Here is a 51,235-nt window from a genome sequence, read left to right as displayed (position 1 = left end):
CGCCCCACCCGGGGGGCCCGCCCGCGCGTGTCTCCCTCACCTGGGCTTTTCCCTCGTCGCGGGGGGGGCCCCCCCCGACCCCGGCGAGAGCTGCGACACGGCCCCCCGGGGGCACCCGGTTTATGCGAGTACGGCTGGCCATCCTTCACAGCCCGATTGGGGTGGGGGGGGCGGGCCCGGCGGGGTGGGGCGCTCCGCTCTCTCGAGGGACCTGCCCCCCTCACCCGATTTGCTTGCGCAAATCGACCTCTCCCCGCTGGGGAGAGGTGAACCGAGCCCGCGGCTCCCTCAACGCGACTCGAGACAGGCCAGCATGGAGTTACGTTGCCACGGCACCATTGCCTGCCGTCTCCAGGCGGAAGGCGGCGGCGAAGAGGGCGCGGGTGTAGTTGCTCTTCGGGTTCTTGAACAGTTCGGAGGCCGGGCCCTCCTCCTCGACCTTGCCGGATTTCATCACGATCAGATGGCTGGCGAGCGACGCCACCACGCGCAGATCGTGCGAGATGAACATGTAGGTGAGGTCGCGCTTGCGCTGCAATTCGCGCAAGAGGTCGACCATCTGCGCCTGGAACAGCATGTCGAGCGCGCTGGTCGGCTCGTCGAGCACCACGAAATTCGGCTCCAGCACCACCGCGCGCGCGATCGAGATGCGCTGGCGCTGGCCGCCGGAAAATTCATGCGGATAGCGGAAGCGCCAATCCGGCTTGAGGCCGACATCCGTCAGTGCCTTGATCACCCGCGCCTCGCGCTCCTCGGCCGACAACTGGCGCTGATGAACGGTCAACCCTTCGGCCACGATGTCGCCGACCGACATGCGCGGGCTCAGCGCGCCGAACGGATCCTGGAACACGATCTGCATGTCGCGGCGGAACGGCCGCATCTGCTTGAAGCGCAGGCCCTGGATGTTGCTACCCAAGAATACGATCGGCCCGTCGGAGGAGATCAATCGCAGCAGCGCGAGCCCGAGCGTGGTCTTGCCGGAGCCGGATTCGCCGACCACGCCGAGCGTCTCGCCCTTGCGCACGGCGATGCTGACGCCGTCGACCGCCTTGATATGACCGACAGTCGAGCGCAGCAATCCGCGCTTGATCGGGAACCAGACCTTCAGATTATCCGCCGACATCACCACCGGCTGGTCCGGGCGCGGCGGCGCCGGATCGGGCTTCGGCTCCGCGGCGAGGAGATCGCGGGTGTAAGGATGCTTCGGCGCGGTGAAGACCTGCTCGACCGGACCATGCTCGACGATCTTGCCGCCATTCATGACGCAGACGGTATCGGCGATCCGGCGGACGATGCCGAGATCATGGGTGATGAACAGCATGCTCATGCCGAGCCGGGTGCGGATTTCGGCCAGCAGCGCCAGGATCTGCGCCTGCACGGTGACGTCGAGCGCCGTCGTCGGCTCGTCCGCGATCAGAAGGTCGGGCTCGTTGGCGAGCGCCATCGCGATCATCACGCGCTGGCGCTGGCCGCCGGAGAGCTGATGCGGATAGCTCTGCAGCCGCGTCTCCGGCTCGGGAATGCCGACCTGCGTCAGGAGCTCGATGGTGCGCGCCCGCGCCGCCGCGCCGCGCACACCGCTGTGCAGCGACAGGATCTCGCCGATCTGCGACTCGATGGTGTGCAGCGGATTGAGCGAGGTCATCGGCTCCTGGAAGATGATCGAGATGTCGTTGCCGCGCATCTCGCGCATCTCGCGCTCCGAGGCGGTAAGAAGGTCGCGCCCCTTGAACCGGACGCTGCCGGAAGGATGGGACGCGGCCGGATAGGGTAACAGCCTCAGGACCGACAATGCGCTGACGGATTTGCCCGAGCCGGATTCGCCGACCAGCGCGACGCATTCGCCGCGCTTGATCGAGAACGAAACATGGTCGACCGCGATCGACGGGCCGAAGGCGACCGAGAGGTCGCGGACATCGAGCAGCGGCTGGTTGATGGCGTCCATGATGCGGCCCTCTACCTGAACGTCTTGCGCGGGTCGAAGGCGTCACGCGCGGCCTCGCCGATGAAGATCAGCAGCGAGAGCATGATCGCGACCGAGAAGAAGCCGGTGAAGCCGAGCCACGGCGCCTGCACATTGGCCTTGCCTTGCGCCAGCAATTCACCGAGCGAAGGCGAGCCCGGCGGCAAGCCAAATCCTAAGAAGTCCAGCGCGGTCAGCGTCATCACCGAGGACGAGACGATGAACGGCAGGAAGGTCATGGTCGCCACCATCGCGTTCGGCAACAGGTGGCGGAACATGATCACCGCATTGGAGACGCCGAGCGCGCGCGCCGCCTGGATGTACTCGAAATTGCGCCCGCGCAAAAATTCCGCGCGCACCAGGCCGACCAGCGACACCCAGGAGAACAACAGGAGAATGCCGAGCAGGATGAAGAAGCCCGGTGGCAGCACCGCCGAGATGATCAGCAGCAGATAGAGCGAGGGGATCGCGGTCCAGACCTCGATCAGGCGCTGGAACGTCAGATCGATCCAGCCGCCGAAATAGCCCTGCACGCCGCCGGCGGCGACGCCGATGATCGAGGACAGGATGGTCAGCGTCAGGCCGAACAGCACCGAAATCCGGAAACCATAGATCAGGCGTGCCACCACGTCGCGGCCCTGGTCGTCGGTGCCAAGCCAGTTGTATTCAAGGTCGCGGCAGCCGCTGAGCTGCTTCCTCTCGACCACCTCCTTGCACTGCGCTTCGGTCAGGAGCCAGGTCGGCTTCGACGGCGCCGGCGTCGGCAGATCGAGATTGTGGGTGTCGTAGGAATAGCGGATTGGCGGCCAGATGATGGTGCCGCCCTTGGCCGCGATCTGCTTCTGCAAATAGGGATCGCGGTAATCCGCCGTGGTCTCGAAATCGCCGCCGAACGTCGTCTCCGCATAATTGAAGAGCACCGGCCAATAGAGCCGACCGTCATAGCGGACCATCAGCGGGCGATCATTGGCGATGAAATTGGCGAACAGCGAGATCACGAACAGCGCGAGGAAGATCCAGAACGACCAGTAGCCTCGGCGGTTGGCCTTGAAGTTCTGCCAGCGGCGCTTGTTAAGCGGCGACGGCTCGAAGGGATGGCGGCTCGGCGGCACGGCTTCGCCGAGCGGCGACTGCGTCGTGGTCTCGACCGGCTGGGGCGCAAGCATCGTCATCAGACTTCCCTCGCCTCGAAATCGATCCTTGGATCGATCCACATGTAAGCGAGATCGGAGATCAGGTTCACGACCAGACCGACCAGCGAAAAGATGAACAGCGTGCCGAACACGACAGGATAGTCGCGGTTCAGCACGCTCTCGAAGCCGAGCAGGCCGAGCCCGTCGAGCGAGAAGATGGTCTCGATCAAAAGCGAGCCGGAGAAGAAGGCGTGGATGAACGCGCTCGGAAAACCCGCGATCACGATCAGCATCGCATTACGGAAGATGTGGCCGTACAGCACCTGCCGCTCACTGCAGCCCTTGGCGCGCGCGGTCATGACATATTGCTTGCGGATCTCATCCAGGAACGAGTTCTTGGTCAGCAGCGTCATGGTGGCAAACGCCCCCAGCGCCATCGAGATCAAGGGCAGCGTGATGTGCCAGAAATAGTCGATGATTTTCCAGTACCAGGGGAACTGCGACCAGCCGTCCGAGGTCAGCCCGCGCAGCGGGAACAGGTTGAAGAACGAGCCGCCGGCGAACAGGATGATCAGCAGGATCGCGAACAGGAAGCCGGGAATCGCAAAACCGATGATGACCACCGCCGAGGTCCAGGTGTCGAACCGCGAGCCGTCATGCACGGCCTTACGGATCCCGAGCGGGATCGAGATCAGGTAGGTCAGCAGCGTCATCCAGATGCCGAGCGACATCGACACCGGCAGCTTCTCCTTGATCAGCTGGATCACGCTGACGTCGCGGAAATAGCTCTTGCCGAAATCGAAGCGGGCGAAGTTCCACACCATCAGCAGGAAGCGCTCGGGCGCCGGCTTGTCGAAGCCGAACTGCTTTTCGAGATTCTTGATGAAGGCCGGATCGAGGCCCTGCGCACCGCGGTACTTCGAACTCACCGCATCCGCCGAGGCGCCGCCCGGCGCACGCGCGGCAAAATCACCGCCGGAAGACCCCGAGACTCGCGAGGAGCCGCCGGTATCGGCGCCGGAGAGCTGGGCCAGCACACGCTCGACCGGTCCGCCCGGCGCGAACTGCACGACCACGAAAGACACGAAGAGGATGCCGAGCAGCGTCGGCACCATCAGGAGAATGCGGCGGGCGATATAGGCGCTCATGTCTTACTTCGGCTGTTCGGCGTTACCGGCCTTGGCCGGGTCGGCCCACCAGTTATCCGGCGCTCCCACGCCTTGTGCATAGCGCGCCGGCTTCGGCGGATGGGCGAACAGATCCCAATAGGCCACCTTGTGCGTGTTGGCGTACCACTGCGGCACCCAATAGCGCCCGGCACGGAACACGCGGTCGAAGGCGCGGCAGGCGGTGGTCAGTTCCGCCCTGGTCTCGGCGGCGATGATCTTCTCGACCAGCGCATCGATCACAGGGCTGGAAATGCCTGCGAGGTTATAGGAGCCTTTGGTGCTGGCAGCCTGCGACGAAAAGAACGCCCGCATGACATCGCCCGGGGTCGCCGACATCGAGAAGCGCTGGATGGTCATGTCGAAATCGAAATCCTCCAGCCGCGCGCGATACTGCACGGCATCGATCAGCCGGAAGGTGGCGTCGATGCCGAGCACGCCAAGGTTCTTGATGTAGGGCCCGTGATGTGGCTGGATCGAGGCTTCGTCATTGAGGAATTCGATGGTGAAGGGCTCACCGTTCGGCAGCAACCGCTTGCCGTCCTTGACGACACAGCCGGCGTCGCTCAGCAGTTGCGCCGCCTTGCGCAATAGCGCCCTGTCCTGCCCCGAACCATCAGACACCGGCGGCACGAAGGGCATGCCAAACACCTCGTCCGGCACCTGCCCGCGGAACGGCTCCAGCAACGCCAGCTCTTCCGGCGACGGCGGGCCGGACACCATCATGTCCGAATTCTGGAATGGCGAATGGGTGCGCGCATAGGCGCCGTACATGATGGTCTTGTTGGTCCACTCGAAATCGAAGGCATAGATCAGCGCCTCGCGGACGCGCGGATCTTTGAACTTGTCGCGGCGCATGTTGATGAACCAGCCCTGCGCGCCCGACGGCGTCTCGTCCGGCAACAGCTCGCGCTTGACGCGGCCGTCCTTGATCGCAGGAAAATCATAGCGCGTTGCCCAGATGCGCGCGGTGAGCTCCTCGCGGTAGAGATAGTTCTTGCCCGTGAAGCCTTCGAAGGCGACGTCGCGGTCGCGATAGAACTCGTAGCGGACGGTATCGAAATTGAAGCTGCCGCGGCAGACCGGAAGATCGGCAGCCCACCAGTCCTTGACGCGGTCATATTCGATGAAGCGGTTGACCTCGAAGCGGCCAACCTTGTACGGCCCCGAGCCGAGGGGCGTATCGAGCGTCGATTCCTCGAACGGCCGGTTGGCATAGTAGGCCTTCGAGAAGATCGGCAGGCTCGCAACATAGAGCGGCACATCGCGCGCGCGCTTCGGCGCGAAGCTGACGACGACGGTGGCATCGTCGGGCGCCTCGGCCTTGATGAAGTCGCGGAGCTGAACCAGGATCATCGGGTGACCCTTCTCCTTCAGCGTGTTCAGCGAGAAGGCGACGTCCTGCGCCGTCAGCTTCGAGCCGTCGTGAAACCGCGCCTCGGGCCGCATCGTGAAAGTATAGGTGAGCTTGTCGGGCGAAATCCGCACCGACTTCGCCGCGAACCCATACATCGCATCGGGCTCGTCGTTGGCGCGCCCCATCAACGTCGCGAACGTCATGTCCATGCCCTGCGCGCCCTCCCCCTTGAGGATGTAGGCGTTGAGCGAATTGAACGTGAAATAGGACTGATTGTAGGCGCGGACCGACGGGATCAGCGAGAACGTGCCGCCCTTGGGGGCATTCACGTTGACATAGTCGAAATGGTGGAAGTCGGCGGGATATTTCAAGTCGCCGAACGCCGACATGCCGTGCATGTCGACGCCGTTATCGGCGGCTGCCGGACGAAGCCGCGTCGCGCATAGCGCACCGATACCGAAGCCGAGCGCGTGCCGACGGGTGAATAGCGCCATGCGCGAAAAATCCCTCAAGACCGTTTGCCGATCCGGTTCGCCCTCTCCGCGTCGTACCACCACAACGAGGGCAGGCCGGAGCGCGCGTATTTCGGCAGTTCCGCATGGCCGAAGCGATCCCAGAGCGCATAGCGCGCGTAGGGATAGCCGAACTGCGGCACCACGTAGAAATTCCAGAGCAGCACCCGGTCCAGCGCCTTGGTCGCGGCGACGAGGCTAGCCCGGTCCTTGGCGAAGATGACCTTCTCGATCAACGCATCCACTGCCGGGTTCTTGATGCCGATGGTATTCTTGGATCCCTGCTGATCCGCGGCCTGCGACCCCCAGAATTCGCGCTGCTCATTGCCGGGCGAGAGCGACTGGCCCCAGAGGTCGGTGATGATGTCGAAATCGAAACTGCGGATGCGGTTCTCGTACTGCACGTCGTCGACGACGCGGATCGAGGTCGTGACGCCGATGCGTTCCAGCGACGGCTTGAAGAACAGCGCGATCCGCTCCGAGGAAGGATCCTGCACCAGGATCTCCACGCTCACCGGCTTGCCCGACGGATCGACCAGCTTGCGCTCGCGCACCTCGAAGCCGGCTTCCTTCAACAGCCTGGTCGCCTCGCGCAAATTGGCGCGCACCGCTTCGGGATTGCCACCGACAGGGTTCGTGTACGGCGTCGTGAAGACTTCCGGCGGCACCTTGTCACGCACGGTCTCGAGGAGTTCGAGCTCCTGCCCCTGCGGCAAGCCGGACGAAGCCAATTCCGTACCCTCGAAATAGCTGTTGATGCGCTTGTACTGACCATAGAAGAGCTGCTTGTTCATCTCCTCGAAATCGAACGCAAAGTTGAATGCGCGCCGGAGGCGGGCGTCCTTGAATTGATCGCGGCGCAGGTTGAGCACGAAGCCCTGCATGCGACCGGAATCGTTGATCGGAAATTCCTGCTTGACGACGCGCTTCTCGGTTACGGCCGGGAAGTCGTACGCGGTCGCCCACTGCTTCGCCGAGTTCTCGGTGATCCAGTCCGCCTGGTCGGCCTTGAAAGCTTCGAGCGCGACGACGTTGTCGCGGAAGAATTCGAAACGCAGCTCGTCGAAATTGTTCTGGCCGACCTGGACCGGCAACTTGGCGCCCCAATAGTCCTTCACGCGCTCGAGCCGGACGGAACGGCCGGCGACGAAATCGGCGATCCGGTAAGCGCCCGAACCGAGCGGCTTCTCCAACGTGGTCGCGGAAATATCGCGCTTGCGGCCCTGGCTGTCCGTGCCTTCCCAGTAATGCTTCGGCAGCACCAGCAGTTCGCCGACAATGTGCGGCAGTTCGCGATTGCCGGGAGTGTCGAAGGTGAATTTGATGTCGCGCTCGCCGCTCTTTTCGGCCTTTACCACGTGCCGGTAGTAGGACGAATAGAACGGGCTTTGCTTCTTCAACGTCTCGAGCGAGAAGATGACGTCTTCCGGCGTCACCGGCTTGCCGTCGTGCCAGCGTGCCTCCTTGCGCAGCCGGTAGATCACCCAGCTGTAGTCGTCGGGATGGGCCGCGCTTTCGGCGAGCAGGCCGTATTCGGTCGCGATCTCGTCCTGCGAGCGCGACATCAGCGTCTCATAGATCATGATCGCGGCCGGTGCGATCGAACCTTTCACGCCCATCACCGCGACGTTGAAGTTGTCGAATGTGCCGAGCGAGATAATCCGCGCGACGCCGCCTTTCGGTGCATCCGGATTGACGTAGTCGAAACGCTGGAAGCCGGCCGGATATTTGATATCGCCGAACAGCGACAGCGCGTGGCGCCACGCTGGCTCGCTGCCTCCCGGGTCCGCCTGCGCGCTCGACATCACCGGGATGCCGGCTGCCACGCCCATGATGGGGGTCAGCGCGGCCACCGCGCCGGTCTGCAGAAGGTGTCGTCGGGTAATGGCCAAAGGGAGCTTCCTGTCGTGAACCGGGGTTACGCACTAAGTGCGTAATATAGGGCAAGGTTTCGGCGGATTATGTTGCTTTTTCCTCATCTTGGAAGCCTGGGGGCCATCACGTCTGCGGCGAAACGTCCCGCTGACAAAGATGCGACCCATACGGAAACGGCCAGGCAATGCCTGGCCGTTCCGATTGAATCCATGAGGGAAATGCTATTTCTGCGCGGTCGGCAGCGGCTGGGGGTGATCCGACAGCGAGTTCAGGTAGGCGATCACGTCTGCGCGCTCGCTGTCCTTCGGAATACCGGCGAAACCCATCGCGGTGCCCGGGATGAAACCCTTCGGGTTGGTGAGGAACTTGTTGAGGTCGTCGAAGGTCCAGGTGCCCCCCTTGGCCTTCATCGCGGCCGAGAAGTTGAACCCGCGTCCCTCGCCCCTCGGCTCGCCGACGATGCCAAAGAGATTCGGACCGACCCGGTTCGGACCGCCCTTCTCGAAGGTATGGCAGGCCGCGCACTTCTTGGCGGCCGCGGCGCCCTTTTCCACAGAAGCGGTCTGCAGCAGTTTCTCGATCGGCTCGGACGGTGCGGCGGCTTCCGCCGGTCCGCCCTTGCTCTCCTCTTTCACGGCGATCTCGAAACCGGGCTTCTCCAGCGGCTTGGGCGTGAACACCGCCTGCGCGGCAAAGCTCGTCACCAGGATAATGAGGCAGGTGCCGAGAATCGCACCCAGAATCTTGTTGAGTTCGAAGGAGTCCATTTCGGATCAGGCTCCAGGCCGAAAATGTCGACTTCAGGCGGGCCGAACGGCCGCGGGGGTGAGCCTCGGAATCAGCCCTCGTCGCGCCTCCCCCGAGCAGAGTGGAGATATCGGTTTGCCTGCGCTCTGGCAACCCGTATAAACGCGCCGACTTTCGTCCCGTCCCCACCCTGTTTCCTGCCTCCGGCAGGGTTTCGATACGATGGCTGACTCGCGGATTTTGGTGCTGATTCCCGCCCGCATGGCGGCCACGAGGCTGCCGGGCAAGCCGCTCCTCGACATTGCCGGCCAGCCGATGATTGTCCACGTATTGCGCCGGGCGATCGAGGCTAACATCGGCCGGGTCGCAGTTGCGACCGATACGCCGGAGATCGCCGCGGCCGTCAAATTGGCCGGCGGCGAGGTGGTGATGACCCGGGCCGATCACCCCTCCGGCTCCGACCGCATTTTTGAGGCCGCGACCACGCTCGATCCGCAAGGCCAAGCCGCCATCGTGGTCAATCTGCAGGGCGATTTCCCGACCATCACGCCCGACACGATCCGCGCCGTGCTGCCGCCGCTCGACGACGGCGCAGTCGATATCGCCACCCTCGCCTCCGAGATCCACACCGAAGAGGAAAGCCTCAATCCGAACGTGGTGAAGGCGGTCGGCTCGCCGATCACGGCAGGGCGGCTCCGCGCGCTCTATTTCACTCGCGCCACCGCGCCATTCGGCGACGGGCCGCGCTACCACCATATCGGTCTCTACGCCTATCGCCGCGCCGCGCTGGGGCGCTTCGTGCGGCTGCCGCCCTCGCCCCTGGAACAGCAGGAGAAACTCGAGCAGCTCCGCGCGCTGGAGGCCGGGATGCGGATCGACGTCACCATTGTCGACACCGTGCCGCGCGGCGTCGACACCCCGGCCGACCTCGAAACCGCCCGGCGCATACTGGCGAAAACCTGAACCGCTGCTAAAACCCCCGCCATGACCAAGAAGCTGAAAATCGCCTTTCAGGGCGAGTCCGGAGCCAATTCCCACATCGCGATCGTCGAGGCCTATCCCGACGCCGAGCCGATGCCGTGCGCGACCTTCGAGGACGCGCTGTCGGCGATTTCCTCCGGCGAGGCCGATCTCGGCATGATTCCGATCGAGAACTCGGTTGCCGGCCGCGTCGCCGACATCCACCATCTGTTGCCGGCCTCGGGCCTGTTCATCGTCGGCGAATGGTTCCTGCCGGTCCGGCATCAGTTGATGGCGGTGAAGGGGGCGAAGCTCGGCGACATCAGGAGCGTGGAGAGCCATGTGCACGCGCTTGGCCAGTGCCGGCGCATCATCCGCAAGCTCGGCGTCAGGCCGATCGTCGCCGGCGATACCGCAGGCAGCGCGCGCGACATCTCCGAACGCGGCGACAAGAGCGTCGCCGCCATCGCCTCGCGCCTTGCCGCCGACATTTACGGCCTTGATATCCTCGCCGAGGACATTGAGGACGAAGCCCACAACACCACCCGCTTCGTGGTGCTGGCACGCGAAGCCAAATGGGCCGAGCAGGATTCAGGCCCCCTAGTCACCACATTTGTTTTCCGGGTGCGCAATTTACCCGCCGCGCTCTACAAGGCGCTCGGCGGCTTTGCCACCAACGGCGTCAACATGACCAAGCTCGAAAGCTACATGGTCGACGGCAATTTCTTCGCGACGCAATTTTATGCCGACGTCGACGGCCATCCCTACGACCGCGGACTGGCTTTTGCGCTGGAAGAGCTGAAATTCTTCTCCCGCGAATTCCGCATCGTGGGCGTCTATCCCGCCCACCCCTTCCGCGCGACCTTCAGCGAAAAAGCGGACTAAGGGGCCTGTCATTCCGGGGCGATGCGCCAGCATCGAGCCCGGAATCCATTTCTCCGCTTGTGTGAGCCTCCCGATGGATTCCGGGTTCACGCTTCGCGTGCCCCGGAATGACGGCGTGTAAGGTCAGGCGGCCTCCTTCTTCCCACGCCCGAACGCGTCCGCCAGCAGGCTGTATGACTTCTTCCGCGCCTCGTGATCGAACACCGCGGTGATGATCATCAGCTCATCCGCCTCGGTGGCCGCGATCAGCGGCTGCAATTTTGCCATCACCGTCGCCGGGCTGCCGACGAAGAAACGCGCGCGGTTCCGCGGGATGGAAGCGCGCTCGGCGTCCGTATAGGGATAGGCCAGCGCCTCCTCGACGCTCGGCAGCGGCAGATACTGGCCGCGGTCCCGGCGCAGGCGGTTGAGGTCCATCGACAGCGCCAGCTTTTCCGCCTCTTCATCGGTCTCGGCCGCCACCGCCGCCACTGCGAGGATCGCATATGGCGTCTGGCGCCAGGGCGACGGCTTGAAATGCGCGCGGTAGTTTGTCATCGCATCGACCGCGTCATGGGTCGCGAAATGATGCGCGAAGCCGAAGCCCATGCCGACCTGCGCGGCGAGTTCGGACGAATAGCCGCTGGAGCCGAGCAGCCAGATCGGCGGCAGCGGCGAATCGTCGGGCATCGCCACCACATTGTTGAAGGGATGGCCGGGCGGGAAATCCCGCGTCTCCCACAGCGTCAATTCATGCAGCCGCTCCAGGAAATCGTCGCCCTCGCGGCGGTCGAGCCGGCTCCGCAGCGCATAGGCGGTGGCGCCGTCGGTGCCGGGCGCCCGCCCGAGGCCCAGATCGATGCGACCGGGGAACAGCGCCTCCAGCATCTTGAAGCGCTCGGCGACCACCAGCGGCGCGTGGTTGGGCAACATCACGCCGCCGGAACCGACGCGGATGTTCCTGGTGACGGCAGCGATCTGCCCAATCATCAGATCCGGCGCGGGGCTCGCGACGGAGGCAAGGTTGTGGTGCTCGGCGAGCCAGTACCTGATATAGCCGAGCCCATCGACGTGGCGCGCCAGATCGATGCTGTTGCGCAGCGCCGCGGCGGGCTTTGTGGCTGTGGTGACGACCGAGAGGTCCAGGACCGAAAGCGGGATCATCGCACCAAGCTAGGGCGACACATTGAAACCACAAAGCCCCTCCGCGTGCAGATCAGCTCCGCGACACTTTGAACCTGACGCCGATCGAGAGTGGGACAAAATATCGTTAACCCGCAATAATTCACCTTTGCCCACACCGGAGGAGGGAACTGACTTTCCCATGAACTACAGAATATGGCTATAATTTCCGGATTTTCGCGATAAGCCGCGAAACTCATAGTTTTGCCCATTACGAATTTAGGTTGCCATCGAGAGCTAGCAGATTCATCAAAAGTGGGCAAAATCCCATTATCGATGGGCTGTTTGGGCGACCCGCTTTGCCCTATCTTACCTGCTCGACCGCCCAGCCTGTCGCCGATTGTTCCGTGGAGCTTGTGAGAGCCATGACCGAGGTTGCTGCCCCGCCGTTCAGGACTCCCGCCATTTCCTTCGAGTTCTTCCCGCCGAAGACCGAGGAGATGGAGCGTAACCTGTGGGACACGATCAACCGGCTGGCGCCGCTGTCGCCCACCTTCGTCTCGGTGACCTATGGCGCCGGCGGATCGACTCGCGAGCGCACCCATTCGACCATCGCGCGCATCCTGAACGAAACTAGCCTGTTGCCGGCCGCGCATCTGACCTGCGTAAGCGCCTCCCGCGGCGAGATCGACGAGATTGTCGACCGCTATCACGAGGTCGGCGTCCGCCACATCGTGGCGCTGCGCGGCGACCCGCCGGGCGGCATCGGCACGCCCTATTACACGCATCCGGACGGCTACCAGAGCTCGCCGGAGCTGGTCGCCGGCATCAAGAAGCGTCATCCCGATATCGAGGTGTCGGTCTCGGCCTACCCAGAAAAACATCCGGAGAGCGCGAACTTCGATGCCGATATCGACACGCTGAAGGCCAAGGTCGATGCCGGCGCCACGCGCGCCATCACCCAGGTGTTCTTCGACAACGATCTCTACTTCCGCTACCTCGACCGGGTGCGGGCCCGCGGCATCGAGATCCCGATCGTGCCGGGCATCATGCCGATGCACAATTTCAAGCAGGCCCGCAATTTCGTCACCCGCGCCGGCACCACGGTGCCGGACTGGTTCGCCGCGAAATTCGACGGCCTCGATGATGATGCCGAGACCCGCAAACTGGTGGCGGCTACGGTTGCCGCCGGCCAGGTGCAGAAGCTCGCAAAACACGGCGTCGACACCTTCCATTTCTACACCATGAACCGCGCCGATCTCGTGTTCGCGATCAGCCATCTGCTCGGCATCCGTCCGAACGGCGCCAAGAAAGCCGCTTGAAAAAAGCTGCTTGAAGAAAGCTGCCTGATCAAATGACCGTACCCGTCTCTCCCAAGCGTACCGCCCTCATCGCCGCCGCGCGCGAGCGCATCCTCGTGCTTGACGGCGCCATGGGCACCATGATCCAGGGCCTGCAATTCGACGAGGCCGCCTTCCGTGGCGAGCGCTTCAAGGATTTCCACCGCGACATCAGGGGCAACAACGACGTCCTGATCCTGACGCAAGCGCAGGCGATCGAGGACATCCACGCCGCCTATCTGCGCGCCGGCGCCGACATCGTCGCGACCAACACCTTCTCCTCGACCTCGATCGCGCAAGCCGACTACGACATGTCGGATCTCGCCTATGAGCTCAACCGCGAGGGCGCAAGGCTCGCGCGCGCCGCCGCCGAGAAGGTCAGTGCCGAGGACGGCAGGCCGCGCTTCGTCGCAGGCGCCCTGGGGCCCACCAACCGCACCGCCTCGATCTCGCCGGACGTCTCCAATCCCGGCTACCGTGCGGTGACGTTCGACGACCTGCGCAAGGCCTATGGCGAGCAGATCAACGGCCTGCTGGACGGCGGCGCCGATCTTCTCCTGGTCGAAACCATCTTCGACACGCTCAATGCCAAGGCCGCGCTGTATGCGATCTCCGAGATTACGGAAGAGCGCGGCATCGACGTGCCCGTGATGATCTCGGGCACCATCACCGACAAGTCCGGCCGCCTGCTTTCGGGGCAATTGCCGGAGGCGTTCTGGAATTCGGTGCGGCATGCCAAGCCGATCACGATCGGCTTCAACTGCGCGCTCGGCGCGGAGGACCTGCGCAGCCACATCGCAGACATCGGCCGCGTCGCCGATACGCTCGTCTGCGCCTATCCGAACGCCGGCCTGCCCAACGAATTCGGGCAGTACGACGAGACGCCGGACTATATGGCGCGGCTGATCGGCGAGTTCGCAGCAGCAGGCCTCGTCAACATCGTCGGCGGCTGCTGCGGCACCACGCCGGACCATATCGCCGCGATTGCCGCGGCGGTTGCGCCGCACAAGCCGCGCATTGTTCCTGAGATCGCGCCGCGTCTCCGGCTGTCAGGCCTCGAGCCGTTCGCGCTGACCGACGCCATTCCTTTCGTGAACATCGGCGAACGCACCAACGTGACGGGATCGGCGCGCTTCCGCAAGCTGATCACCGCGGGCGACTACACGGCCGCGCTGCAGGTGGCGCGTGACCAGGTCGAGAATGGCGCGCAGATCATCGACGTCAACATGGACGAGGGCCTGCTCGATTCCGAGAAGGCGATGGTGACGTTCCTCAACCTCGTCGCCGCCGAGCCCGACATCGCCCGCGTGCCTGTTATGGTCGATTCCTCGAAATTCGCCGTGATCGAGGCTGGCCTGAAATGCATCCAGGGCAAGCCGGTGGTGAACTCGATCTCGATGAAGGAGGGCGAGGAGAAGTTCATCCACGAGGCCACGATCGCCAAGCGTCATGGCGCAGCCGTCGTGGTGATGGCGTTCGACGAGACGGGACAAGCCGACACGTTCGCCCGCAAAACCGAGATCTGCAAGCGCGCTTACAATATCCTGGTGAACCGGCTCGATTTCCCGGCCGAGGACATCATCTTCGATCCCAACATCTTTGCGATCGCGACCGGGATCGAGGAGCACAACAATTACGGCGTCGATTTCATCGAGGCCACGCGCTGGATCCGCCAGAACCTGCCCGGCGCGCATATTTCCGGCGGCGTCTCCAATCTCTCGTTCTCGTTCCGCGGCAACGAGCCGGTGCGCGAGGCGATGCATTCGGTGTTCCTGTATCACGCCATCAAGGCCGGCATGGACATGGGCATCGTCAATGCCGGGCAGATGATCGTCTATGACGACATCGATCCCGAACTGCGGCAGGTGTGCGAGGACGTCATCCTCAACCGCGATCCCGGCGCTTCCGAGCGACTGCTGGCGCTCGCCGAAAAATTCCGCGGCAAGGAGAGGCAGAGCAAGGAAGCCGATCTCGCCTGGCGCGAATGGCCGGTCGAGAAGCGGCTCAGCCACGCACTGGTGCACGGCATCACCGAATTCATCGAGCAGGATACCGAGGAGGCCCGACAGGCATCTTCCCGTCCGCTCGACGTCATCGAGGGTCCCTTGATGGCCGGCATGAACGTGGTCGGCGATCTCTTCGGCGACGGCAAGATGTTCCTGCCGCAGGTGGTGAAGTCCGCGCGCGTGATGAAGCAGGCGGTCGCTTATCTGATGCCATTCATGGAGGAGGAGAAGGCCCGCAACCTCGCTAATGGCGTGGCCGGCGACGGCCGCAATGCCGCTGGCAAGATCGTGCTCGCCACCGTGAAGGGCGACGTCCACGACATCGGCAAGAACATCGTCGGCATCGTGCTGCAATGTAACAATTTCGAGGTCATCGACCTCGGCGTGATGGTGCCGGCGGCAAAGATCATCGAGACGGCAAAGGCCGAAGGCGCTGACATCATCGGCCTCTCCGGCCTGATCACGCCCTCGCTCGACGAGATGAGCTTTCTCGCCGGCGAGCTGGAGCGCGAGGGCCTGAACCTGCCGCTCCTGATCGGCGGCGCCACCACCAGCCGCGTCCATACCGCCGTGAAGATCGATCCGAACTATCCGGGCGGACCAGTCGTCCACGTCAATGACGCCAGCCGCGCGGTCGGCGTCGCCTCCTCGCTGCTCTCGCCCGAGAAGCGCGAGGCCTATGCCGCCGATATCCGCGCCGAATACGCAAAGATCTCCGCGGCACATTTCCGAGCGCAGCAGGACAAGAAACGGCTGAAGCTTGCGGATGCCCGCGCCAATGGCGTCAAGATCGATTTCGCCAAGACGCCGCCGAAGCAGCCGGCCTTCTTCGGCATCAAGAGCTTCGATGCCTACGATCTGGCGGAACTGGCAAGATACATCGACTGGACGCCGTTCTTCCAGACCTGGGAATTGACCGGGCGCTTCCCGGCCATCCTCGACGATCCGAAGGTCGGCGAGGTCGCGCGCTCGCTCTATGATGATGCGCAGAAGATGCTTGAGCGCATCATCGCGGAGAAATGGTTCACGGCGCGCGCCACCATCGGCTTCTGGCCCGCCAATGCCGAAGGCGACGACATCGCCGTCTATGCCGACGAGACGCGCAAGAAGAAGATCGCGACCTTCCACACGCTTCGCCAGCAGCTCGAGAAGCGCGAAGGCCGCTTCAACGCCGCGCTGTCGGACTTCATCGCGCCAATATCGTCGGGCGTACCTGACTATATCGGCGGCTTCGTCGTCACCGCGGGTATCGGCGAGGACGCGGTCGCCGACCGCTTCAAGAACGCCAATGACGATTATTCCTCGATCCTGTGCAAGGCGCTGGCCGATCGCCTCGCCGAAGCTTTCGCCGAGCGCATGCACCAGCGCGTGCGCAAGGAGTTCTGGGGCTACGCGCCCGACGAGGCGTTCTCGTCGGACGAGTTGATCCTGGAGAAATATCAGGGCATCCGCCCGGCGCCCGGCTATCCCGCGCAGCCCGACCACACCGAGAAGGCGACGCTGTTCGCGCTGCTTGACGCCGAGAACACGGCCGGCGTGAAGCTGACGGAGAGCTTTGCGATGTGGCCGGGCTCCTCGGTCTCCGGCCTCTATTTCAGCCATCCCGAAAGCTTCTATTTCGGCGTCGGCAAGATCGAGCGCGACCAAGTCGAGGACTATGCCGCGCGCAAGGACATGGCGGTCGGTGAGATCGAACGCTGGCTCGCGCCCGTGCTGAACTACATCCCCTCGCAGAACGCGAAGCAGCCAACGCCCGCGCCCGCACCGGTCGCCACGCCCGCCAACGACGTCACCTCACACCCACCCGGTTGCACCTGCGCCGTCCATCTCGCCTGGCGCAAGAAAGCCGTCGGCGCGGGTTAGCGCGTTTTCGAGCGAAGTGGACATCGGTTCGCGCGAAGAAAACGCGTCAAAACTAGAATCTAGAGCTCCGATTCTGATTCCATCAGAACCGAAAATGCTCTAGACGGCCAGCTGCTCGCAATGACGCGGGGATGGGTTCTGATTCAAATTTCAAACAGCTCTCCGCTGTCATCGTCCGGCTTGACCTGACGATCCAGTATTCCAGAGGCGGTTGTGCTTGAGCCGAGAGGCCGCCGGATACTGTATGCCCCGTCATCGCGGGGCATACAGGTACGCGCCGAACCAAAGCGCCCTACTCCGCGGTCCAGCCGCCATCGATGGAGTAGTTGGAGCCGGTGATCTGCGCGGCGTCGTCGCTGCAGAGGAACAATGCGAGCGCGCCGACCTGGTCGGCGGTGACGAATTCCTTGGTCGGCTGGGCCTCGAGCAGCACGTCCTTGATGACCTGCTCCTTGGTCATATTGCGCGCCTTCATGGTCTCCGGAATCTGGTGCTCGACCAGCGGCGTCCAGACATAGCCGGGGCTGATGCAGTTGCAGGTGATCTTGAAGGTCGCAAGCTCGAGTGCCACCGTCTTGGTGAGGCCCGCGATGCCGTGCTTGGCCGAGACATAGGCCGACTTGAAGGGCGAGGCGACCAGCGAATGCGCGGAGGCGGTGTTGATGATGCGGCCCCAGCCGCGCTTCTTCATCCCCGGCACCGCGGCGCGGATGCCATGAAACGCCGACGACAGGTTGATCGCGATAATCGCATCCCACTTCTCGATCGGAAATTCCTCGATCGGAGAGACGAACTGGATGCCGGCATTGTTGACGAGGATGTCGACCGAGCCGAAGGTCTTTTCGCCGAGCGCGATCATTTCGGCGATCTCGGCGGGCTTCGTCATGTCGGCCGGCGAATAGGCGGCCTTGACCTTGAAATCGGTCTCGATGCCGGAGCGCTCGCGCTCGATATCGGCCGGCACGCCCATGCCGTTGATGACGACATTGGCCCCCGCGCTGGCGAATTTACGCGCAATCGCCAATCCGATGCCGCTGGTCGAGCCGGTCACGACAGCGGTCTTGCCTGTCAACGTAGCCATATCTGCTTCACTCCTTCTTTGCGGGGAACGGATCGACGTCCCCCGTGAGATCGTAGGTCACCATGGTCTCCCCGGACTGCGGCCGTTCTAGCCATTCTTTGTGACGCATCGACAAATGAACGTCGCGGACGCCCGCCTCCCAATGCTCGACCATGGCGACATGGGAGAAGTCGTAATCCTTCGACGAGGTCTCGTAGTTCTTGCTGCGGTAGATCAGGTGCACCACCGTGACGGTGTTCTCCTTGGAGGCCTGCCGCAGCAATTCAACGGAGGGATCGTTCTTCAGATAATCCGGCAGCTTGCCGATGAGATCACGCACCGCCATGCGCGCATTGTGGATCTGCCTGTTCTTGTCGGTGTTCATCCGCGTGCGGCTGGAAAAGCGGATGTCCTTTTCACGCTCGGCCGCCTCCAATAGCGAATTCGGCAACGGTCCGCGGGCGCTGAACAGATCGACCTGGAAGATCAGGAGATCGCGGCGGGTCTCCTCATCAAGCACGAAGTCGAGCGGGGTGTTGGAGGCGATACCGCCATCCCAATAATGCTCGCCTTCGATCAGGACCGCCGGAAAGCCCGGCGGCAGCGCGCCGGAGGCCATGATGTGCTCTGGGCCGATCTTCTTGCCGAGCTTCTTGAACTCGTAATTGTCGAAATACCTGAAATTGCCGGAGGTCACGCCGACGGCGCCGACCGAAAGGCGGGTCTTGAGGTCGTTGATGCGGTCGAAATCGACAAGCCGCTCCAGCGTCTTCTTCAGGGGCGCAGTGTCGTAATAGCTTTGCGACTGCGAGCTGCCCATGGGCCAGAACGGCGCTGGCGGAATCCGCGGCGCAAAGAAGCCCGGCACGCCGAATGTCGCGATGATGGCGGCGCTGGTCTCGTTGAACAAAGTGCGGGCGCGGTCGCCGGGCGCTATCGGATTCCAGGATACCGGACGCGACACCATCTCCCAGAATTCCTTTAAGCGCGGCACCTGCTTGTCCGGCTCGTTGCCGGCGATGATCGCGGCATTGACGGCGCCGATCGAGATTCCGGCAACCCAGTCAGGCTCGAAGCCGGCGCGACAGAGCGCCTGAAATGCTCCGGCCTGATATGAGCCAAGGGCGCCGCCGCCCTGCAGGACCAATACGCGCTGCGCCTGCGCGGGCGTCGTGGCGGGCGGAGGATCTGAAGTATCCATCGTGACCGTCAATCAGTGGTGTATAATGGCGCCCACCGTGGCCGCAGTTCGCGACCGCGTCAATCGGCCTGATCTGGCGTGACGATCACGCAGAGTTAGGTTGACGCGAGAATGAGCGTCCAGAACACCTTGTACTTGGTGTTCGGCGCATAGCTCGCGGCAATGCCCAATTTTGTGACACCGCCCTTGAGCATATTGGCCTTGTGTGGCGGCGAATCGCGCCAGCCGGAAAACGCTTCCGCCAGCGTATGATAGCCGGCGGACACGTTTTCGACCGCGACCGTCGCCGGATAGCCGGAGCCTTCCAGCCGTTTGCCGAGCGGGGCCTTCACGTCATGGTCCATCTTGTTGCGCGCCGCCATGGCCTGCGACTGCTGCTCGGCGAGCTTGACGAGCGCAGGGTCCACCACCACGGCGCCGAGGCCGTTGTTCTGGCGATATTGCGAGATCATGGTCGCGGCGGCCTGGGTGTCCAGGACGGCGCCGGGTGCAGCCATGTTGACATACATGGCCGGCTGTTCCGGAAGTGGAGTGTCTGCCGCGCAGCCGCCCAGCACCAGAAGCCCAAAGAGGGCGACGGTCGTCCGTTTCACTGAAAGGATTCCCCCAAGGTTGGTCCGCCGTTGTTGCATACCAACCGTGGCTGAATGGTGAACGGGGGGCGTTTTTTTGCCGCGGCGATGGCGGTCCGCGAGATCCTGTAGCCCGGATGGAGCGAAGCGTAATCCGGGGCCTTTTCGCGCGTGGATGCGAATCCCGGGTTGCGCTCCGCTTCACCCGGGCTACGGCAGCTATTCGTGAGCCGCGAAAATACGGTAGCGTCGGGGTTCCAGCGAGATGATTTCGCCGGCCTGCAGTTCCCGATCGCGCGGCGCATCGATCTCGATCACGGTCTTGCCTTCACTGTCGGCAAGTGCGACCTCGGCACGCTGGATCGGGCCGAAGGAGCGGACGTGGCGCACCGCCCCTTCCAGCGATCCGCCTCCCGCCGGGCCGATCTGCATGTCATGGCGGCGCACGAACAATTTGGAGGCGCCGGGCGCCGCACCATTGGCGGCGATGTTGAGCGGCCTGCCGCCGAGCCGGACCGCGCCGTCGCTGACATCGACCGGCAGCACGATGGATTCGCCGATGAAGCCGTGGACGAAGGCCGTCGCCGGATTGTCATAAACCTCGCCAGGGGTGCCGATCTGCTCGATGCGGCCTTTGTCCATGACGACCACGCGGTTGGCGACCTCGAGCGCCTCTTCCTGGTCATGGGTGACGAAGATCGAGGTGACGTGGATCTCCTGATGCAGCGAGCGCAGCCATTGCCTGAGCTCCTTGCGCACCTTGGCATCGAGCGCGCCGAAGGGCTCGTCGAGCAACAGGATGCGCGGCTCGATCGCGAGCGCACGGGCGAGCGCGATGCGCTGGCGCTGGCCACCGGATAGCTGGCTTGGATAGCGATCCGACAGCCAGTCGAGCTGCACCAGATCGAGCAGCTCCTTGACGCGGGCGCGGATCGCCTTCTCGTCCTTGCGGATCGCGCGCGGCTGCACGCGGAGGCCAAAGGCGACGTTCTCGAACACCGTCATGTGACGGAACAGCGCATAGTGCTGGAACACGAAGCCGACATGGCGCTCGCTGGCGCCGCGGCCCAGCGCATCCTCGCCGTCGATCGTGACTTCGCCCGCCTCGGGCCAGTCGAGGCCGGCAATGATCCGCAGCAGCGTGGTCTTGCCGGAGCCCGATGGCCCGAGCAGCGCCAACAGCTCGCCGTCGCCGACCTTCAGGCTGACAGTGTCGAGCGCTGCGAAATCGCCGAACTTCTTTACGATATTCTTGACTTCAATCGTCACTGACAATCTGCCCTTCGTCCAGACGCCGTTCGAGGATCGTCTTCACGACCAGCGTGATCAACGCCAGCATCGCAAGCAGCGACGCGATCGCGAACGACGCCACGAACTGATATTCATTATAAAGGATTTCGACCAGCAGCGGCATGGTGTTGGTCTCGCCCCGGATATGGCCCGAGACCACCGACACCGCGCCGAACTCGCCCATCGCGCGCGCGTTACACAGCAGGACGCCGTAGAGCAGGCCCCATTTGATGTTGGGCAAGGTGACGCGGAAGAAGGTCTGCAATCCTGACGCGCCCAGCGAGATCGCGGCTTCCTCCTCCTGCGTGCCCTGCTCCTGCATCAATGGAATCAGCGCGCGCGCGACGAAGGGGAAGGTCACGAAGATGGTGGCGAGCGCAATGCCGGGTACCGCGAACAGGATGTGGATGTTGTGCGCCTGCAGCCAGGTCCCGAAGAAACCCTGTGCACCGAACAAGAGCACGAAGACCAGGCCCGAGATCACGGGACTGACCGAGAACGGCAGGTCGATCAGCGTGATCAGAAAAGTCTTGCCGGCGAAATCGAATTTCGAGATCGCCCAGGCCGCGATCACGCCGAAGATCAGGTTGAGGCTGACGGAGATCGCCGCGATCAGAAGCGTCAACTGGATCGCCGAGAGCGCCTCCGGCTCGCTGAGCGCCGCGAAATAGGCCGAGATGCCGCGCGAAAACGCCGACGCGAACACCACGACCAGCGGCAGCACCACGAATACGGTGAGGAAGAGCAGCGCCAGCCCGACGATCAGGAAGCGGATCGGCCGGGGCTCGGTGCGCAGATCCCGCTTCGAGGCCGCCGTGTGCGGGCGCGCCTTCTCCCGCTGCGACGGCGGCGAGGCGACATTGAGGTCGGCCTTCGGGGCATAGGCCCGCAACTGCGTGGTGGAGGAAGCCAGGTTCGATTGCAGCGACATCGATCCGGCCCTCTAGTGAGTGGGAATGCGGGTCTGCGCCCAGCGCTGCAGGCGATTGACCGCGAAGATGATGATGAATGAAGCCAGCAGCATGACCACCGCGATTGCGGTGGCATCCGCATAACGGAATTCGGAGAGCCGGATCACGATCAACAATGGCGCGATCTCGGAAACATTCGGCAGATTGCCGGCGATGAAGATGACCGAGCCATATTCGCCGACGGCGCGGGCAAAGGCGAGCGCAAAGCCGGTCAAGAGCGCCGGGATCAGGCTCGGCAGGATCACGCGAAACACCGTGTGCCAGCGGTTGGCGCCGAGGCTTGCCGCGGCCTCCTCGATCTCCGGATCGAGATCGATCAGCACCGGCTGCACCGTCCGCACCACGAAGGGAATGCCGATGAAGACCATGGCAACGAAAATGCCGATCGGCGTGAACGCGACCTTGATGCCCAGTTCGGCAAGCGGCGCCCCCAACCAGCCCTTCTGTGCAAACAGCTGGGTCAGCGCGACGCCGGCAACCGCGGTCGGCAGCGCGAAGGGGATATCGACGATCGCATCGAACAGCCGCCGTCCCGGAAAGCGGTAGCGCACCAGCGCCCAGACGATGACCGTGCCCATCACCAGATTGACGCAAGCCGCGGCAAACGAAAGCCCAAACGAGATCTTCAGCGCGCTCAGGGTGCGGCGGCTGGTGACGATGCCCCAGAACTGATCGAAGCTCAGCTCAAACGTCTTGAGAAAGAGACCGGCGAGCGGAATCAGGACGATAACGGAGAGCCATGTCAGGGTCAGTCCCATGGTGAGACCGAACCCCGGCAAAGTGCTGCGCCGTGCAACCGCTGTGCTCACCTATCCCCCTGCTTCTGCCCCCACGGGCCCGGCCAGATCAATTCTTGTAGATCTGGTCGAAGATGCCGCCCTCGGCGAAGTGCTCCTTCTGCGCCTTGGTCCAACCACCGAAAACGTCGTCGATGGTGAAAAGTTCAACCTTGGCGAAGGATTTCTCGTATTCCTTGGCAATCTCCGGATCGCGCGGACGGTAAGAATTACGCGCGGCGATTTCCTGGCCTTCCCTGGTATACCAATACTTCAGATAGGCCTCGGCAACCGCCTTGGTGCCCTTCTTGTCCGCGATCGCATCGACGACCGCGAGTGGCGGCTCGGCGAGGATCGACAGCGGCGGCGAGACGATCTCGAACTTGTCCTTGCCGAACTCGCGCTGCGCCAGAAACGCCTCGTTTTCCCAGGCAAGCAGCACGTCGCCGACGCCGCGCTCGACGAAGGTGACGGTCGAACCACGCGCGCCGGTGTCGAGCACCGGGACGTTCTGATAGAGGTCGCCGACGAACTTCTTGGCCTTGTCGGCCGAGCCGAACTTCTTCTGTGCATAGCCCCAGGCGGCGAGATAATTCCAGCGAGCGCCGCCCGAGGTCTTCGGGTTCGGCGTGATGACGGCAACGCCTGGCTTGATCAGATCGTCCCAATCCTTGATGCCTTTGGGATTGCCCTTGCGCACCAGGAACACGATGGTCGAGGTGTAGGGTGCGGCATTCTGCGGCAGACGCTTCTGCCAGTCCGGCGCGATCAGGCCTTTGGCCGCGACCGCGTCGACGTCGTAGGCGAGCGCGAGCGTGACCACGTCGGCCTGCAGGCCGTCGATCACGGCGCGCGCCTGCGAGCCGGAGCCGCCATGCGACTGCTTGATCTCGACGCTCTTGCCGGTCTCCTTCTGATAGGCCGCGACAAACGCCTTGTTGAAATCAGCATAGAGCTCACGCGTCGGATCGTAGGACACGTTGAGCAGCGAGTAATCGGCGGCGAAAGCCGAACCCGCCCACAGCAAACCCGCGACGAGCGGCAGGATACGACGGACCATCTCTATCTCCATTCAAATCGGATGAAGCAACACCGGAGCACGTGGAACATAACTCACGGCGAAGAGCGCTTTAGTCAACGGAACCGCATTTCATTGTTCGCGGCGTGGCAGCGTCATTGTCCTAAGAAGTCTTCATCGTATGAATGCCGCATTCTGTCTTGGCACGACCACGCCAGCGGCCGGCGCGCGCATCCTCATCGGGCGCGGTGCGGCTGGTGCAGGGCATGCAGCCGACCGACATATATCCGGAGGCAATCAGCGGATGCGGCGGCAGCTTGCCGTCGCGGTAGATCGCCTCGATCTCTTCGCGTGTCGCGTTGGCGAAGGGATTGAATTTCAGGCGCACGCCGTCTTTCTCGACCACGGGGATGTCGGCGCGGGCGCCGCCCTGAAAGCGCTTGCGCCCGTTGAGCCAGGCGGCGAACGGCGCCAGCGAGCGCGTCAGCGGCTCGACCTTGCGGATGCGGCAGCAGGCGTCGGGATCGGAGAACCAGAGATCGCGCTCGGGATCTTCGCGGTGAAGCGTCTCCTCGAGCGGCTTGATCGAGCGAACATCGGTCAGACCAAGCGTGTCGATCAGCGTGTCGCGATAGGTGAGCGTTTCCGCGAACAGCCACCCGGTATCGAGAAAGATCACGGGGATGGCCGGATCGACATCGGCCATCACCTTGAGCAGCGCCGCCGATTCCGTGCCGAAGGACGAGACCAGCGCAAGGCGCTCGCGGCCGACCGTCTTCAGCGCGGACTCGATGACCTCGAACGGCGTCGCCGCGCGCAGGACGCGATTGAGCTCCTGTACCGACGGCAGCGCCGACAGCGCCTCGATCGACATCTCTGGCGCCAGCGCGTTCATGGGCTGGCGCTTTCGGAATGACGCAATTGCGTGCGGCGGCTCAGCGCGGTGGTGCGGCCGTCGCCGGTCGGCTGGTAGAATACGGTGTAGCGTTTCACCGTCTCCGCGAAGGCATCCGCATCCTTTTCCTTCTTCACGTCGAGCGCATCGAAGCCGGCGCGCAGCATGAACACGAACTGGTCGCGCAGCACCTGGCCGGTGGCGCGCAATTCGCCCTGGAAGCGATAGCGCTCACGAAGCAGCCGCGCCTGGCTATAGGCGCGGCCGTCGCGGAACGACGGAAATACCAGCGCGACCGCGGCGAGCCGGTCGAGATAGGGCACGAGCTCGTCGAGATCGCGGTTGTTCGGCCAGACCACGCCGACCTTGCCGGGCCGGCGCAGCAGCGCCTCGGGATCGTCAAGGAAGCGCGCCGCCGGCACCAGGATTGCGCCATCAGCCGGGATCTCGGCGCCGTCGGCGACATGGGCGTAGATGTCGGTTGCGATTTTTCCGTTCTTAACGAGTGGCATAGACCCGCTCCTTGAAAGGTTCGACGCCGAGCCGCTTGACCGTGTCGATGAAGAGTTCATCGGGGGAATAGCGCAGCGCCAGATAGGCCTCGACGATGTCCTCGACCACGTCGGCGACCTCGCCATAGGGCACCGAAGGGCCGATCAGCGTACCGAGCGCGGCGCCCTCGTCGGCGCGGCCGCCGATCGTGATCTGATAAAATTCCTCGCCGTTCTTCTCGACACCGAGGATGCCGATATGGCCGACATGGTGATGGCCGCAGGCGTTGATGCAGCCGGAGATATTGATGTGCAGCCGGCCGATCAGGCCTGCGGTGTCGTGATTGGCAAAACGCCGCGTCAATTCCTGCGCGATCGGGATCGAGCGCGCATTCGCCAGAGAGCAGTAGTCGAGCCCTGGGCAGGCGATGATGTCGGAGACCAGGTTCACGTTCGGCGTCGCGAGCCCGGCCTTGTCGAGCGCCTTCCACAGCGCCGGCAGATCGCGCTTGGCGACATGCGGCAGTGCCAGGTTCTGCTCATGGCCGACGCGGATCTCGCCGAAGGAATAGCGGTCGGCGAGATCGGCGATCACATCCATCTGTTCGGCGGTGGCGTCGCCGGGCGGGCCGCCGACCGGCTTCAGCGACAGCGTCACGATCGAATAGCCCTGCACCTTGTGCGGAAACACCGAGTTCTTGCGCCAGCGCTCGAACAGCGGATCATGCGCCGCCTGCTTCAACTCGTCGGGCATGTGCGGCAGCTTCTCGTAGGCCGGATAGGAAAAGCGCGAGCGCACTTCCTCGATCGCACCATCATCGAGCGTCAGCGCGCTGTCGCGCAATTGCTGCCACTCTTCCTCGACTTCCTTGCCGAACTTCTCGATGCCTAGCTCGTGCACGAGGATCTTGATGCGCGCCTTGTAGATGTTGTCGCGGCGGCCGTACTGGTTGTAGACGCGCAGGATCGCCTCGACATAGCTCAGGATGTCGCGGCCGTGCACGAACGGCTTGATGGTCTTGGCGATGAACGGCGTGCGGCCGAGCCCGCCGCCGACCAGCACCTCGAAGCCGGTCTCGCCATCGGCGTTCTTGTGCAGCCGCAGGCCGATGTCGTGGATCTTGATCGCGGCGCGATCGTGTTCGGACGCGGTGATCGCGATCTTGAACTTGCGCGGCAGGAACGAGAATTCCGGATGCAACGTCGTGTGCTGCCGCAGCAGCTCCGACCAGATGCGGGGATCCTCGACCTCGCCGGGCGCAACGCCCGCCCACTGGTCGGAGGTGACGTTGCGCATGTTGTTGCCGGAGGTCTGCATGGCGTGGATGCCGACCTCGGCAAGATCGGCGAGCGCGTCCGGCAGCTCGGCGAGCTTGATCCAGTTGAACTGGATGTTCTGCCGCGTCGTGAAATGTCCGTAGCCGCGGTCGTAGCGGCGCGCGACATGGGCAAGCGCGCGCAATTGCTTTGTTGACAGCGTGCCATAGGGGATCGCGACGCGGAACATATAGGCGTGAAGCTGCAGGTACACGCCGTTCTGCAATCGCAGAATCTTGAATTCGTCCTCGGTGAGTTCGCCGGAAAGCCGGCGCTTCACCTGGTCGCGGAATTCTTCGACACGTTCGTGAAGGAGCGTGCGATCGAGTTCGTCATATGCGTACATGAGGGAGAACCTTAAGCCGGAACCGGAAGCTCGATGGTGAGGCCTTCCGACCGGATATGTTCGCGGAGATTGCCGGGCGCAATCTCTCCATTGTCCTTGATTTCGACCGGCGCGATGTAGGCACCGATCGCGCCGACGTCATCGGCCACCGCTTCGGCAAGCAGCGCCCGCGCATCGTCGGAGGTGCGCACGATGGCGGCGTCCGCAAGCCGCGACGACCAGCCATGCTGCGGGGTGCGATAGATCACCACGCCGTCATGAGTGCGGTTGGCAGTCACTACCGAAGGCCCGGTAATTCTGATTTTCTTCTGTTCAAGCGGAGAGGTCATTCGGCAGCTTCCAAAAGGTCCGAGATCACTTGGTTGAGATTGGCTTGACGCCACGGCGCGGAGTGGGAGACGACGTCGCCGATGACGAGGATGGCGGGGCCGCCATCGATCTTCTCGACCAGCGACGGCAGATGTTCGAGCGTTCCGACCGCGGCCTTGGCATCCGGCCGCGTCACCCGCGCGAACACGCCGACCGGCGTTTGTGGCGAGCGGCCAGCGGCCAACAGGCCGGCGCGGATCGTCGGCGCGGCGGTCATGCCCATATAGACCACGACGGTCATCTTCTTGTCTGTTAGCGCCGACCAGTCGATAGTCTCGGCGTCACGCGCCTTGTGCGCGGTGAGGAAGGTGATGCGCAGCGCCTCGTGGCGGAAGGTCAGCGGCGCCTCGAATTGCGCGGCGGCACCTAAGCCCGCCGTGATGCCGGGGATCACCGAATAGGCGACGCCTGCCTGGCGCAGCGCTTCGATCTCTTCGCCGCCCCGGCCGAAGATGAAGGGGTCGCCGCCCTTCAGCCGCACCGCGCGCTGTCCCGATTTCGCGGCCTCGATCATCAGTCTGTTGATGGCATCCTGGCCGATGCCGGGCTTGCCGACGCGGCGGCCGACCGGAATGCGCGAGGCGTCGCGGCGCACGCGGTCAAGAATCTCTGATGACACCAATTCGTCGTAGAACACGACGTCGGCGTCCTGCAGCGCGCGCAGCGCCTTGATGGTGAGGAGATCCGGATCGCCAGGTCCGGCACCGACCAGCGTCACATGGCCCTTTGCCTTGCCGAGCGCGGTCGCGCCGGCAAAGGCGGAGGGATCGGAAATCTGCTGCAACGCCTTCTCGGCTTCGTCTCTCCGACCGGCCAACACCAGCGCGCCGATCGGACCGTCGACAATGCGCTCCCAGAAGCGGCGACGCAGCGCGAATTCGCCGATGCGCGCATGTATAGATTTGCGGAATTGGCCGATGAAGGATGCGAGATCGCCGATGCGGGCCGGCAGCACCGCCTCGATCCGCTCGCGCACGCGGCGCGCCACCACCGGCGAGGCGCCGCCGGTGCCGACGGCGACCACGACATCGCCGCGATCGACGATCGCCGGGAAGATGAAGGTGGAATGCTCAAGATCGTCCATCACATTGACGGGCAAGCCGACAGCCCTCGCGCGCGCCGCCAGCGCAACACCGACATCGCCGGCGCCCGCGCAGAGCACCGCGATGACGCCGCTGAGATCAGCGGCGAGTGGATCGCCCGTTGCGAGTTCGATGCGCGTCGCATCGATCCCGCTCACATCATGATTGCCGTCAGTCGCAAACCAGCGGACGCGCGCGCCGGCGGCCGCGAGCAGACGCAGCTTCGCGCGCACGAGATCGCCCGCGCCGACCAGCAGCACCACGCCCGTTTGCAGATCCAGGAACACCGGCAAGAACCGCATGCGCCACTCGCTTCCCCAACTTATGGGTTGACTGGAATTTTATTCTATATATGTGTCGGCAAGCGCCCGCAAAGAGAAATTTATTTCTTCTCTATTGCGTCGCAACTATAGAATTTTCGCCTCCAAAGGCCAAGGCACAGAGATGCATCTTCTCGACAATGAATCCGGCAAAGCACGCTTGCGCGCTTCCGAGCCCAAAGAGGGAATAAAGGTGCCGCGGAAAATCCTCATCGAAGAACCCGCGACAGCGCCTTCCACGGATCATCTCGACGAGCTCGAGGCGCAAAGCATCTACATTCTGCGCGAGGCGTTCGCGCGGCTGAAGAAGCTCGCGCTGCTCTGGTCGCTGGGCAAGGACTCCAACGTGATGATCTGGCTCGCGCGCAAGGCCTTCTTCGGCCGCGTGCCCTTTCCTGCCATGCATGTCGATACCAGCAAGAAATTTCCGGAGATGTATGCCTTCCGCGATCGCTACGCGAAGGAATGGGATCTCGACCTCCGCGTCGAACCCTGCCCGCCGATCGATAGTGTCGATCCCACGCTGCCGCCCGCGGCGCGCTCCGCTGCACGCAAGACTGAGGGCCTGAAGCTCGCGCTGGTCAAACACGGCTTTGACGGATTGATCGCCGGCATCCGCCGCGACGAAGAGGCGACGCGCGCCAAGGAGCGCGTGTTCTCGCCGCGTGGCCTGGAGGGCGAATGGGACGTGCGCGACCAGCCGCCGGAGTTCTGGGATCATTTCAACGCCTCCCCGCCGCAGGGCGCGCATTTGCGCATCCACCCGATCCTGCATTGGACCGAAGCCGACATCTGGGCTTATACAAGACGCGAGAACATCCCGATCATCCCGCTTTATCTGGCGAAGGATGGCAAGCGCTATCGTTCGCTTGGCGATGCCGACATCACCTTCCCCGTCGCGTCGACCGCGTCAAACATCGATGAGATCCTGGCCGAGCTCGAAGACACCAAGGTGCCGGAGCGCGCGGGCCGCGCCCTCGATCACGAGACCGAGGATGCGTTCGAGCGGCTGCGTGTCGCCGGTTATCTCTGAGAAGCGAGCTTAAGGCGTTTTCGATGAACATGGTTCTTCCCAGCGCGATCTCCGCGACACCGAACGGCACCACGCGTCCGCAAGTCCGTATCGTCATCGTCGGCCATGTCGATCATGGCAAATCCACCCTCGTCGGCCGCCTCTTGCACGAGACCGGCAGCTTGCCCGACGGCAAGCTCGAAATGCTGAAGGCCGTCAGCGCGCGGCGCGGCATGCCGTTCGAATGGTCGTTCCTGTTGGATGCGCTGCAGACCGAGCGCGACCAGGGCATCACCATCGACACCACGCAGATCCGCTTCCGCACCCGCTCGCGCGACGTGGTGCTGATCGACGCGCCCGGCCACGCCGAATTCCTCCGCAACATGATCACCGGCGCCTCGCAGGCCGACGGCGCCGTGCTGATCATCGACGCCCTGGAGGGCGTGCGCGACCAGACGCGGCGGCACGGCTATCTGCTGCATCTGCTCGGCATCAAGCAGGTCGCGGTCGTCGTCAACAAGATGGATCGGGTTGATTTCAGTGCCGAGCGCTTCGGCGAAATCAGCGACGAGATATCGGCGCACCTGACCGGTCTTGGCGTGAAGCCATCGGCGGTGATCCCGATCTCCGCGCGCGACGGCGATGGCGTCGCCGAGCACACGGCGCGGATCGCCTGGTACAAGGGGCCGAGTGTCGTCGAGGCGCTGGACGAACTGGAGCCAGCACGGCCGGCGGAAACCCTGCCGCTGCGGCTGCCGGTGCAGGCGATCTACAAATTCGACGACCGCCGCATCGTCGCCGGCCGCATCGAATCCGGCAGCCTGAAGGCCGGCGACGAGATCGTGATCATGCCGGCCGGCAAGATCGCCATGATCAAGACGGTCGAGAGCTGGCCGGTCACGCCGCTTCAAGGGCCGCAAACGGCCGGCCGCTCGGTCGGCATCACGCTCGATCGCGAACTCTTCATCGAGCGCGGCGACGTCATCGGCCATGTCGGCGCGAGCCCGCGCGACACCCGCCGCATCCATGCCCGGATCTTCTGGCTGCACGACAAGCCATTGTCGAAGGGCGACCAGATCCTGATCCGGCTCGGCACCCGCGAGACCCGCGCCAGCGTGGTCGCGATCGACAAGGCGGTCGATCCCGGCGCGCTCTCCAACGAGGAAACCAATTCGATCGCGCGCAACCATGTCGGCGAGATCGACATCTCGCTGGCGCAGCCGATTGCCGCCGATCCTTACAGCGAAAGCCCGCGGACCGGGCGGCTGGTGATCGAGGTGAACGGGCGCATCGCCGGCGGCGGCCTCGTGCTGTCGGTCGATGCCGGCCAGCGCGCTGTGCCGGTCGATATCGTGCCGGTTGAGTCCGCCTTGCGCGCCGACGAGCGGTCGGCCCGCTATCGTCACGGCGGCGCCGTGCTCTGGTTCACGGGGTTGCCCGGTTCCGGCAAATCGACATTGGCGCTCGCGCTGGAGCGGCGGCTGTTCACCAACGGCGGCTCGCCGATCCTGCTCGACGGCGACACCTTGCGGGCCGGCCTCAACAGCGATCTCGGCTTCTCGCACGCCGATCGCAGCGAAAATATCCGCCGTCTCGCGGAGATCGCCACGCATCTTGCGCGCAACGGCCATATCGCGATCGTCGCCGCGGTCTCACCCGCAGCCTCCGACCGAGCTGCGGCGCGCCGCATCGCCGACAGCGCGTTCCGCGAGATCTATGTCGCGACGCCTGCGGAAATCTGCGAAAGTCGCGATCCCAAGGGCCATTACGCCAAGGCCCGCGCCGGCGGCCTGCCCTCCTTCACCGGCATCACCAATGATTACGAGCCGCCGGCGGGCAACGAACTGACGATCGATACCTCGCGCCGGACAGTCGCCGACGCCGTCGACGAGATCGAAAGGATGCTGGCCCAGACCGGCATCCTGTTCGAGGAAGTCGCCGACCTCGCCGCGAATATTTAGAGCGGGATGCTTTATTGCTTGTATTCGGTGGTGACCACAAACTCCGACCTCTCCCAACGGGAGAGGTCGGCGCGAAGCGCCGGGTGAGGGGTTACGGTCCCTCGTTAGAGCTGCGGCCCCTCACCCGATTTGCTGCGCAAATCGACCTCTCCCCGTCGGGGTGGGCACCTGCGACGCGACGCCTACCCATCCCATCGCATCATGTTTTAGGCGGCCTGGCCCGCTCCTTTGGTAGGACACCAAGCCCCGCAGGGGGCCTTCTCATGGCCGCGGCTTTAGCGTTAAAAGGGCGTTGAACCGCCCGCCTTTTGGCGTGTTTTTTGCTGTTTTCGTTCCGAAAACAGTACGTAGCCGCCATTTCTCTTAGAAAGCCCAACATGACGCGTGTCGAAGCCCACGGATTGAAGATCGCCCCTGTCCTGTTCGATTTCATCGCCAAGGAGGCGACCCCCAATACCGGGATCGCGCCCGACGCCTTCTGGGCCGGGCTTGCCGCCATCATCGCAAAACTGGGGCCGAAAAACCGCGAATTGCTTGCCTTCCGCGACACGCTGCAGGCCAAGATCGACGATTGGCACCGCGCGCACAAGGGCAAGGCGTTCGACATCGACGCCTATACCGCTTTCCTGAAGGAAATCGGCTATCTGCTCCCGGAGCCGCCGACCAGGCAGGTCGAGACCGCCAATGTCGACGAAGAGATCGGCAAGATCTGCGGTCCGCAGCTCGTGGTGCCCCTGACCAATGCGCGCTATGCGCTGAATGCGGCGAATGCGCGCTGGGGCAGCCTCTATGACGCCTTCTACGGCACCGACGCGATCCCACACGACCCGAGCGAAGCTGGCCGGGGCTACAACAAGGCGCGCGGCGACAAGGTGATCGCGAAGGCCAAGGCGTTCCTGGATTCGGCCGCGCCGCTCGCGACCGGAAGCCATGCCGACGTCACCTCCTACAGCGTCAGCGGCGGCAAGCTCGCGGTGAAGCTGAAGAACGGCAGCACCACCGCACTGAAGTCAGCCGCGCAGTTCGCGGGCTATCAGGGCGATGCGGCCGCGCCGAGCGCCGTGCTGCTCGTCAACAACGGCCTGCACATCGACGTCACGATCGACCGCAATCATCCGATCGGCAAGGACGATCCGGCCGGGGTCGCCGACATGATCCTGGAGGCGGCGGTCTCCACCATCCTCGACATGGAAGACAGCGTCGCGGCTGTCGATGCCGAGGACAAGGTGCTGGTCTATCGCAACACGCTTGGTCTGATGACCGGCACGCTATCGGCCGATTTCGAGAAGGGCGGCAAGACGTTGACGCGCTCGCTCAATGCCGACCGCGTCTACAAGACGCCCGACGGCAAGGATCTCACGCTGCACGGCCGCAGCCTGCTTCTGATGCGCAATGTCGGCCATCACATGTTCACCGACGCCGTGCTCGATGCAAAGGGCGAGGAAATTCCGGAAGGGATCCTCGATGCCGCTGTCTCCGGCCTGCTCGCTATCCATGATCTCAAGGGCAAGTCGAAGATCAAGAACAGCCGCACCGGGTCGGTTTATATCGTCAAGCCGAAGATGCACGGTCCCGATGAAATCGCACTGACCTGCGAATTGTTCGGTGAGGTCGAGAAGCTGCTCGCGCTGCCGGAGAACACACTCAAGGTCGGCATCATGGACGAGGAGCGCCGCACCACCGTCAACCTCAAGGCCTGCATCCAGAATGCGGCCAAGCGCGTGATGTTCATCAACACCGGCTTCCTCGACCGCACCGGCGACGAGATCCACACCTCGATGGAAGCGGGTCCGATGATCCGCAAGAACGACATGAAGGCGCAGCCCTGGATCAAGGCCTATGAGGACTGGAATGTCGACACCGGCCTCGTCGACGGCCTGCCCGGCCATGCGCAGATCGGCAAGGGCATGTGGGCCGCGCCCGACAAGATGGCCGACATGCTGGCGCAGAAGATCGGCCATCCGCAGGCCGGCGCCACCACCGCCTGGGTGCCCTCGCCGACCGCCGCGACGCTGCACGCGCTGCACTATCACCAGGTCAACGTGATCGCGCGCCAGCAGGAGCTGGCCAAAGGCGGGCCGCGCGCGAAGCTCTCCGACATCCTCACCATTCCGGTGTCGCAGTCGAACTGGGCGCCGGATGACGTCAAGCAGGAGATCGACAACAACTGCCAGGGCATCCTGGGCTATGTCGTGCGCTGGATCGACCAGGGCGTCGGCTGCTCCAAGGTGCCGGACATTCACGACGTAGGCCTGATGGAAGATCGCGCCACCTTGCGCATCTCCAGCCAGCATCTGGCGAACTGGCTGCACCAGGGCGTCATCACCAGGGATCAGGTGATGGAGTCGCTGAAGCGCATGGCTGTGGTCGTGGACGGCCAGAACAAGGGCGATCCGCTCTACAGGCCGATGGCGCCCTCCTTCGACGGCGTCGCCTTCAAGGCCGCCTGCGACCTGATCTTCAAGGGCCGCGAGCAGCCGAACGGCTACACCGAATTCATCCTCACTGCCCGCCGCCGCGAAGCGAAGGCCGCCGGCTGATCTGACTCACAAGGTTGCACGTCACGATGCCGCACGATTTCAGGGAACCCGTGCGGCATCAAATCCGTTTCAACGCCATTAACTGAAGCATCGGAGAGATGGCAATGGATTGGAACCGGATCGAGGGCAACTGGAAGCAGTTCAAGGGCGCCGCCAAGGAGAAATGGGGCAAGCTCACCGATGACGATCTCAACGTGATCGAAGGCCGCCGCGAGCAGCTCGAAGGCAAGCTGCAGCAGCGCTACGGCTTCGCCAAGGACCAGATCCACAAGGATGTGGACGACTGGTTCCGGAGCCTGCGATAGGGCGTTTCGAGCGAAGTGGAGACCGGTTCGCGTGAAGAAAACGGGTCAAAACAAGAATCTAGAGCTTCGACTCTGATTCAATCAGAACCGAAGCTCCAGGCTCTCGCCGCAAAAGCCCCGGCCAACGCCGGGGCTTTTTGCTTGGGGCATTCTCAGAACACCGCGATGTATTTCAACAGCGAGATCACACCCAGGATGATGACGACGACGCGCGCGATCTGCTTGGCGCGCGCATCAAGCGGCAGCAGGTTGATCAGGTAAAGGACGAGGATAACGACCAGAAACGTGACGAGTATGCTGACGAGCATGCGGCCCCCCGGGGACGTCGTGAATGGCGTGTTAGTCTTCTCTTAACTGCCAGATGCCCGCGAGGTTCCAGGTGGGGAACCCGACTTCCCTTGAGAAAAGCTCAGTCATTTCAGCAAGCTCCGTAGATATACGGCAATAGCGCTTCCGGAAATTTTTACCCTTCTTGTTCCAGATGGCGACAGCTTTGGGGGAGCCACATGCTGAATCGCCTTTCTGTATCCGCGTTGCTGAAGATCGTTATCCTGAGCACTGCATTTTGCATCATCGTCGGTTTCTCGCTGAACGCGTGGGATAGCTGGGGCCGGCTGCAGGTAGCGGGCCGAATTTCGACGATCGCCGATGTCTCAGCCAATCTTTTCAAGGCGATGCACAGTCTGCGGACCGATCGTTCTTCCACCAACCGCGTTCTGACCGGCGCGTCTCCGCTGGACAGCGGAATAGAGAAGTACCTCCGCGATCTCCGCGATGCCGAAATGCTGGCGATGGCGAACGGGCTCGCCCGGCTCAAGACCATGGACTTCGCCCAGCAGAAGACCTTGGTGCCGGAGTTCGAGCGGCAGTTCTCGCTGCTGACCGCCCAGCAGACGGAATCTTGGCAGGAGATGGCCAAGCCGAAGGAAGCGCGCCGCGCCGAACTGGCGAAGGAGTATCAGGCGACGACGCTGGCGCTGCTCGATGTGCTCGACAAATTGTCGGGAACGCTTGCCGCCGATGTCAATCATCAGGACGCCGTGATCGACCAATTGCTCAACATCAAGCAGACCGCCTGGCTGTTGCGCAACACCGCCGGCGAAGCCTCCGCGCTGGTATCGGACGCACTTGGTGCAGGCCGTATCGCGCCGGAAACCCGCCTCCGTTACATCAAATTCGTCGGCGGCATCGATGCCGCCTGGAAGGCGCTCGAGGTGTCGACCTCAGGCATGCAATTGCCGCCGAAGCTTGCGGCCGCGATCCCCGCCTCCGAGACCGCTTATTTCGAGCCGGAGTATCAAAGCCTGCGCGACCGGCTGGTGGCGGCGCTGGCCAATGGCGAGAAGCCCGAGATGACCGCGAACCAGTGGAGCCCGGTCACCGTCGGCCGGATGGGGACGGCGGTGGCGGTCGCTGAAGCAGCGCTCGATGCGGCAAAGGATCACGCCGCAGCCCAATACGCCCTGGCGCAGCGCTCGCTGATTACACAGCTTGCGCTGCTCGCCGGTGCGATCACGCTCACCGTCGGCGCCATGATCGCGATCGGCCGCCGCGTCATCACGCCGCTGCACAACATCCGCGATGCCATGCTGAAAGTCGCCTCCGGCAACCTCGACGTCGATAGCGGCTATGGCGGGCGCAAGGACGAGATCGGCGCGCTTGCCGGTGCGCTCGAAACCTTCAAGCAGCAGGCGAAGGACAAGCTTCGCATCGAAGCGCAGGAGCGCGAGCGCAATGCCGGCGCGGCCGCCCGCCAGCAGGCGATCGAGAACCATGTCGGCGAGTTCGAGCATCTGGTGCGCCAGACGCTCGAACAGCTCGGCGATGCCTCCGGCAAGATGCGGGCGACGTCGGCCAACCTTTCCGCCGTGTCGCGCCAGACCAATGCACGGGTCGAGATCGCCGAAAAGGCGTCCGGCGAGGCGTCGATGAGCGTGGAGACGGTCGCGGCGGCTTCCGAGGAATTGAGCGCCTCGATCAACGACATCAGCCAGCAGGCGGCGCATGCAGCCGGTATCGCCAGCCGCGCGGTCAGCCAGGCCCGCAACACCGACGGGACCGTGCAGGGACTGGCGAAATCCGCCGGCCGCATCGGCGAGGTGATCGGCCTCATCAACACCATCGCGGCGCAGACCAACCTGCTGGCACTGAACGCCACCATCGAGGCCGCCCGCGCCGGCGAGGCCGGACGCGGCTTCGCCGTGGTTGCCTCCGAGGTCAAGTCGCTGGCGAGCCAGACCGCGAAGGCGACGGAGGAGATTTCCGAGCAGATCGCCGACATCCAGAAGGTCGCGGGCGAGGCCATCGACGCCATTAATGGCATCGGCAGCATCATCGGCGAGGTCAACGAGGTCGCGACCGCGATTGCCGCCGCGGTGCAGGAACAGGGCGCCGCGACCCAGGAGATCACGCGCAGCACACAATTCGCCGCCCAGGGCACCAAGAACGTGTCCGAGAACATCACCGGCGTGAAGGCCGATGCGGACTCCGCGGCCGGCGCCGCCGAGGACGTTCGCCTCGCCTCGGAGACGCTGGAGACGCAAAGCCGCGGGCTCGGCGACCAGGTCACCGATTTCCTCGGCAAGATCCGCGCCGCTTAGTTCTGCTTACTCCCGCGCCATGACCGGCACGCGCCCATATTTGGCGCGGATGCGGTCGGGCGCGGGCGAGAACTGCAGCGAGGCGCCACGCTTGTCGGGGCGGCCCGCGACCATCAGGCCGTTCTCGCCGGCGACGATGTCACCCTTGCGCAAGGTGGGATCATCCTCGATCTTGATCTGCGCCAGCCCGCCGGGATCCTTGCCATTGCAGGTGCACCCCGCCACGAGCTCGTTTCGGTAACGGAACGCGTTCGGCAGTTCCGAATAGGCCTTTCCGTCCTCCGTCTCCGCGCTGTCGATGCTGCTGCCATAGACCAGCTTGGTCTCGCTCGCCGGGCAGAAACTATTGCAGCTCTGCGCGCGGCTGGCATTGTCGGAGTCCGGCAGCGGGAAGTAACGTCCGTCACAGGTACGCACGCAGAACGCCCGCCCCCCGACGCTATCGGCGTGGTCGTAGCTGCGGTCATACGAGCGCGGCCGCCAAACCCGCTGCTGCGCAACGGGCGGGCCGTCGTCGAACGGCGGCCGGATCATCGGAGGCCGGCCGAAGCCGCCGAACAGGAGCGAGAAGAAATCCTGGGCCTGCGCCGCCGGCGCGGCGACGGCAAGCGAGAGCGCCGTCGCGCCGAACATCCATCGCCAACGCGGTATTGGGGCCATCCTCACCTCAGTTCACCGACGACACGTTCAGTCGTATCGCCTGTTGGCCCGATGGCAGCGTGGTCGCCGCGGCTTGCGGACGCGGCGGCGCCGGGCGCACGCTGATCGTGGTCCTGGCATCCGAACCGCGGGCCAGCACCGGCGCGTTCTTGGGCAGCACCACGACCTTGGTGCCGACATTGACGCGGCCAAACAGATCGGTGACGTCCTCATTGGTCATCCGGATGCAGCCGGAAGAGACGAACTTACCGATGGTCGAGGGATCGTTGGTGCCGTGGATGCGGTATTCGCTCGAGCCGAGATACATCGCACGCGCGCCGAGCGGATTGCCGGGACCGCCGGCGATGAACCGCGGCAGATAGGGCTGGCGCTTGATCATCTCGGCCGGCGGATACCAGTCCGGCCATTCCGCTTTGCGGCTGATGCTCTGCACGCCCGACCAGGTGAAGCCTTCGCGGCCGACGCCGACGCCATAGCGGATCGCGCGGCCCTGCCCGAGCACATAGTAGAGCGCGGTGTTGCCGGTATCGATGATGACCGTGCCTGCCGCTTCGCTGGTCGCGAACGGCACCACCGCGCGGCGCAGCCGCTCCGGCAGCACGCCGGCTTCCGCATCCCTTGCCTCGGGCGTCAACGCCGCATCGGACGGAAACGCGCTCTGCCGGATGGGTGCATAGCCCAGCGACTGGGCACCTGCCGAGGTTGAGAGCACGATTGGCGTCACCAGCAGGCTGGCGGCGAAGACAAGCGCGTTAGCCGCGCGCGACGATCGGCGGAATAGAGCGGATGACGGTGTCATGTGCTGCCCCATTGGATACGCATCACGCTGATGCTCTGCCCCAACCAAACGCGCGCCATCGCTTCGCGGTTCCGGCGCGGCCGTGGCGGAGGCGCACCAGTCAAGGACACAAGCGCTCACGATCGCGCGATGGAACCTGACGGCCGGCCCGGAGTTTGCGTCACAATTGATACGCGCCCGTCGCGGGAGAGAACCAGCGTGCATGTCCTTCCCAGTGAGCGTCTCCTGTCCAATGGCGCCGAAGGCACGCCCGCACCCAATGGCCACGCCGAGCTGCCGCCGGTCATCCGCCGCACCGAGCTTGTCGCCCTGTCGCTGGTCGGGCTCCTGATCATCGCCATCGTCGCGGTACTCTATCTGGCCAAGGCGTTCTTCCTGCCGATCACGATGGCCTTCATCGTCGGCACCATGCTGTCGCCGGCGGCAAGCTTCCTCGAGCGCTACCGCGTGCCCCGCGCGATCGGCGCAGTGCTGATCGTCGCCGCCGTCAGCGCTGCCGCTACTTTCACTATCGGGCTCATCTCCGCTCCGGCGATCGAGTGGAGCGCCCGGCTGCCGGAGCTCGCAGCGACACTGAAGGAGAAGATGCACATCTTCGACCGGCCGCTCGGGCTGTGGCAGGAATTGCAGACCATGATCGGTGGCTCCGGGACGCTTGCCCCCTTGCAGTTGCCGAAATTCGAATGGGTGCAGCCGACGCTCGAATTCCTCTCGCCGACCTTTGCCGAATTCCTGCTGTTCATCGCCACCCTGATCCTGTTCATCGCAAGCTGGAAGGACCTGCGGCGGACGCTCGTCATGGCTTTCGGCGATCGCGATTGGCGGCTCCGAACCTTGCGGATCCTGAACGAGATCGAGGGGCACCTCGGCAATTACCTGCTCCTGGTGACCATGATCAATATCGGCGTCGGGATCGGGACCGGGCTCATCTGCGCCGTCACCGGCATGCCCACCCCGGCAGCTCTCGGCGCGCTCGCCGCCACGCTGAACTTCATCCCGATCATCGGGCCGGTTGCGATGTTCGTGGTATTGGTGCTGGTCGGGCTCGTCAGCTTCTCGACCATCAGCGCCGGATTGATCGCGCCGGCCTGCTTTGCGGTGCTGACCTTCCTCGAGGGGCATTTCATCACCCCGACCATCGTCGGCCGAAGACTTGCCCTGAATGCGCTCGCCATTTTCATCGCACTGGCGTTCTGGACCTGGCTGTGGGGCCCGATGGGCGCGTTCCTGGCCTCCCCACTTCTGATCGTCGCGCTGATCCTCAAGGAGCATCTGATGCCGGTCAATTCGCCGCATCTGCCGGAGGAGTGAACTCAATTTTGGCTCGGGAACTTAGTTCCCGACGCCGCGTTTTGCCAAGAAGCAACATTGGTTCGGGAGCTGTTCGATGTCGGCGACAAGCGATTTCGGATTGAAGAACATGACAGACAAAGCAACCTATGAACGCCTGCAGAAGGATGTCGCCAACGTGAAGGATGACATCGCCGCGCTGACCGACCAGATCACCGAGGCGCTCAACTCGTTCGCCGGCAGCGCCAGAAAACAGGCACGCCGCGGCTACGACCAGGCACGCGACCGCGCCGAATCCGCTGTCGGCGACGTCTCGGAGCGCGGCAGCGCGATGATGGACGCCGCGCAGGACGCGTACTCCTCGATCGAGGAGACGCTGGAGGACGCCATCACCCAGCGCCCGCTGGCGACCGTCGGCCTGGCGCTCGGCCTCGGCTTCCTGATCGGCATCGCCTGGCGAAGGTAGCGGCGGACGCGTCCCCATGCTGCAGCGACTGGTCAGTGATGTCAGGGAGCAGGCCGGCAACGCCATGCGGCTGACGTCGCTTGCGGTCGTGATCGCCGCAACTGCGCTCATTGCGCTCGGCTTCATCTGTGCAGCATTCTTCGTCTGGGTGCAGCGGACCTATGGGCCGATCTGGGCCTGCCTTGCCTGCGCCGCGCTCTTCGTCGTGGTCGCGCTGATCGCCGCCGCTCTCTACGTCGCACGCAAGCGGCAGATGCGGCTGCGCGCCGAGGAGATGGCCCGCGCGGCACGCCAATCCCTCCTCACCAACCCCGCGATGATCGCAACCGGCCTGCAACTCGTCCGCACCATCGGCGTGAAACGGCTGGTCCCGATTGTGGCAATCGGCGGGCTGGCGCTCGGGCTGATGGCCAGCCGCGGCGCGGTGAACGATCAACCGCCACCGGACAAGTGACAGGCGTGCCGTCGTCCCGGCCCACGCCGGGACGACGCGGGGTGAGGTCCGGATTCAAATGTCAAACAGCGGAGAGGATGTGAGTCTGCATTCTCGCAGCACGAACTGCCCGAGCTTTGCGTCACTTTCCGCCCTCCTCGAGAGCAGAGGGCGCGGGGAAAGCCGGGTGCCGGTTGCACCCATGGGTCCCGTGCAACAAAAAGCACGGGGGTAGGACCACAGGTTCAACCGAAGCATTCCGGCTTTCCCTGCGCGATGGTGTTACGGTTTCCTTCGCGCTCTCCCCGGTGACCGGGCTTTCTTGCCACCGTCGTCCGCGGCAGCTCTTGCTGCTCGCGCACTTAGCGCCAGCGTCGGGGCGCCAGGACCACACGACTTCGCCGTCCGCTGATGTCACGCTCGTCAGTCGTGATATCAGCGTCCACCGCATCTCACTGCAACGTTCGTGACGATCGCGACCCGCCCCTCATCCGCCGTGAGACGCGCGGAGTTAAATCACTGATTTGCCCGACGGCGAAAGCGGAATATTTTTCACGCGAGGGGTGGACAGACTTTCGGCTGATTTGCCCGTCGAGTTAATTTGTCGCACCGAAATCAACCACATCGTCATTGCGAGCGAAGCGAAGCAATCCATAGCGCCGCTTGTGGAGACCATGGATTGCTTCGCTCCGCTCGCAATGACGGCGTGAGCAGTCGGCCGATCTCCCGATCGATCACAAACAAATCATCGCAAGCCTTCTGGATAGCGTCACAGTGCTGCGTTAGTCCGAGGCCGCCTGACATTCCAATCCGCAGGATTGCCCGATGATCCGTTTTGCCACCCTGTTCGGTCTCGCATTGACCACCGTTGTGAGCCTGAGTTCACCGGCGCCCGCCGCCGATGACGGGCCGGCCTATGGTTCGGAATTGCAGGGCTTCGAATACCCCTTCCCGGTTGATCGCTACCGGTTCTCGTCGCAGGGCCAGGACCTGGAGATGGCTTATCTCGACGTCAAACCGTCGAACCCGAACGGCCGCACCGTCGTGATGCTGCATGGAAAGAATTTCTGTGCCGCCACCTGGGAAGGCTCGATCAAGGCGCTGACGGCGGCCGGCTATCGGGTGATCGCGCCCGACCAGATCGGGTTCTGCAAATCCAGCAAGCCCGAGCGCTATCAGTTCACGTTCCACCAGCTCGCGGGCAACACCCGCGCGCTATTGGCGTCACTCGGCATCGAGCGTTCGGTGATCATGGGCCATTCGACCGGCGGCTTGCTGGCGATGCGCTACGCGCTGATGTATCCGGCGGCCGTCGATCAGCTCGTGCTGGTCGATCCGATCGGGCTGGAGGACTGGGCAGCCAAGGGCGTGCCGTGGCTCAGCCTCGACGGCTGGAACGAACGCGAGAAGCGCGTGACCGCCGACACCATTCGCGCCTACGAGCGCGCGACTTATTATGCCAACACCTGGGACGCGTCATACGAACCCTGGGTGCAGATGCTGGCCGGCATGTATCGCGGTCCCGGACGCGAGGCGGTGGCATCGAGTTCGGCGCGGCTCTACGACATGATCGCGACCCAGCCGGTGTTCTACGAATTCGAGCGCATCACCGCGCCAGTGCTGCTCCTGATCGGCGACAAAGACACCACCGCCATCGGCAAGGACCTCGCGCCGCCGGACGTTCGCCCCAAGCTCGGCAATTATCCCGTGCTCGGCAAGGAAGCCGCCAAGCGCTTCCCGCACGTGCAACTGATCGAATTCCCCGATCTCGGCCATGCGCCGCAGATCCAGGCGCCGACTCGATTCCACGAGGCGGTGCTTGGGTGGCTGCAGCATCCGGAGACGGGGGCGATGGTGACGAAGTAACGGGAAGCAGGATTGGCGCTGGTCAGCGAGCCATCGCGCTTCACTGGATGCACCACCAGCGTTCGCGCGAGGTTGTCAGCTCATTATGCCGAAAGCGGCACATGGCTATAAAGCCGAGGCGCCGAAGGTCCGTCGCGAGCGAGACCGCTTCAATCGGAAGAGCCGAACGGCGATCTCTTCTACTCACCGTCGTCCGTATAGCTGCACACCCAGACGCCCTTCTCGGGATCCCAATGGCAATATCGCGCCGGCTGACCGCTCCGCGCGAGGCTGACCAAGACCATCCGGGTTTTTGCAGCTTCGCTCAGACCCCTCAATGGATTTTTCACGTCGGTTTGTTTCGTGTAGCCGAGGCGCCTTGCCGCTCTGGGGCTCCGCGGGATCGGCGGTTGATGGTCCGTACGATTGTCAGGCATCGAAGGTCTCCGCTGGCTAGGTTAACCGCTCATTTGAGAGATTCACTTACGGCAAGTCCTATCTGCGCCGCGAGGTGAGCGTTCTCGGCCGGCGTCGAGAGCTGTCGGTTTCGCGCGACTCTCGTGTTATTGCGCGCGTGACTTGCCGTGGCCGTACTGGAAACACCTTCGGCCAGGGGTCCGAACGTTATCGTGAGGTCTTGCGTCCGATCTCGTCCCGCCGAAAGAAACGTTCCGGACGTGTTGGCGGTGAACTCGACGAGCTTCCATGCGGGCGTAGCGCTTCCGTTCGAGACGATCTCGAACTTGACTTCGTGCTGGATGACGTTCGTGGCGCTCTTGCTGTTTTGATAGGGGATGATGTTGGTGAGGTTCGGCAACAAGGCCGCATGGAGCCAGTCATAGAGCTTCAAATCGCTCTCGATGAATAAAGTCGCCTTGGGCGGCTGGTCGTCGATGCATGGAAGGTTCATGGAGGGGTAGCCACTGGCCAATTCCTCCACCGTGAAGAACATGTTGAGTTTATCCGTGCGCGTCGCGGTCGAGTTCAAGCTGCCTCCGAGCCCCGCCACGAACGACTGCGAGTTGCTCCAACTCCTGATGAACGAGACCCCCGGCGACACGCCGCTACTTTCGGCGACGTTCAAATTCAGGGTGACCTGAACGCCCCACCCGTGCTCGAACCATTCGAGGTGTTGGATTTGAATAGGTGGAGCGGCGGGGTCGGGCTTGTAAACCACCGGACGGTGCTTGTCCTCATAAAGAACCCTCTGCACCGCTCGCCGAAGTTCGCAGAGGACCTGGGACGAGATCTGCTCGACCTTGTCCGCGGCATCCTTAGGCGTTCCCCAGAATTCCTGAATGTCGGGCACCACTGTCCCGCATCCGGCGAGAACAATGCCGATCAGAGGCGCAAAACGGCCCTTCGTTGACAAAGTATGCCCCCGTTCGAAATGAACACGCTGAAATTTCTCATAAGGCTAGTCGAAGAAAGCTTGATCCAATTACGATCCAGCCCCGCCCGCAATACCTATGGTTGCATCATAAGCCGAATTGTTTCTTGTGTTGCGAGAGGATCACAACCCAACCGCGTTTTTCGCGACTTCTGCACCGGGCCAGAGCGATCGAGAATTGGGCCAAGAACGCTGCCTTATCGGTGATACGTACGCCGCGACGATCGCCTGTTGGTGGCAAAGACAGAGAGCATACCAACGCCAATCTGGAAGCGTTGCATCGCACCCCGGTCACTGACGAAGAATTGCGGCTGGCGGATGGAAGGAATATGTTGGCCTTATAAATGACGCAGCCGCCCATCGTAAGGCGAGGCTCGGCAGGAAGACCTTACGGCGGATGGTTTGCCTACCCGCACCGGAGGTCACGTCATGTCCATCGCTCCCACACTGCAAAAATACCTCGCCGCTGAAAACATCCAATACGAGGAGATCCAGCACGAGCCGAGCATGTCGTCCACTCGCACGGCCGAAGCATGCCATATCTCGGGCGACCGTCTTGCCAAAGGCATCGTGCTGCGACGCGACGGCGAATATATCCTCGCCGTCGTGCCGGCATCGCACCACCTCCGCCTGTCGGAACTGCGGGCGACACTCGGTGATCATGTCGATATGGCGAATGAAGCCGAAATCAATCGACTGTTCCGCGACTGCGCACTCGGCGCCGTTCCGGCCATTGGCAAGTGCTATGGGCTCGATATTATTGTCGACGATAGCATCGAGACACAGCCGGAAATCTATATGGAAGCCGGCGATCACGAGACCCTGCTTCATCTCACGCATGAGCAGTTTGCGCGCCTGACGGCGAACGCACCGCATGGGCGCTTTAGCGCGCACGACTGAGGATTGGTCGCGCGCATCAAGTGCACCTGAAATCCAGCAATGGAGGTCCGCCATGAAAGTCAAAGACGTGATGCACAAGGGCGTCGACTGGGTCAGCCCCGACACCCCCGTCACCGAACTCGCGAAATTGATGCGGGGGCACGACATCGGCTGCATTCCGATCGGAGAGGACGATCGGCTGATCGGGATGGTGACCGACCGCGATATCGTCTGCAAAGGGCTTGCGAGCAACGACTTCGATGCGCGTCGCGCGACGGCGCGCGATGTCATGACCGAAGGCATCCATTGCTGCCGCGAGGACGATGACCTCGCAAAGGCGATGCATCACATGGAGAAGCTGCAGGTCCGCAGGCTGCCGGTGATCAACAAGAGCAAGCGGATGGTCGGCATCCTCAGTCTCGGCGATGTCAGCCATTCCACGTCTGGCGACAATCTCCTGTCCGAATGCGTCAGGAGCGTCTCGGCTCATCACTGAGGCGTGGCCAGCGTGACAACCGCCAAGCCGCCGCCAAAGGCTGGAGGTGCGGCAGCGTCTTGCTTTGACCGGGGAGTGGTGCCCAGGGAGGGAATCACGGGGTCCGCGCGAGCTCCGGTCCACAATCGCGGATTGGGCGGACAAGTTGTGGACCTGTAGCCCAGGGATTTAGCTCCGATTTCTATCGCCCCCCACAGTGGCGAAGTGGCACCATATCGTTGCTTTGACACGTGCAGCGTAGTTGCGGGCCGCCCTGCTCAACGACCGTATGGTACGCCAAGCCTCCGTGGCTTCTAACCAAGCTTTCGCTTGCTGGAACCTGACATAGACCCAAGCAAATGCGGGGATCTTCATTAATTTGTCTCGGGTGAGACTGAATAGACGCTCTACCAGCACGAGCTTTAACAGCTCGCCCGTGATCAATGTTAAAGCGCTGCTCAGAAACTGCCCCGTCGCGGCTAGATATGCGGCGAGAGGCTTAACAGGTTCCAGAAGAATCACAGGAACTGAAAAGAGTGCAAGCGATGGGTAAGGCGGTAACGACCTGATCCAAGCCCGTAGTCGTCTCAACGGAACGTGGTCAGCGATCCAGTTTGAGATCGGCTTGGCCAGCGCCAAAAACGCCGCATCCACCAGGAAATACACGGCGGCGAAGACGTAAGTAACCGGCCTAAGGATTCTGTTCACAGTCGACCTCTGCGAATCAGACGATCTTCGCAAAGCAAAGTCGGGAACGCTAAAATAGTTTCTTACCAGCAACCGGTTATTCTACCCAGGCCAGGAGCTTTTCACGTGTCCTTTCCAATGGAGGCGCCCTCTTCTGCTCGCTCGCGTTCGGATCTTCGTCCTATTGTTTGTTCGACGGGCAGTTCCTTTACCTGCGCGATCGGTCGCCGAAACTGGACCGAGGAAAATCACTGGCCGCTCTCAGGACTCCCCTTGCCGCTCAGGCTCGGCCTAGCCGTGCTCGGCGGGTCAATGGATGACGGCCGAGACAGTCATCACGATCCGGCAACGTTTCTAGGCGGTGGCGACTACACGTAGTTCGGTGGCAGTGTATTGTGGATGTGGCATGCCGCTACCGCAGCATGACCCAGTGCGACCGATATCTGGTGCAGGTCACTGACGACGTCACCAATTCCGTACAGTCCCTGGACCGTGCTCTGCTGTTTTTGGTCCACGATCAGAAACCCTTCCGCCGTATGATCCGCGCCCACCGCAAGTGACAGGGCGGATCGGACCTCGCTGCCCATCGCAGGATAGATAACATCGAACCCGACTGAGGTGCCATCGATCAGCCGAGCCGCTAATCGACCATCGACTTTTTTAAGCTGAGCGAGTGGCGCAGTGGTGGCAATTGTTGCCTGCTTCAGCTTCATCTCCAGCCCGTCCTCACGCGCGTCATCGGTCGGAACGAGGACTACATCAGTGGTGAAAGTACGAAGGAAAAGCGCCTTGCTCGCTGCATGCGCAAGCGGGCCGATCACCCCTATCCTTTTCGCGCGCGCCTCGAACGCGTCGCATATCGGACAATAGCGCAGCAGACCTTCCTCTACCGCGCTGGCCCAATCCTTCATCGGAGGCTGCCGATCGACGATACCGGTCGCGAGAACGACTTTCGACACCAGGATATTCGCGCGACCGACCGTGGCAGTAAAGCCGCTGCCGGCTCGCGCAAGTGCCTCGACCTTGCCGTCGATCAGCCGAACACCGAGCGCGGCCACCTGCTCTCTCATGCGCGCAAGCAATTCGGCACCGGAAATTCCGTGTGCGAATCCCGGAAAATTGTGGCTTTTCGGAATCAGTGCCGCCCGAGACTCACCGGAATCGACAACCAGAACCTTTCGCTCGAATCGCGCAAGGTAGATCGCGGACACGAGACCCGCTGGCCCGGCACCGATAACCAAGACCTCAACATCTTCAGGCATCTGCGATTAACCCGTTCGCACCGATGAGGTTCTTACACGCTGGAGAATTGGTTTTCAGGAACGGCCTCAAGCCTGGGCCGTTTACCAACTGCCTGAAGCAGACAGTTGAAGAGGCCTTACCGGCGAACCCCAGCCCGTTCGAGGAGGAGCGTGCCGAGGGCTCGCATGACATCGCCGAGGGATGGCTCAAGAAACAATAGCGCCACAAACAGCCGCCAGTTGTCGCCAACTGACGCTTTCGGTCGCCGAATACACAAACATTTGCGGCGCCTGGATCCAGAGCTGCAGTTCACGAGCGCGACCACAATATCCGGTCTGCCCCGGACAGCCGATATGATGACGGATTCAAACGTTATTCGGCTCAGGGCCAATTGGCGACCACGCCCGACCCGTCAATCCACGACAAGAGCGAGCGCCGACGTCGGATTAACGCGGCACCAGTCCGGCGGCCTTCAGGGCCGCCGTGATGATCGGGCCAGGTGCAACGCGCGGCGGCGTGCCGGGCAGCGCGATGGGAAACTCCGGAACCGGGAGACCTGCGGCTTTAAAGGCCGCCGCGATGATGGTGTTGGGGTCGAGCGGCGGACGCATCTGCTGGGCTCGATCATTAGCAGTTGAGGCGCCGCCTGAACCGTGCGTGCCCTCGGCACCTGCTGCAGCAATGAGCAGGGCGTGGTCATCAGTTGGCATCTGAATGGTGGCTGACGTCGGCGCGGCACGGGGCATTTCAACCGGAGATTCATGCAAACCCCAGAAGCGAGAGATGTGATGCGTAGAGGAAATTCCCACATCCAGGAAAAATGCACCGGCAAAGCTGCAACTCTCTTCCATCTTCGTCGCGATTGGCACACCGTGGCCCATGCCGCGGATGGAAAACGCCTCGATCAGTGGCTCACCATTTGCGTCGCTCCATACGCGCCGATTGTGGCTCTCGAGGAATTCTTGATGCGAGGGGCTGTCCGAAAGCCCATGCACGCTGGTCCATTGCCGAATAATGTCTTCACCGTTGGACGGCTTCACGATCGGGTCGCGGGAGCCATGCCATACCGAGATCTTCGGCCACGGCCCGGAATGTCTGGATGCTGCCCGCACGCGATCGCCAAGCGCCTGCGTGGCATGTCCGTGCTCGGTAAACATGGCCTCAAATGCTTGTTGAACGTTGCTGGCGCATCCATAGGGCAACCCGGCGATGATGGCGCCGCCGGCAATAACCTCTGGATAGGTCGCGAGCATAACAGAAGCCATAGCGCCACCGGCAGAGAGGCCGGTCACGAATACTTTGCCCCGATCGCCCGCAAATCTCATCAGGGCATGCTCGATCATTTCCCTGATCGAAAGCGCCTCGCCATGACCGCGCGCGATGTCGCCCGGCAAGAACCACGAGAAACAATTCTTCGGATTGTTGGTGGGCTGCTGCTGCGGATAGACGACCGCGAAGCCGAGCCTATCGGCGAGCGATGACCAGCCGGTACCGTGATCATACTCGGCGGAGGTTTGGGTGCAGCCATGTAGCGCGATGACCACGGGCCTATTGGGCGGAAGGTCCTCAGGCGCGTAGGCAAACATACGGAGATTGCCGGGATTTGCTCCAAACCCGGTCAGTTCTCGCAGCCGTGTCGGGCGGCGGGCGGGCGCCCCGCGAATGGACGCCGCGTTCTTTCTGGCCGCCGCAAGAAGACCTTCGAATTTACTGCGAAACTCCTCGCGCATCGGTGCACACCTATGCCAATCACAGGAGATTGTGTGCACCGCAACATTGCAGGCGTCGGAAGCAGAGTCAAGACCGCGGCCGCCAGCTCGCCATCCCGAGCAGACTACGAAAGCCTCAGATCGCCGCTTGCGACACGCGGTCGAAGAAATACAGCCGCTCGGGATTCAGCGCGAGGCGAAGCCGGTCGTGGACTTTCGCTTTGACGATCGGCTCCGAGGCAGAACCACGAACGACCCTCCTCGCTGTTGGTGCGACTAGCCGCTTTGATAGCTTTGACGAAGCCTTCCGGTGTTGGTCGTGCGGTCCACGCTGGCGTAAGCAGGCCAGCCTTGCACGCCCATATTGATCTTGGCATTGATCTTGGCCCAACGGGTCGCGCCAGCAACGGGATGCTTCGCTATGCGCCTATCACCACCACCCGCTGTTCCAGCCCACCCCTACGCTCGGGCCAAATCCCACGCTCACGCCCCATCCTGGGCGCGCGCCCCATCCCCACCCCGGGCTCGCGCCCCATCCCCACCCCGGGCTCGCGCCCCAGCCCCATCCTGGGCTCGCGCCCCACGCCGGGCCCGCAGACCACGCCGGTCGTGGGCTCCAGGCATAGGCGCCGCGCCATCCCGGACCCCACGCCCGGCGCGGAGCCCAAGCGTTGGCGCTGCGCCATCCCGGACGCGACACGCGGCGCGGATTCCAAGCGTGGGCGGCACGCCATCGCGGACCCGAGTGCCGGGCGCTGTGGCGCGGGCCGCTGGTCCAGCGCGCCTGCTGGATCCTTGAAGTTTGCAAGACGATCTCGTTCGCCTTTGTGATCCGATTTGGCATTGCGGAAGCCGCCGTCGAGGTGAGAGCGACACCACCAAGCGCGGCGAAGGCAACAGCAGCAATTTTCAGTCTCATGGATGATCTCCTTCCTTGAGACTACCGAAACGTGTTGCTCGTTCGGTTGTTGCTAAAAGCGCGAGCAGAAGTTTCGATTTGAGCTGCGAAGTTCCCTCCGGCAGCCGCCTAGCGCCTCGAAACGGTGTCCCAGCTCTCGCCGAATGTCGGTTGAGGGTCCAGATGCTGACGTTAAGTGCCGCCGGATCCTTGCCTTCGATCTGCATCTGAAAAGCGGGCGGTGGCGGCTCCAGCGGCCGGGTTCAAGAGCTGTCGATCGGCCCGCTGCAGCGCAACAAGGCGATGAAGCTTCAGACGCAACCTTTCGATGAAAGACTTGGATTTCGCAGACTTGGATTTTCGCAGAGTGGATCGATGCGTTTCCTTCTAGTGCGATAAGAGTACGGGAATTTCGATCCTCCCGTTGAAGACGTCTCGCGTTGCGCTGCCGAGCATCAGCTCGCGCTCGAATCCATGTGCGAACGCGCCCATCACCAGCAGATCCGCGTCTGCTTGCTGCGCATGGGCCAGAAGGGTCGCGCCAATGTTCAGGGTCTCACGCTGGATCGTGCTGAATTTGGCATCAACCTGCCACCGCGCCAGATAGCGGCAGAGTGCGTGTCCGGAATGAGGTATCGGAAACAGCTTGTCGTCAATGACCGATACGACGAGCACCTCACGCGCCTGAGCGAGAAGGGGCAAGGCGTCGTGCACTGCACGAACTGCCGAGCGTGTTCCGTCCCATGCAACGACAATCCGGTCTTTTGCGAGCACAGGGGTGTTTGGTGGCACGAAGACAATTGGCCGACCGCTCGCAAACAGGGCGGCCTCGACCAGTTCTTTGCGAGGCGCATCAAGTGGTCCGCGCACATCGATCACCAGGACGTCGTGCACCTGGGTGCAATGGATCATTCGTTCGCGAAGCGAGACGGACTGGTTTTCGGCCAGCAGAATGTCACACGATACGTTTGCAGCCGTCGCAGCGGACTGAACAAGCTCCGCCGTTTGTGCCACCCGTTCACTTGACGTTGCTGACCTGGCGGCAGGACTCCCGACTTGCCGAATGTCCGGTTCAGGCAGCGAGTCGCGGAGGTCGGTCTCCACATCTGCAATCAATGCAGATAGATGCGCGCCATACATGCGAGCCAGGGCGATCGCACAATGCGCTCCGCTCGAGAGGTCATCTCTGCGCGACGGAGACAGGAAAACGAGTACGTCCTTCATGTTTCACCACCAGCCTGTCAAAGGCGATCCGGCGAATAGTCCTTACAACCCAGCAGTGTACGAGGTGGCACACAACATCAGATTGCCGCTTGCGACACGCGGTCGAAGAAGTACAGCCGGTCAGGATTCAGCGCGAGGCGAAGGCGGTCGTGGACCTTCGCTTTGACGGTCGGTTCGACTGCGGCCACCATCGTGTTGGGACCG

Annotated in this window: 43 protein-coding genes (1 of these 43 running past the window's edge); 16 read left to right on the top strand and 27 right to left on the bottom strand. The window is 63.2% G+C overall.

Annotation, left to right across the window (positions count from 1 at the left end):
• Nucleotides 1-319: 319 nt before the first annotated feature.
• The 6 genes from ACZIRK_RS11385 to ACZIRK_RS11360 form a co-directional block, all read right to left on the bottom strand.
• Complete coding sequence (locus ACZIRK_RS11385) at nt 320-1,945, bottom strand: ABC transporter ATP-binding protein (RefSeq protein ID WP_130228510.1); 1,626 nt, start codon at nt 1,943-1,945, stop codon at nt 320-322.
• A gap of 11 nt (nt 1,946-1,956) precedes the next feature.
• Complete coding sequence (locus ACZIRK_RS11380; protein WP_130228509.1) at nt 1,957-3,135, bottom strand: ABC transporter permease; 1,179 nt, start codon at nt 3,133-3,135, stop codon at nt 1,957-1,959.
• Nucleotides 3,135-4,244, bottom strand: coding sequence for a microcin C ABC transporter permease YejB (locus ACZIRK_RS11375; RefSeq protein ID WP_130228508.1), 1,110 nt, complete (start codon nt 4,242-4,244; stop codon nt 3,135-3,137). Before ACZIRK_RS11375 ends, ACZIRK_RS11380 begins: the two co-directional genes overlap by 1 nt.
• 3 nt (nt 4,245-4,247) lie before the next feature.
• Nucleotides 4,248-6,113 (bottom strand): extracellular solute-binding protein, encoded by a 1,866-nt coding sequence (locus ACZIRK_RS11370; RefSeq protein ID WP_165435428.1) that lies wholly within the window; start codon nt 6,111-6,113, stop codon nt 4,248-4,250.
• 14 nt (nt 6,114-6,127) lie between these two features.
• Nucleotides 6,128-8,023 (bottom strand): extracellular solute-binding protein, encoded by a 1,896-nt coding sequence (locus ACZIRK_RS11365; RefSeq protein ID WP_130228506.1) that lies wholly within the window; start codon nt 8,021-8,023, stop codon nt 6,128-6,130.
• Nucleotides 8,024-8,227: 204 nt separating this feature from the next.
• Complete coding sequence (locus tag ACZIRK_RS11360; protein ID WP_130228505.1) at nt 8,228-8,773, bottom strand: c-type cytochrome; 546 nt, start codon at nt 8,771-8,773, stop codon at nt 8,228-8,230.
• A 202-nt stretch (nt 8,774-8,975) separates the two neighbouring features.
• Here ACZIRK_RS11360 and ACZIRK_RS11355 point away from each other — a divergent pair, with 202 nt between their 5' ends.
• Together ACZIRK_RS11355 and ACZIRK_RS11350 are read left to right on the top strand one after the other, a co-directional pair.
• On the top strand, nt 8,976-9,716 hold the full coding sequence (locus ACZIRK_RS11355) for a 3-deoxy-manno-octulosonate cytidylyltransferase (RefSeq protein ID WP_130228504.1): 741 nt from the start codon (nt 8,976-8,978) through the stop codon (nt 9,714-9,716).
• 21 nt (nt 9,717-9,737) lie between these two features.
• Nucleotides 9,738-10,598, top strand: a complete 861-nt coding sequence (locus ACZIRK_RS11350) for a prephenate dehydratase (RefSeq protein WP_130228503.1) — start codon at nt 9,738-9,740, stop codon at nt 10,596-10,598.
• Nucleotides 10,599-10,721: 123 nt separating this feature from the next.
• Here the strand turns inward: ACZIRK_RS11350 and ACZIRK_RS11345 are convergent, their stop codons facing one another.
• Complete coding sequence (locus ACZIRK_RS11345; RefSeq protein ID WP_130228502.1) at nt 10,722-11,741, bottom strand: LLM class flavin-dependent oxidoreductase; 1,020 nt, start codon at nt 11,739-11,741, stop codon at nt 10,722-10,724.
• Nucleotides 11,742-12,124: 383 nt separating this feature from the next.
• Between ACZIRK_RS11345 and metF the strand changes: the two genes are divergently transcribed.
• Nucleotides 12,125-13,021: a methylenetetrahydrofolate reductase [NAD(P)H] gene (gene metF / locus ACZIRK_RS11340; protein WP_130228501.1), complete on the top strand. Its 897-nt coding sequence runs from the start codon at nt 12,125-12,127 to the stop codon at nt 13,019-13,021.
• Between the two features lie 32 nt (nt 13,022-13,053).
• A complete protein-coding gene (metH, locus tag ACZIRK_RS11335; RefSeq protein WP_130228500.1) occupies nt 13,054-16,908 on the top strand; it encodes a methionine synthase in 3,855 nt (1,284 codons plus the stop codon).
• Nucleotides 16,909-17,200: 292 nt separating this feature from the next.
• Here metH and ACZIRK_RS11330 read toward each other — a convergent pair whose 3' ends face one another.
• The 12 genes from ACZIRK_RS11330 to cysG form a co-directional block, all read right to left on the bottom strand.
• The gene (locus ACZIRK_RS11330; RefSeq protein ID WP_130228898.1) at nt 17,201-17,989 is read right to left on the bottom strand and encodes a 3-hydroxybutyrate dehydrogenase; all 789 of its coding nucleotides are present in this window, start codon (nt 17,987-17,989) and stop codon (nt 17,201-17,203) included.
• Nucleotides 17,990-17,996: 7 nt separating this feature from the next.
• Nucleotides 17,997-19,169: a DUF3734 domain-containing protein gene (locus ACZIRK_RS11325; RefSeq protein ID WP_028165083.1), complete on the bottom strand. Its 1,173-nt coding sequence runs from the start codon at nt 19,167-19,169 to the stop codon at nt 17,997-17,999.
• A 95-nt stretch (nt 19,170-19,264) separates the two neighbouring features.
• Complete coding sequence (locus tag ACZIRK_RS11320; RefSeq protein ID WP_130228899.1) at nt 19,265-19,762, bottom strand: CAP domain-containing protein; 498 nt, start codon at nt 19,760-19,762, stop codon at nt 19,265-19,267.
• Nucleotides 19,763-19,960: 198 nt separating this feature from the next.
• Complete coding sequence (locus tag ACZIRK_RS11315) at nt 19,961-21,010, bottom strand: sulfate/molybdate ABC transporter ATP-binding protein (RefSeq protein ID WP_130228900.1); 1,050 nt, start codon at nt 21,008-21,010, stop codon at nt 19,961-19,963.
• Nucleotides 21,000-21,962, bottom strand: coding sequence for a sulfate ABC transporter permease subunit CysW (cysW, locus tag ACZIRK_RS11310; RefSeq protein ID WP_130228901.1), 963 nt, complete (start codon nt 21,960-21,962; stop codon nt 21,000-21,002). The genes ACZIRK_RS11315 and cysW overlap by 11 nt, the downstream gene beginning before the upstream one ends.
• A 12-nt stretch (nt 21,963-21,974) precedes the next feature.
• On the bottom strand, nt 21,975-22,781 hold the full coding sequence (gene cysT, locus ACZIRK_RS11305; RefSeq protein WP_165435475.1) for a sulfate ABC transporter permease subunit CysT: 807 nt from the start codon (nt 22,779-22,781) through the stop codon (nt 21,975-21,977).
• Between the two features lie 67 nt (nt 22,782-22,848).
• A complete protein-coding gene (locus ACZIRK_RS11300) occupies nt 22,849-23,850 on the bottom strand; it encodes a sulfate ABC transporter substrate-binding protein (protein WP_130228903.1) in 1,002 nt (333 codons plus the stop codon).
• 109 nt (nt 23,851-23,959) lie between these two features.
• Entirely contained in the window at nt 23,960-24,691 is a 732-nt protein-coding gene (locus ACZIRK_RS11295) for a phosphoadenylyl-sulfate reductase (protein ID WP_130228904.1), read from the bottom strand.
• The gene (locus tag ACZIRK_RS11290) at nt 24,688-25,203 is read right to left on the bottom strand and encodes a DUF934 domain-containing protein (RefSeq protein ID WP_130228905.1); all 516 of its coding nucleotides are present in this window, start codon (nt 25,201-25,203) and stop codon (nt 24,688-24,690) included. The genes ACZIRK_RS11295 and ACZIRK_RS11290 overlap by 4 nt, the downstream gene beginning before the upstream one ends.
• The gene (locus ACZIRK_RS11285; RefSeq protein ID WP_028165076.1) at nt 25,190-26,845 is read right to left on the bottom strand and encodes a nitrite/sulfite reductase; all 1,656 of its coding nucleotides are present in this window, start codon (nt 26,843-26,845) and stop codon (nt 25,190-25,192) included. The genes ACZIRK_RS11290 and ACZIRK_RS11285 overlap by 14 nt, the downstream gene beginning before the upstream one ends.
• An 11-nt stretch (nt 26,846-26,856) precedes the next feature.
• Nucleotides 26,857-27,174, bottom strand: a complete 318-nt coding sequence (locus ACZIRK_RS11280) for a DUF2849 domain-containing protein (protein WP_130228906.1) — start codon at nt 27,172-27,174, stop codon at nt 26,857-26,859.
• A complete protein-coding gene (cysG, locus tag ACZIRK_RS11275) occupies nt 27,171-28,598 on the bottom strand; it encodes a siroheme synthase CysG (RefSeq protein ID WP_130228907.1) in 1,428 nt (475 codons plus the stop codon). Before cysG ends, ACZIRK_RS11280 begins: the two co-directional genes overlap by 4 nt.
• Before the next feature lie 142 nt (nt 28,599-28,740).
• On the opposite strand from cysG, the gene cysD reads away from it, so the two are divergent.
• The 4 genes from cysD to ACZIRK_RS11255 all read left to right on the top strand — a co-directional run bounded on the left by cysD (nt 28,741) and on the right by ACZIRK_RS11255 (nt 34,434).
• Entirely contained in the window at nt 28,741-29,649 is a 909-nt protein-coding gene (gene cysD / locus ACZIRK_RS11270; protein ID WP_463327366.1) for a sulfate adenylyltransferase subunit CysD, read from the top strand.
• A gap of 23 nt (nt 29,650-29,672) precedes the next feature.
• Entirely contained in the window at nt 29,673-31,589 is a 1,917-nt protein-coding gene (gene cysC, locus ACZIRK_RS11265; protein WP_130228908.1) for an adenylyl-sulfate kinase, read from the top strand.
• A 377-nt stretch (nt 31,590-31,966) separates the two neighbouring features.
• On the top strand, nt 31,967-34,129 hold the full coding sequence (locus ACZIRK_RS11260) for a malate synthase G (protein ID WP_130228909.1): 2,163 nt from the start codon (nt 31,967-31,969) through the stop codon (nt 34,127-34,129).
• Nucleotides 34,130-34,233: 104 nt separating this feature from the next.
• On the top strand, nt 34,234-34,434 hold the full coding sequence (locus ACZIRK_RS11255; RefSeq protein ID WP_027579253.1) for a CsbD family protein: 201 nt from the start codon (nt 34,234-34,236) through the stop codon (nt 34,432-34,434).
• A gap of 152 nt (nt 34,435-34,586) precedes the next feature.
• Here the strand turns inward: ACZIRK_RS11255 and ACZIRK_RS11250 are convergent, their stop codons facing one another.
• Nucleotides 34,587-34,742, bottom strand: a complete 156-nt coding sequence (locus ACZIRK_RS11250; RefSeq protein ID WP_130228911.1) for a Thivi_2564 family membrane protein — start codon at nt 34,740-34,742, stop codon at nt 34,587-34,589.
• Nucleotides 34,743-34,940: 198 nt separating this feature from the next.
• Here ACZIRK_RS11250 and ACZIRK_RS11245 point away from each other — a divergent pair, with 198 nt between their 5' ends.
• Nucleotides 34,941-37,034 carry a methyl-accepting chemotaxis protein gene (locus ACZIRK_RS11245; protein WP_130228912.1) on the top strand — a complete coding sequence of 698 codons (2,094 nt, stop codon included), beginning with the start codon at nt 34,941-34,943 and terminating at the stop codon, nt 37,032-37,034.
• A gap of 6 nt (nt 37,035-37,040) precedes the next feature.
• Here ACZIRK_RS11245 and ACZIRK_RS11240 read toward each other — a convergent pair whose 3' ends face one another.
• Nucleotides 37,041-37,694: a DUF2865 domain-containing protein gene (locus ACZIRK_RS11240; RefSeq protein ID WP_463327365.1), complete on the bottom strand. Its 654-nt coding sequence runs from the start codon at nt 37,692-37,694 to the stop codon at nt 37,041-37,043.
• A 7-nt stretch (nt 37,695-37,701) separates the two neighbouring features.
• The gene (locus ACZIRK_RS11235) at nt 37,702-38,493 is read right to left on the bottom strand and encodes a L,D-transpeptidase (RefSeq protein WP_130228913.1); all 792 of its coding nucleotides are present in this window, start codon (nt 38,491-38,493) and stop codon (nt 37,702-37,704) included.
• A gap of 198 nt (nt 38,494-38,691) precedes the next feature.
• Between ACZIRK_RS11235 and ACZIRK_RS11230 the strand changes: the two genes are divergently transcribed.
• The 4 genes from ACZIRK_RS11230 (at nt 38,692) to ACZIRK_RS11215 (ending at nt 42,548) form a co-directional block, all read left to right on the top strand.
• Nucleotides 38,692-39,804, top strand: a complete 1,113-nt coding sequence (locus ACZIRK_RS11230; RefSeq protein ID WP_165435474.1) for an AI-2E family transporter — start codon at nt 38,692-38,694, stop codon at nt 39,802-39,804.
• A 76-nt stretch (nt 39,805-39,880) separates the two neighbouring features.
• Nucleotides 39,881-40,249 (top strand): ElaB/YgaM/YqjD family protein, encoded by a 369-nt coding sequence (locus ACZIRK_RS11225; RefSeq protein ID WP_028165067.1) that lies wholly within the window; start codon nt 39,881-39,883, stop codon nt 40,247-40,249.
• A gap of 16 nt (nt 40,250-40,265) precedes the next feature.
• Nucleotides 40,266-40,703 carry a hypothetical protein gene (locus tag ACZIRK_RS11220; protein ID WP_463327364.1) on the top strand — a complete coding sequence of 146 codons (438 nt, stop codon included), beginning with the start codon at nt 40,266-40,268 and terminating at the stop codon, nt 40,701-40,703.
• Between the two features lie 804 nt (nt 40,704-41,507).
• On the top strand, nt 41,508-42,548 hold the full coding sequence (locus ACZIRK_RS11215) for an alpha/beta fold hydrolase (protein WP_130230894.1): 1,041 nt from the start codon (nt 41,508-41,510) through the stop codon (nt 42,546-42,548).
• 445 nt (nt 42,549-42,993) lie between these two features.
• On the opposite strand, the gene ACZIRK_RS11210 is transcribed toward ACZIRK_RS11215, so the two are convergent.
• On the bottom strand, nt 42,994-43,899 hold the full coding sequence (locus ACZIRK_RS11210; protein ID WP_474417852.1) for a hypothetical protein: 906 nt from the start codon (nt 43,897-43,899) through the stop codon (nt 42,994-42,996).
• A gap of 447 nt (nt 43,900-44,346) precedes the next feature.
• Between ACZIRK_RS11210 and ACZIRK_RS11205 the strand changes: the two genes are divergently transcribed.
• Together ACZIRK_RS11205 and ACZIRK_RS11200 are read left to right on the top strand one after the other, a co-directional pair.
• Nucleotides 44,347-44,817 carry an aminoacyl-tRNA deacylase gene (locus ACZIRK_RS11205; RefSeq protein ID WP_028165041.1) on the top strand — a complete coding sequence of 157 codons (471 nt, stop codon included), beginning with the start codon at nt 44,347-44,349 and terminating at the stop codon, nt 44,815-44,817.
• 52 nt (nt 44,818-44,869) lie between these two features.
• Nucleotides 44,870-45,292, top strand: coding sequence for a CBS domain-containing protein (locus tag ACZIRK_RS11200; protein ID WP_130230890.1), 423 nt, complete (start codon nt 44,870-44,872; stop codon nt 45,290-45,292).
• Between the two features lie 1,034 nt (nt 45,293-46,326).
• On the opposite strand, the gene ACZIRK_RS11195 is transcribed toward ACZIRK_RS11200, so the two are convergent.
• Both ACZIRK_RS11195 and ACZIRK_RS11190 read right to left on the bottom strand, forming a co-directional pair.
• Nucleotides 46,327-47,220, bottom strand: coding sequence for an NAD(P)/FAD-dependent oxidoreductase (locus tag ACZIRK_RS11195; protein WP_130230886.1), 894 nt, complete (start codon nt 47,218-47,220; stop codon nt 46,327-46,329).
• Between the two features lie 426 nt (nt 47,221-47,646).
• Entirely contained in the window at nt 47,647-48,930 is a 1,284-nt protein-coding gene (locus tag ACZIRK_RS11190) for an extracellular catalytic domain type 1 short-chain-length polyhydroxyalkanoate depolymerase (RefSeq protein ID WP_463327363.1), read from the bottom strand.
• Nucleotides 48,931-49,580: 650 nt separating this feature from the next.
• On the opposite strand from ACZIRK_RS11190, the gene ACZIRK_RS11185 reads away from it, so the two are divergent.
• Nucleotides 49,581-49,847, top strand: coding sequence for a hypothetical protein (locus ACZIRK_RS11185; protein ID WP_463327362.1), 267 nt, complete (start codon nt 49,581-49,583; stop codon nt 49,845-49,847).
• A gap of 347 nt (nt 49,848-50,194) precedes the next feature.
• Here ACZIRK_RS11185 and ACZIRK_RS11180 read toward each other — a convergent pair whose 3' ends face one another.
• Together ACZIRK_RS11180 and ACZIRK_RS11175 are read right to left on the bottom strand one after the other, a co-directional pair.
• Complete coding sequence (locus ACZIRK_RS11180; RefSeq protein ID WP_463327361.1) at nt 50,195-51,031, bottom strand: universal stress protein; 837 nt, start codon at nt 51,029-51,031, stop codon at nt 50,195-50,197.
• A 77-nt stretch (nt 51,032-51,108) separates the two neighbouring features.
• Nucleotides 51,109-51,235, bottom strand: partial view of an ABC transporter ATP-binding protein gene (locus ACZIRK_RS11175; RefSeq protein WP_028168695.1) — the 3' portion only. Its footprint extends 965 nt past the window's final position; the window shows 127 of its 1,092 coding nt (coding positions 966-1,092); the start codon falls outside the window, past its right edge; it ends in the stop codon at nt 51,109-51,111.

The organism is Bradyrhizobium sp. Leo114 (assembly GCF_055229415.2).
Note: the sequence above shows the minus strand (reverse complement) of the source record. Positions and strands in the feature narration are given on the sequence as shown.

What these genes read in the sequence shown, in the direction of transcription:
- cysW (WP_130228901.1), bottom strand. Translation starts at nt 21,962, where the DNA reads ATGTCGCTGCAATCGAACCTGGCTTCCTCCACCACGCAGTTGCGGGCC.
- ACZIRK_RS11220 (WP_463327364.1), top strand. Translation starts at nt 40,266, where the DNA reads ATGCTGCAGCGACTGGTCAGTGATGTCAGGGAGCAGGCCGGCAACGCC.
- ACZIRK_RS11225 (WP_028165067.1), top strand. Translation starts at nt 39,881, where the DNA reads ATGTCGGCGACAAGCGATTTCGGATTGAAGAACATGACAGACAAAGCA.
- ACZIRK_RS11375 (WP_130228508.1), bottom strand. Translation starts at nt 4,244, where the DNA reads ATGAGCGCCTATATCGCCCGCCGCATTCTCCTGATGGTGCCGACGCTG.
- ACZIRK_RS11355 (WP_130228504.1), top strand. Translation starts at nt 8,976, where the DNA reads ATGGCTGACTCGCGGATTTTGGTGCTGATTCCCGCCCGCATGGCGGCC.
- cysD (WP_463327366.1), top strand. Translation starts at nt 28,741, where the DNA reads ATGCATCTTCTCGACAATGAATCCGGCAAAGCACGCTTGCGCGCTTCC.
- ACZIRK_RS11200 (WP_130230890.1), top strand. Translation starts at nt 44,870, where the DNA reads ATGAAAGTCAAAGACGTGATGCACAAGGGCGTCGACTGGGTCAGCCCC.
- ACZIRK_RS11345 (WP_130228502.1), bottom strand. Translation starts at nt 11,741, where the DNA reads ATGATCCCGCTTTCGGTCCTGGACCTCTCGGTCGTCACCACAGCCACA.
- cysG (WP_130228907.1), bottom strand. Translation starts at nt 28,598, where the DNA reads ATGCGGTTCTTGCCGGTGTTCCTGGATCTGCAAACGGGCGTGGTGCTG.
- cysC (WP_130228908.1), top strand. Translation starts at nt 29,673, where the DNA reads ATGAACATGGTTCTTCCCAGCGCGATCTCCGCGACACCGAACGGCACC.
- ACZIRK_RS11290 (WP_130228905.1), bottom strand. Translation starts at nt 25,203, where the DNA reads ATGCCACTCGTTAAGAACGGAAAAATCGCAACCGACATCTACGCCCAT.
- metH (WP_130228500.1), top strand. Translation starts at nt 13,054, where the DNA reads ATGACCGTACCCGTCTCTCCCAAGCGTACCGCCCTCATCGCCGCCGCG.
- ACZIRK_RS11280 (WP_130228906.1), bottom strand. Translation starts at nt 27,174, where the DNA reads ATGACCTCTCCGCTTGAACAGAAGAAAATCAGAATTACCGGGCCTTCG.
- ACZIRK_RS11385 (WP_130228510.1), bottom strand. Translation starts at nt 1,945, where the DNA reads ATGGACGCCATCAACCAGCCGCTGCTCGATGTCCGCGACCTCTCGGTC.
- ACZIRK_RS11255 (WP_027579253.1), top strand. Translation starts at nt 34,234, where the DNA reads ATGGATTGGAACCGGATCGAGGGCAACTGGAAGCAGTTCAAGGGCGCC.
- ACZIRK_RS11180 (WP_463327361.1), bottom strand. Translation starts at nt 51,031, where the DNA reads ATGAAGGACGTACTCGTTTTCCTGTCTCCGTCGCGCAGAGATGACCTC.
- ACZIRK_RS11215 (WP_130230894.1), top strand. Translation starts at nt 41,508, where the DNA reads ATGATCCGTTTTGCCACCCTGTTCGGTCTCGCATTGACCACCGTTGTG.
- ACZIRK_RS11240 (WP_463327365.1), bottom strand. Translation starts at nt 37,694, where the DNA reads ATGGCCCCAATACCGCGTTGGCGATGGATGTTCGGCGCGACGGCGCTC.
- ACZIRK_RS11190 (WP_463327363.1), bottom strand. Translation starts at nt 48,930, where the DNA reads ATGCGCGAGGAGTTTCGCAGTAAATTCGAAGGTCTTCTTGCGGCGGCC.
- ACZIRK_RS11295 (WP_130228904.1), bottom strand. Translation starts at nt 24,691, where the DNA reads ATGAACGCGCTGGCGCCAGAGATGTCGATCGAGGCGCTGTCGGCGCTG.
- ACZIRK_RS11330 (WP_130228898.1), bottom strand. Translation starts at nt 17,989, where the DNA reads ATGGCTACGTTGACAGGCAAGACCGCTGTCGTGACCGGCTCGACCAGC.
- ACZIRK_RS11360 (WP_130228505.1), bottom strand. Translation starts at nt 8,773, where the DNA reads ATGGACTCCTTCGAACTCAACAAGATTCTGGGTGCGATTCTCGGCACC.
- ACZIRK_RS11300 (WP_130228903.1), bottom strand. Translation starts at nt 23,850, where the DNA reads ATGGAGATAGAGATGGTCCGTCGTATCCTGCCGCTCGTCGCGGGTTTG.
- ACZIRK_RS11195 (WP_130230886.1), bottom strand. Translation starts at nt 47,220, where the DNA reads ATGCCTGAAGATGTTGAGGTCTTGGTTATCGGTGCCGGGCCAGCGGGT.
- ACZIRK_RS11260 (WP_130228909.1), top strand. Translation starts at nt 31,967, where the DNA reads ATGACGCGTGTCGAAGCCCACGGATTGAAGATCGCCCCTGTCCTGTTC.
- ACZIRK_RS11350 (WP_130228503.1), top strand. Translation starts at nt 9,738, where the DNA reads ATGACCAAGAAGCTGAAAATCGCCTTTCAGGGCGAGTCCGGAGCCAAT.
- ACZIRK_RS11250 (WP_130228911.1), bottom strand. Translation starts at nt 34,742, where the DNA reads ATGCTCGTCAGCATACTCGTCACGTTTCTGGTCGTTATCCTCGTCCTT.
- ACZIRK_RS11205 (WP_028165041.1), top strand. Translation starts at nt 44,347, where the DNA reads ATGTCCATCGCTCCCACACTGCAAAAATACCTCGCCGCTGAAAACATC.
- ACZIRK_RS11380 (WP_130228509.1), bottom strand. Translation starts at nt 3,135, where the DNA reads ATGACGATGCTTGCGCCCCAGCCGGTCGAGACCACGACGCAGTCGCCG.
- ACZIRK_RS11285 (WP_028165076.1), bottom strand. Translation starts at nt 26,845, where the DNA reads ATGTACGCATATGACGAACTCGATCGCACGCTCCTTCACGAACGTGTC.
- ACZIRK_RS11235 (WP_130228913.1), bottom strand. Translation starts at nt 38,493, where the DNA reads ATGACACCGTCATCCGCTCTATTCCGCCGATCGTCGCGCGCGGCTAAC.
- metF (WP_130228501.1), top strand. Translation starts at nt 12,125, where the DNA reads ATGACCGAGGTTGCTGCCCCGCCGTTCAGGACTCCCGCCATTTCCTTC.
- ACZIRK_RS11245 (WP_130228912.1), top strand. Translation starts at nt 34,941, where the DNA reads ATGCTGAATCGCCTTTCTGTATCCGCGTTGCTGAAGATCGTTATCCTG.
- ACZIRK_RS11370 (WP_165435428.1), bottom strand. Translation starts at nt 6,113, where the DNA reads ATGGCGCTATTCACCCGTCGGCACGCGCTCGGCTTCGGTATCGGTGCG.
- ACZIRK_RS11325 (WP_028165083.1), bottom strand. Translation starts at nt 19,169, where the DNA reads ATGGATACTTCAGATCCTCCGCCCGCCACGACGCCCGCGCAGGCGCAG.